The sequence below is a fragment of the Microvirga guangxiensis genome (assembly GCF_900102135.1).
GTDB classification, from domain to species: domain Bacteria; phylum Pseudomonadota; class Alphaproteobacteria; order Rhizobiales; family Beijerinckiaceae; genus Microvirga; species Microvirga guangxiensis.
The window spans coordinates 284,735-342,065 of record NZ_FMVJ01000006.1 but is presented as its reverse complement, the minus strand read 5'-3'; the positions used below and the strand labels follow the sequence as shown (position 1 = coordinate 342,065).

Genomic DNA, 57,331 nt, shown 5'->3' with positions numbered 1-57,331 from the left:
GCAGGAGGACATCAAGAAGCTCATCGCCTATTCGTCAGTGGCGCATATGGGCTTCGTGACCATGGGCCTGTTCAGCATGAATGAGCAGGGCATCCAGGGCGCGATGTTCACCATGATCTCTCACGGCCTGGTTTCCGGCGCGCTCTTCCTCTGCGTCGGCGTAATCTACGACCGGATGCATACCCGCGAGATCAAGGCTTATGGCGGCCTCGTGAACCGCATGCCCATGTATGCGGTGGTCTTCCTGATCCTCACCATGGCCAACGTGGCCCTGCCGGGCACCTCGGGCTTCATCGGCGAGTTCCTGACCCTCATGGGAGCGTTCCGCTCCAATACCTGGGTGGCGTTCTTCGCCACGACGGGCGTGATCCTCTCGGCCGCTTATGCCCTGTGGCTGTACCGCCGCGTGGTTTACGGAGAGCTCGACAAGCCTGCGCTTCAGGGCATCACGGATCTGAACCGTCGCGAGATCATCACTTTCGCACCGCTCATCCTGTTGATCATCTATTACGGCGTGCAGCCCGGCCCGATCCTCGACGCCTTCGCTGTGCCGACGGACGCGCTCCTGCAGAACGTCCAGGCCGCACTCGCCACCGTGAAAACGGCTGCTGTCGCAGCACACTGAGGTCATGATGAATCCCGTCCTCACCATTCCCGATTTCGCTCCCGTGCTGCCGGAGATCATCCTGGCAGCGGGCGCTCTCGTCCTGGTCCTGTTCGGCGCAATCCGTGGCGAGCGCTCCGGAGAGGGCATGAACTTCATCGCTCTCGCGCTTCTGGCTGTCGCCTTCGTGGCAGTTCTCATGCTGCCGTCCGAGCGCGTGGAGACCATGGGCGGTTCCTTCGTGGTCGATAGCTTCGCCAAGTTCATGAAGTCGCTGACCCTCCTTGCCTCGGCAGGCGGCGTCATTCTCTCCATGGACTATATGCGCCGCGAGGGTATCTACCGCTTCGAGTACCCGATCCTCATCGTGCTCTCGACGCTCGGCATGATGATGGTGATCTCGGCGAATGACCTGATCGCCCTTTATCTCGGCCTCGAACTGCTCAGCCTCTCGTCCTACGTGATCGCCGCTTTCGACCGCGACAATGTCCGTTCGACCGAGGCCGGCCTCAAGTATTTCGTCCTGGGCTCGCTCTCTTCGGGCATGCTGCTCTATGGCGCTTCGCTGGTCTACGGCTTTACCGGCAACGTCTCGTTCCCGGCGATTGCCGGCATCCTGCAGGGGCAGGTGGGTCTGGGCGCCATCGTCGGTGTCGTGTTCGTTGCGGCCGGTATCGCCTTCAAGATCTCCGCCGTTCCGTTCCACATGTGGACGCCGGATGTGTACGAGGGCTCGCCGACCCCTGTGACGGCCTTCTTCGCCGCCGCTCCCAAGATGGCCGGCATGGCCATGGCGACCCGCGTGTTCATCGATGCCTTCCCGAACATCCTCGGCCAGTGGCAGCAGATCATCGTCTTCATCTCCATCGCCTCCATGGCGCTGGGTTCCTTCGCGGCCATCGGCCAGCGTAACCTCAAGCGCCTGATGGCCTATTCCTCCATCGGCAACGTCGGCTACGCGCTCATCGGCCTTGCCGCCGGCACGGTCGAGGGCATTCAGGGCGTGGTCGTCTATATGGCGATCTACCTTGCCATGACGCTGGGTTCTTTCGCCGTGATCCTCGGCCTGCGCCGCGGCAAGGTGATGTTCGAGAATATCGAGGACCTGTCGGGCCTTGCCCGCACGCATCCCGTGCTCGCCTTCTGCCTGGGCATGATGATGTTCTCGCTGGCGGGCATTCCGCCTCTCGCCGGCTTCTTCGCGAAGTTCGCGGTGTTCAACGCAGCGATCAATGCCAACCTCGTTGCACTCGCCATCATCGGCGTGGTCACCAGCGTCGTGGGCGCCTACTACTACCTGCGCATCGTGAAGGTGATGTACTTCGATGAGCCCGGCGCCGCTTATGACGCGATGCCCGTCGGCGTGAAGTTCGTTCTGGCACTGTCCAGCATCTTCGTGGTGCTCTTCGGCATCGTCCCGGCTCCGCTGGTCGCTGCCGCAGGCGCTGCTGCACGCTCCCTCTTCTGATGGTGAAACTGTCGCCTGAAGCCGAGACGGCCGGCTATCGGCTTATCTCCCTTGAGGCGACGGACTCCACGAACGACGATGCACTCCAGGCCGCGCGCTCGGGCGATCCCGGCGTGCTCTGGATCGTTGCCGGAGAGCAGCGCGCGGGCAGGGGGCGTCATGGACGCCAATGGTCTTCCCCCGGAGGCAATCTCTACGCGAGCCTGCTGTTGATCGACCCTTGCGAGGTGCATCACGCCCCGCAGCTCGGCTTCGTCGCAGGCCTTGCGTTGCACGAGGCAGTCGAGGCGGTGACGGGCCTGGGAGCGCCGCGTCTCTCTCTCAAATGGCCGAACGATCTCCTTCTCGATGGTGCGAAGGTTTCGGGCCTTCTCCTCGAAGGGCACCGCCTGGAGAATAATGGTCCGCTTGCGATCGTCATCGGCATCGGCGTGAACGTGGCCTTCGCCCCCACCGGGACACCCTATCCGGCCATGGCCCTGCAGAATGCGAAGCAAGGGCTGACCCGCGAGGTCATGTTCCAGGCCCTGTCGGCCTCCTTCGCGCGAACCTTCTCCGCCTGGCGCAGTGCGGCTCGCATGAATGCGGCAGATCCGTTCGGGCCGATCCGGAGGCTTTGGCTGGAGCGCGCGGCTGGGGTCGGACAGGAAGTGACCCTTCGCCTGCCGTCCGGCGAGAAGCGCGGCATCTTCGAAGGGCTCGATAAATTCGGACGTCTGCAACTGAAAACCGCCGCGGCAGCGGAACAGATCGACGCGGGCGATCTTTATTTTCCCAATTTACTGCACGATATAGCCAAGCCTTAGAGCTGGCATGACAAGGTCTTTATCAAGTATGGCATCCTCCCAGGACGAACTGGTCTTTCTGCCCCTCGGCGGGCTTGGCGAAATCGGCATGAATGCCGCGCTCTATGGCTTCGGCCCTGAGACCGATCGGCAATGGATTCTCGTCGATTGCGGCATGGGCTTCGGCAGCGAGGAGCAACTGCCCGGGATCGATCTCGTCTATCCGGATCTGCGCTTCATCGAGGAGGAGCGGCACAACCTTCTCGGAATCTTCATCACGCATGCGCATGAGGATCACATCGGCGCGCTGGTGGAGATGTGGCCGCGCTTGCGCGCCCCGGTTTATGCCACCAAATTCGCCATCGGACTTCTCGAAACCCGTCGTCTCTCGGAGCCGAATGCGCCGAAGATCGAATTGAATGAGATCGCGCCGGGCCAGCGTCTTACACTCGGAAATTTCGACATCGAGTACGTCCCGGTTGCCCACTCGATTCCCGAGTCGAACGCTTTGGCCATCCGCACACCGCAGGGCCTCGTCGTGCATACCGGCGACTGGAAGCTCGACCCGACGCCGTATCTCGGCAGCCTGACGTCGGAGGAGACATTCCGGAAACTGGGCGAGGAGGGTGTCCTCGCGCTCATCTGCGATTCCACAAATGTGGTGCGTGAGGGCGAAAGCCCGAGCGAGGCGGATGTGGCCAGAAACCTCGCTGAGCTCATCAGGAATGCGCCTCATCGCGTGGCGATCACAACCTTCGCCTCCAACGTCGCGCGCATTCGCTCTGTCGCGGAAGCCGCTCGGGAATGCGGACGCGAGGTCGTAGTGGTCGGCCGCGCAATGGACCGTGTCGTCGAAGTGGCGAAGGAATGCGGCTATCTGGATGATCTGCCGGAATTCCGCTCGGCTGATAACTACGGCTACCTACCGCGTGACAAGGTTGTTGCCGTTCTGACAGGTTCGCAGGGTGAGCCGCGCGCGGCGCTTGCGCGCATCGCCTCCGACGAACACCCCGACATCACGCTCACTGCCGGGGACCGCGTGATCTTCTCCTCCCGCGCCATCCCCGGAAACGAGAAGGCTGTCGGCTCCATCATCAACAGCCTGATCGATCAAGGCATCGAGATCATCACCGACCGTACCGAACTCGTTCACGTTTCCGGCCACCCGCGCCGAGGCGAGCTTGCGAAGATGTACGAGTGGACGAAGCCGCGCATCGCCATTCCCGCCCATGGCGAGCCGTTGCACCTTGCCGAGCACGCCAAGTTCGCGCGCGAGCAGGGCGTGCCGGAAGTGGTCCGCGCGAAGAACGGCACTCTCGTCCGCCTTGCCCCCGGCAAGGCCGAGATCGTCGACACTATTCCGGCTGGCCGCGTCTACAAGGACGGCAATATCGTCATCCCCGCTGGCGAGCGTGCCTTGCCGGAGCGCCGCAAGCTGGCCTTCGCGGGTATCGTGACGGTGGCAATCGCGCTCGACGACAGGGGCGAGATCGCAGGCGATCCGGTGGTGGACGCCATGGGCCTGCCCGAGAAAAGCAGGCAAGGGCGCGACCTCACCGATATCATTGCCGATACGGTGGCCGATACGCTGGACGGTCTCTCCAAAGCCAAACGCCGAGATTCCGAGGCGGTGGAGAACGCGGTTCACCGTGCCGTCCGCGCAGCCGTGAATCAGGAGTGGGGCAAGAAGCCAGCCTGCCATGTCCTCGTGATCGAGGTATAAGGCGGCTAAGGTCCAGTCTTTGGAGGAAGTCCGGAATGCTCGGTCGTCTGAACCACGTGGCCATCGCCGTTCGCGATATCGCTGCGGCCTCTAATCTTTATCGCGGCACACTCGGTGCTCAGGTATCCGAGCCGGAAGCGCTCGAAGAGCATGGCGTCACCGTTGTGTTCATCACATTGCCGAACACCAAGATCGAGCTTCTGGAACCTCTCGGCGCGGACTCGCCCATCGCCAAGTTCCTGGAGAGGAACCCCGATGGCGGCATCCACCATGTCTGCTATGAAGTCGATGATATTCTCGCCGCGCGGGACCGGCTTGTGAATTCCGGGGCCAGAGTGCTTGGTTCAAGTGAGCCAAAGACCGGAGCCCACGGAAAACCAGTGCTTTTCCTGCATCCGAAGGATTTCAACGGGACCCTCATCGAACTCGAACAAGCCTGAGGATATTCTGTTGATACGACTCATCAAAGCCCTGTCCGCGTCGGTCTGGTCGACCCTTGCCGCAATGGCCGTGATTTCAGCCGGTGCGATCGCTCTCGTGGTGAGCCTCTTCGGCCTGCGCGTATCCGGAGGCCTCGCCCTCTATTTCGTGATCTGGTGGGTCACGCTTTTCGCAATTCTTCCCTTCGGCATTCGCAGTCAGGTGGAAAGCGGGGAAGTGGTGGCCGGCAGCGAGCCCGGGGCTCCCTCTGCGCCGTCGCTGCAGGAAAAGGCGATCTGGACCACGCTGGTGTCGTCCGTGGTTCTGCTGATTGTCGTTGCAGTGTTTCCGCTTGCGGGGCTCTAAGCCGGCGCCCAGTCCTCAATTTGCGTGAGGTTTTCCCGCTTCGGCTCCGCTGGAATGGAGGCCGGTCGAAGCCTCATGAAGGCAATTGGATGCGGAGGCGATATCTAGCGGCTTCATTCCAGGTCCTGCGAGCGGACACCCCCATGCACAAAGCTCTGTCTGGCAAGGCAGCTGGCTTGGCAGCGGCAAGTAGATCATAGGAAAACGAGGAGCTGAAAAAGAAAAAGCAAGGCTTTCGCCTTGCCTAAACCGCCTTTTGGCGTTGTTTATGACCCCTGGCATCTTGGCGCCGGCGCCTCTTTGGCGCTTAGGGATCGTGTTCCTCCCGAAACTCGGACCGCAGCCTCTGCCTTCTTTGAAGGTCTAAGACGTTAGCTCTTTCTTTATAGTTGCCTTCCCTAGCGGTGTCACCTTTTTTGGGCGGCTCCTGATGCATTTTGAGGCATTTATTGTATTGATCTTTGGTCTAATCCATCTCGCCGCAGGCCCGTGGGGGCGATGGTGCCTTGTCTTTTCCTCAAGGCCTGTGTTGTGTGCTGGAAACGAGTCGTGACTCACTGTTCCATTCCTGAACGAGACTGAAGGCGTCCTATGCGTTTGAGCCGCTATTTCCTCCCCATTCTCCGCGAGACGCCTAAAGAAGCGGAGATCATGTCCCACCGCCTGATGCTGCGCGCCGGCATGATCCGCCAGGAATCGGCGGGCATCTATGCCTGGTTGCCGCTGGGCCTCAAGGTGCTCAACAAGGTCAATGCCATTGTCCGCGAGGAGCAGAACCGCTCCGGCGCCATCGAGCTGCTGATGCCGACGATCCAATCCGCAGACCTCTGGCGTGAGTCGGGCCGTTACGATGCCTACGGCAAGGAGATGCTGCGCATCCAGGACCGGCACGAGCGCGAGATGCTCTTCGGTCCCACCAACGAAGAAATGATCACGGAGATCTTCCGAGGCTATGTGCGCTCCTACAAAGATCTGCCTCTGAACCTTTATCACATTCAATGGAAGTTCCGTGACGAGGTGCGGCCGCGCTTCGGCGTCATGCGCTCGCGCGAGTTCCTGATGAAGGACGCCTATTCCTTCGATCTGGATCAGGCTGGCGCTGTCCATTCCTACAACAAGATGTTCGTGGCCTACCTGCGCACCTTCGCTCGCATGGGCCTGAAGGCGATCCCCATGCGGGCCGACACCGGCCCCATCGGCGGCAATCTGAGCCATGAATTCATCATTCTCGCCTCCACGGGCGAGAGCGAGGTGTTCAGCCACGCGGATTATCTGAACTACGACATCCCGGCCGAGGACACGAACTTCGACGACATCGCTAGCCTGCAAAGCATCGTCGACAAGTGGACCTCGCTCTATGCCGCGACATCCGAGATGCACGACGAGGCCGCCTTCAACGCGGTTCCCGAGGACAAGAAGATGTCGGCGCGCGGCATCGAAGTCGGCCATATCTTCTATTTCGGCACCAAGTATTCCGAGCCCATGGGCGCGAAGGTCATGGGGCCGGATGGGCAGGAACGCGAAGTTCATATGGGCTCCTATGGCATCGGGCCGAGCCGTCTGATCGCTGCCATCATCGAGGCAAGCCATGACGAGAACGGCATCATCTGGCCGGAGGCCGTGGCTCCGTTCGAGGTTGCGATCCTGAACCTCAAGGTCGGCGATTCCGGCACCGATGCAGCAAGCGAGAAGCTGTATCGCGAGCTGTCGGCGGCTGGACGCGACGTGCTTTACGATGACCGCGATGAGCGTCCAGGCGGCAAGTTCGCCACCGCCGACCTCATCGGCGTGCCGTGGCAGGTCCTGATCGGGCCAAAGGGACTCGCCGAAGGCAAGGTGGAGCTGAAGCACCGCGCCACAGGCGAACGCCAGCTTTTGTCGGTCGAGGATGTGGTTTCGCGGCTGACGGCACATAAATAAGCCCCATGGCCAAAGAAGCACTGACCGGAACCAAGCCTTTCTCGCCCTTCGAGTGGATGCTCGCAGGGCGTTATCTGCGCACGCGGCGGCGGGAAGGGTTCGTATCGGTTATTGCGGGCTTCTCGTTCCTCGGCATCATGCTGGGCGTCGCGACACTGATCGTGGTGCTCTCGGTCATGAACGGCTTCCGCAAGGAGCTGCTCGACAAGATCGTGGGCATCAACGGCCACATCTTCGTCGCGCCCATCGAGAGCCCGCTCACGGATTATCCGGAAGTGGCGGCGCGCATCGCCGCGGTGCCGGGGGTGAGGCGTGCCATCCCGCTTGTGGAGGGGCAGGCTTTCGGCTCCTCGCAATATAACGGCAGCGGCGTTCTGGTGCGCGGCATTCGTGGCAATGACCTGCGCCAGATCGAACACATCGCCGGCAATATACGGCAGGGCACGCTCGAGAATTTCGAGGAAGGCGAGGGTGTCGCCATCGGCAGGCGTCTTGCTGAATCGCTTTCGATCCAGGCAGGCGATACGCTGACGCTGATCACGCCGCGCGGAGCCGCGACGCCTTTCGGCACTGCGCCGCGCGTGAAAGGTTACCCGGTGAAGGCCGTGTTCGAGATCGGCATGTCCGAGTTCGACAACACCTTCGTGTTCATGCCCCTGACGGAAGCGCAGAATTACTTCAACCGGCAGGGCGATGTTCCCCTGATCGAGGTCTATCTCAACGATGCCGATAGAGTGGACCAGGCGCGGGCCGCCATCGATGAGGCGGCAGGCAGGCCGATCATGATGACCGATTGGCGGCAACGCAATCGCACGTTCTTCGGCGCTCTGGAGGTGGAGCGGAACGTGATGTTCATCATCCTCGCTCTCATCGTTCTGGTCGCGGCCCTCAACATCATCTCCGGCTTGATCATGCTCGTGAAGGACAAGTCGGAGGACATCGCGATCCTGCGCACCATGGGCGCGACGCGCGGTTCCATCATGCGCATCTTCCTGATCACAGGCGCTTCCATTGGAGTGATCGGCACGCTCGCAGGCTTTGGCCTTGGGTTGCTGATTGCCGCCAACATTCAATCCATCCAGAATTTCCTGTCCTGGGCCACGAACTCGAATCTTTGGGATCCGACCCTGCGCTTCCTGAGCCAGATTCCTTCCGATGTGAATCCGGGCGAGGTTGCAACCGTTTTGGGAATGGCGCTCACCTTGTCGCTCCTGGCGACCCTCTATCCCTCCTGGCGGGCTGCGAAGCTCGATCCCGTCGAAGCGTTGCGTTACGGTTAGATATGGCGTCCGGACAAACTCAGCCCGCCCTTCACCTCTCCCAAGTCGAACGTCGCTATCCTCAGGGTGATACCTTCCTGGAGGTGCTGCGCGGGGCGGAGCTTGCGATATGGCCGGGGGAGATCGTGGCGCTCATTGCCCCTTCCGGCACGGGCAAGTCCACGCTGCTGCACGTGGCGGGCCTTCTCGAGAAGCCCGACGGCGGCGAGGTCTATGTGGGCGGCAAGCCCACGGCCCACATGAGCGACCAGGAACGGACCCGCGTGCGCCGCGAGGAACTGGGCTTCGTTTATCAGTTCCACCATCTGCTGCCTGAGCTGTCGGCGCTGGAGAACGTGGTCATTCCCCAGCTCATCCGTGGGCTGCCGAAGGCAGAGGCTGAGGACCGGGCCGGCCAGCTTCTGACCTTCCTCGGCTTGGCGAAGCGCCTCAAGCACCGTCCCGGCGAACTCTCCGGCGGCGAACAGCAGCGTGTCGCCATCGCCCGCGCCGTGGCCAACGCGCCGCGCCTGCTCCTGGCGGACGAACCGACAGGCAATCTCGATCCGCACACGGCTGACCGCGTGTTTCAGACGCTGGTCGCCATCGTGCGCGCCTCGCGCCTCGCGGCTCTCATCGCGACGCACAATATGGATCTCGCCGCTCGCATGGACCGCCGCGTGACGATCCGCGACGGGCTGATCGTCCAGCTGCCTTAACCGCTTATCCACAGCCGCTCCGACCCTCCGCTCACAGAGCGTCAGAGGGAGCGGCTCGTTGCGTTTTAAGCCTTTGTTGACTCCGTCTCGAGTGCCGAATTCACAGGCGCTTTACAGGGAACATTTATCGAACATAAATGGACGCATAGAGAACACGGAGACTCAACATGGTTCGCATCATCCTCGAAACCGCCGCTGAAATCACCTCTCTCGTCATGTTCGGCTCCGCCGTGGCAATCTGGGCTCTGGTGCTGGCGCCGGTCGCCTGATACCCGCAATCCACAAGCATCCACGGGATTCACAGGAAGGTAGTCCTTCTCTCGCCCCGTTAGGCATTCAGGGGCAAGAATCGTGGCAATATGCGCGCTATTCATCGAGTAGAGTTTTATGGCGCGCATTCTTCAAGATATCGGCTTCGTCCACCTGCATGTGCATTCCTCGTATTCCTTGCTCGAGGGAGCACTGAAGATCGCGCAGCTCCAGAAGCTCGCGGCCGCCGACAAGCAACCGGCGATCGCACTCACCGATACCAATAACCTCTTCGGCGCACTCGAGTTTTCCGAGAAGATGGCAGGCTCCGGCATTCAGCCGATTGCCGGCGTCCAGCTCTCCGTCTGCTTCGAAGAGGCCGACCCGGTCGCCCGCGTGGTGCCGGTTCCTTCCAACATCGTGCTGCTCGCGCAGAACGAGGAGGGCTATCGCAACCTCATGCGTCTCGTGAGCGCCGCCTATTTCGGCGTCCCGCTCGGTGAGGAGCCCCGCGTGGCCGCGCCCATTCTCGCCAGTCATAGCGAGGGCCTGATTGCCCTGACAGGCGGCTTTACAGGGCCGCTCGATTGCGCGCTCCGCAATGGCGGACGCCAGGAACTGGCGCAGGCGCGGCTCGACATTCTGAAAAATGCGTTCGGCCATCAGCTCTATGTAGAGATCCAGCGTCATCATCTCGATGAGGAGCGGATGGTGGAGGGCGAGCTGATCGCTCTCGCGGACCGAAACGGTCTGCCGCTTGTGGCCGCCAACGAGCCGTTCTTCTCATCGCCGAAGGATTACGAGGCGCACGATGCGCTGCTCGCCATCGCAGAGGGGCAACTCGTCTCCAACGATAACCGACGCCGTCTGTCGCCCGAGCATCACTTCAAGACGCGGCAGCAGATGATGGAGCTGTTCTCCGATCTGCCGGATGCGCTGAACGCTACCGTCGAAATCGCGATGCGCTGCTCGACGCGCGTCAGAACCCGCAAGCCCATCCTGCCGAATTTCGGCACAGGTCCGGATGCTGCGAACCTTGATGAAGGCGAAGAGCTCCAGCGTCAGGCGGAGGAGGGGCTTGCCAAGCGCCTCGCCGCGCATGGTCCCGCGCCAGGCCTCACGGAGCAGGATTACCGCGACCGCCTTGCCTTCGAGGTCGGCATCATCCGCAAGATGAAGTTCCCCGGCTACTTCCTGATCGTGGCGGACTTCATCAAATGGGCGAAGGATCACGACATCCCCGTCGGCCCGGGCCGTGGTTCGGGTGCGGGTTCGCTCGTCGCCTACGCGCTCACCATCACCGATCTCGATCCGCTGCGTTTCAGCCTGCTCTTCGAGCGCTTCCTGAATCCCGAGCGCGTATCGATGCCGGACTTCGATATCGACTTCTGCGTGGACGGGCGTGAGCGCGTGATCGAATACGTGCAGCAGCGCTACGGCGAGGAGCAGGTCGCGCAGATCATCACCTTCGGTACGCTGCTCGCACGCGGCGTGATGCGCGACGTGGGCCGCGTTCTCGAAATGCCTTATGGCCAAGTGGACAAGCTCACCAAGCTCGTGCCGCAGAATCCGGCCAATCCAGTGACGCTGGCGCAGGCCATCGAAGGCGAGCCGAAGTTGCAGGCGGCCATCGAGGAAGAACCCGTCGTCAAGCGCATGCTCGACATCGCGCAGAAGCTCGAGGGCCTGCACCGCCACGCCTCGACGCACGCCGCCGGCGTCGTGATCGGCGACCGTCCGCTGCAGGAACTGGTGCCGCTCTACCGAGACCCGAAAACCGGCATGCGCGTGACCCAGTTCAACATGAAGTGGGTTGAGCAGGCGGGCCTTGTGAAGTTCGACTTCCTTGGCCTGAAGACGCTGACCGTGCTGCGGACGGCGGTCGATCTCATCAAGCGCAAGGGGATCGAGATCGATCTGTCGGCCCTGCCGCTCGATGACCGTAAATCTTACGAAATGCTGTGCAAGGGCGAGACGGTCGGCGTGTTCCAGGTGGAATCCGCGGGCATGCGAAAAGCGCTCGTCGAGATGGAAACCGACCGTTTCGAAGACATCATTGCGCTCGTCGCGCTCTACCGTCCGGGCCCGATGGCGAATATTCCGGTCTATTGCGCGCGCAAGCTCGGTAAGGATGAACACAACAAGAGAGATTGGTATCCTCACGAGAAGCTGGAGCCGATCCTACGCGAAACCTTCGGCATCATCGTCTACCAAGAGCAGGTGATGGAGGTCGCGAAGGTCCTTGCCGGCTACTCGCTCGGCGACGCGGATCTGCTCCGCCGCGCCATGGGTAAGAAGATCAAGTCCGAGATGGACGCGCAGCGCGAACGTTTCGTGTCGGGCTCGGTTGCAAACGGTCTCGACAAGGCGAAGGCGAACGAGATCTTCGACCTGCTCGCCAAGTTCGCGGATTACGGCTTCAACAAGAGTCACGCGGCGGCCTATGCCCTTGTCGCGTTCCAGACCGCGTATCTGAAGGCGAATTATCCGGTCGAGTTCCTGGCGGCGTCCATGACGCTCGATCTCGACAATACGGACAAGCTCTCCGAATTCCGCCGCGAGGCTCAACGGCTTGGATTCAAAGTCATTCCGCCGTCCATCAACCGCTCGGGCGTTGTGTTCGACGTGGTTTATGACGAGGAGGGCAAAGGCTCGATTCTTTACGCGCTCGCGGCCGTGAAGGGCGTGGGCCGGCAGGCCATCGAAGCGGTCGTTGAGGCGAGGGGCGATGAGCCCTTCAAGGATCTCGCCGATTTCGCGCGCCGTATCAACCCGAAGGCCCTCAACAAGCGGACGATCGAAAACCTCATTGCCGCCGGCGCCTTTGACGAACTGGAGCCGGACCGCGCGAAAGCCTGCGCCTCCATCGACGCCATGATGAGCCTTGCCCAGCAATCCTACGAGGCCGCGAATGGCGGCATGATCGACATGTTCGGTGGCATGAACTCGGCGGATGTTCAGTTGCGCATCCCATCCTATGAGCCATGGCCCGCAGCGGAACGTCTTCAGCGGGAATACGATGCGGTCGGATTCTTCCTCTCCGGACATCCTCTCGATGAATACGGCGATCTTCTGCAGAAGCTGCGCGTGCAGACCTGGGCCGAGTTCTGCCGGTCGGTGAAGGCTGGCAACTCCGTCGGCAAGGTCGCGGCTACCGTGCTCGACCGCCAGGAGCGCCGCACCAAGACCGGCAACAAGATGGGCATCCTCACCCTCTCGGATCAGACCGGCCAATACGAGGCTATCATCTTCTCCGAGGGACTCATGCGCCTGCGTGAGGTGCTGGAGCCCGGCACGGCGGTGGTCCTCATGCTTCAAGCCGGTCTTGAAGGCGAGGAGGTGAGGGCGCGTATCGGCATGGCCGAGCCTCTAGAGGAGGCCATTTCCAAGCACCAGAAGGGCATGCGCATCTTCCTGCGCGACGAGCGTCCCATTTCGAGCGTCTACGAACGCCTGAAGGCGAGAGGCGAGGGCGAGGTGTCCCTGGTTCTGATCCTCGACGAGGGCGATCGGGAGGTGGAGGTGAAGCTCCCCGGCAAGTACATGGCAACTCCGCAGATTGCCGGTGCCTTGCGTGCCGTTCCTGGCGTGGTGGAAGTGCAGATGAACTAGAACACGGCCGAGCGGATGGTCACCGGCTCATCCGCTCGATCTTTCTCAGCCGAAGCGCGCTGACGAACATGATGTAAAGCATGAAGGCGACGAAACCCGCCACCGCGTTCCAACCGCCTCCCGCCCAGAACCAGCCTCCCACAGCGCCCATGACGCTCGCGCCGACATAATAGGACAAGAGATACAGGGACGATGCATGTCCCTTCGATCCGACTGCCAGTCGTCCGACCCAGCCGCTTGCCACAGAGTGCGTCATGAAGAAGCCGACCGTGCTCGCGATTACTCCGGCAATAACGCCTGCAAGCGATGATAGAAGCGTCAGCGCGATCCCGACACTCATCGTGATGATGCCGACGAGAAGAACCGGAGAGCGTCCCAACCGGTCCGCGAGATTGCCCGCCAATGTGGATGCAACCGCGCCAAGGAAATAGACGGTAAAGATCGCGCCAATCTGCGCAGGACTGAGATTGAAGGGCGTGATGCTCAGCCGGAACGTCAGATAGTTGAACATGCTGACATTGATGCCGAGGCCGAGAAAGCCCGTGAGGAAAAGCAGTGGAAGGCCCGGGGTGCGCAAATGCTTCAGCCACGTATCCCTGTGATGCGCCAAAGGCCCTCTGGTACGCGGAAAGAAATTGCGCGACGGCGGCAGAAGGATGAAGAAGCCGAACGAAGCCATGAGGCCCAACACGCCGATGCCGCCCGACGCAACGCGCCAGGAGAAATACTCGGTCACGATACCGGCGCTGATGCGCCCGAGCATCGCGCCGAATGCCGTTCCCCCGACATAGAGGCCCATGGCTGTGCCGAGCGCCTTGGGATGAATCTCCTCGGCCAGATAAGCCATCGCGACGGCCGGCACGCCTCCAAGCACCAACCCTTCGAAGGCGCGCAGAATGAGCAGCATATGCCAGTCGGGCACGATGGAGCTGCCGATATGGAGAAGGGCTGCGCCGCACATCGAAACGAACATCAGGCCGCGACGGCTCACTGTTTCAGATAAGGCTCCAGCGCACAGGATCGCGAAGGCAAGACAGCCGGTTGTGAGAGAGAGTGCGAGCGAACCTACGGATGGGCTGATGCGGAATTCTTCCACGAGATAAGGCAGAAGCGGTTGTATCGCATAGATCAAGGAGAAGGTTGCAAAGCCTGCCAGAAATAATGCGAGACTGATCCGCCGGTAAGCTGGCGTGCCGCGCTCCGTCCATTGCGGAATGTGAGGAGCGACGTTCGCGTCGTCGCTTGACCTGGAATCAGGGTCGGCGGTCATTGCAGGGCTCGCAGGGAGATCTCATCGGTTACTAGCGCCTTGCGAGCTGCTCAACATCATCAGTTTGCTTCGACCAGCTATGGCGAAACAGTATGGGTCATTGATGGACTCTGCTCTGCCCTGAGGCCGCTTTGCCTCAGAAAATGCATCAGTTCTCCGAGCACCCGGTCAGGTTGTTCGCGATGAGGAACGTGTCCGCATGCCGACAGGACGACGGGCTCCACAGGGCCCGGAGTAAGGCGGGCGATGCGCTCAGGGTGGAGTTCCGAGCCGAATTCGTCCAGGTCGCCGTGAATGGCAAGCACCGGACAGCGGACCTGCTTCAAATCCTCCTCCAGGCTCCAGTTTTCGAATGCCGGAGCAAGCCATGTCTCGATCCATGCGTCCAGCACCCACCGGGCCTTGGAGCCGTGGTACCGCTCCAGCCGCTCGATCTGGCCTGGTTCCTGGAAGGCGACCTTGGCAGCCCTGATGCCCTCGAGGGTACGGTCCTCTACGAAGGCTTGCGCGGATTCGGTTACGAGTGCTTTGCAGATGTCTTGATGCCGTGCCGCCGTCGCCACCGCCATTCCGCCGCCGACGCTGTGACCAAAAGGAATCAGAATTCCCAGCCCCAATTGCTTGCGCAGCTGAGGAATACTCGTCTCAGCCTCGTCACGAATGAAATGAGGCGGCAACAATCCGGGGTAGGGGTCCGATTTGCCGAAACCAAGCCGGTCGTAAGCCACGACAGGGCGTTGAGTGGCGTGAGCCAGCTTTTCCGGAAAATCCCGCCAGAGATCAACGCAGCCGAGCGAATCGTGGAAGAGAAGAAAGGCTTCTTCCGGGCGCATTTTATTCGATGGCAGCCATACCTTCGCGAAGAGCTTTCCGCGCTGGGTTTCGATCCAATGCTCACCCGATGTCACGGTCATCTCACGCCGTTCCTTTGATGCTGTGATGCTGCCCCGGCTCCAATCCTTTGGAGGCGGGATTCGTTCTATGGGGGATGAGGTATTATCGGAAGTTAGACCTTTGAGCAGAATTGAATGTTTTTATCCCTCTGCTTCGGCGGATCGGAGCCCGGCCTACCCCCCAGACCATTTAAAAACAGCCTTGGCTCTTGTTGCTGAAGCGGCATGTCACGGCGCTCTGCGAACGGATTAATCTCGGCAGGCTCTGCGCTCTTCATGTTTGCGGAGGAGCACCTCATGGAACCTTGCATGAAGGATGACCGTTTTATGGCTCAGGCACGCTTTATACATAGACCTTGTCCTGTTGTATTGAGGTCTCATGCGGGCGATTGGTTGCCTCATAAGGCATAGATCTCATCTACCCAAGAATTGTAGAGTATTAAACGCTTATCGCAGATCTCAAGCTCTGCTGTATATTGCGTTACTATTTTTGTATCAACGTGTCGGAACAATATTCCTACTCGGGCGTCATCAGACCACTTGAGCTCATCATCCCGTTGAGTCCTCGCCAGTGTTAGTTTGTAAAGGTGAACCATGAAGCGTTCGCACGCTCTCGCTTTGTCTGCAGTGACCCTGTTCCTCGCCTCGTCTGCCGCATCCCAGGCTCAGGTTGTAAGACCTGGTCAGCAATGCCAGCCGGCTGTGGCAGATGCCTCGATGTATGGTGATTGTCGCCTCCGCATCGTCCGCGGAGAGGAGGTCTGCCGCTGCGCTATTCTTCCCCAGGCCCTGCGCAGCCAAAATCCTCAGGATCGAGACAATCTGGCAACCGGTTCGATCAGCCCGCTTCGCCAGTCAGGTTCTGGAACCCTTTCCGATAATGGAGGGCGCTCCGTAGGCGCTTCCGGAACATTGAGCGCGACAGCCTCAGGCTCCTCTGTCGGAGCAGGCTCCACTTCCAGCACAGGCTCGTCCGTGGGTGCGGGCGCTTCCGTAGGGGCAGGTTCCTCCACTGGCGGGGCAGTCTCGGCCGGTGCTGGAACAGCATCGAGCGGTGCCGTTGGGGGCGGCTCAACGGCAGTTGATGGTTCGCCTGGTTCATCCCTCGGAGGTGGAAGCACGAACGCCCCTGGAGGAAAAGGCAACAACGGGAACGGCCAAGGCCCTGGTAGCAACAATGGGAATGGTCAAGGTCCTGGCAACAATAACGGCTTAGGCAATGGATCTGAACCGGCCGACAACACCAGCACTGACGTAAAAGGCACCGATCCATCCAATCCGGGCGGCGGCAACGGTGGAGGAAATGGCGGCAGCAATGGCGGTGGAAATGGCGGAGGCAATGGTCGCGGCAGCCCCTAAGACTGCTCGGACGATTGGCGCTCAAGCCGCTCTTCGTGAATTCCTATAATTGTGTCATGTCCGAGAAGGCCCCTGGTTCAGCCGAGCCAGGGGCCTTCTCTTTAAAGCCCTATGCTTGAGCTGTCTTGGGGCAACGCTCGTTCTGGCTTGCGTTTAACTCGATTTGCCCCTATATGCGCCCCCATCCCACACGCGGAATCCCCTCATGAGCCCATGAGGATATCCCGGTGGCCGGCAAGGCCGGTTCACTGTTCCGCGGAGGCTTAACCGGAGAAAAACTATGGCGCTTCCTGAATTCTCGATGCGCAGCCTGCTTGAGGCTGGCGCTCACTTTGGCCACCAGGCCCACCGTTGGAACCCGAAGATGGGTCAATACATCTTCGGCACCCGCAACAACATCCACATCATCGACCTCGCTCAGTCGGTCCCGATGCTGCACCGCGCCCTCCAGGCCGTCAGCGACACGGTGGCCAAGGGCGGTCGCGTGCTCTTCGTCGGCACGAAGCGTCAGGCTGCTGACGCCGTTGCCGATGCCGCTAAGCGTTCGGCCCAGTACTATGTGAACTCCCGCTGGCTCGGCGGCATGCTCACGAACTGGAAGACGATCTCCGGCTCCATCGCCCGCCTGCGCAAGGTGGACGAAATCCTCGCCGGCGGCGGCCAGGGCCTCACGAAGAAAGAGCGCCTCATGCTCGCTCGTGAGAAGGAAAAGCTCGAGCGCGCTCTCGGCGGCATCAAGGACATGGGCGGCACGCCCGACCTGATCTTCGTCATCGACACCAACAAGGAGCAGCTCGCGATCCAGGAGGCTAACCGCCTTGGCATCCCGGTTGCCGCCATCGTCGACACGAACTGCGATCCGGACGGCATCACCTTCCCGGTTCCGGCCAACGACGACGCCGGTCGCGCAATCTCTCTCTACTGCGACCTCGTTGCCCGCGCTGCCCTCGACGGCATCTCCCGCGGCGCTGGTGAAATGGGCATCGACATCGGTGCTTCCGAGAACCCGATGGCTGAAGAGCTCCCGGTTGCCGACACCGCTGCCTATGAAGGCGAGCAGTTCGAGCGTCTGGCCGCCCCCCGTGGCGCCCCCGACGATCTGACCAAGCTCAACGGCGTTGGCCCGCAGCTCGAGAAGAAGCTGAACGAAGCCGGCATCTTCCACTACTGGCAGCTTGCCGCCATGCAGCCGGCCGATGTCGCTCAGCTCGACAAGGACCTGAAGCTGAACGGCCGCCTCGAGCGCGATGGCTGGATGGACCAGGCCCGCTCGATGATCGAAGCCGCTGCGGCGTAAATCTCTCGGCGCTGCATCGAGTAGCGCTCGAACGAATGATTGGGCCCGGCGTTCCATGAGCGCCGGGCTCCCTGTATGCACGAACCCTTGAAAGGATGAACCATGGCGAACATTACCGCTGCGATGGTGAAGGAGCTGCGCGAGACGACCAGCGCCGGCATGATGGACTGCAAGGCCGCTCTCGCCGAGACCAACGGCGATATGGAAGCTGCCATCGACTGGCTCCGCAAGAAGGGCCTGTCCAAGGCCGCCAAGAAGGCTGGCCGCGTCGCCGCCGAAGGTCTCGTCGCCGTCGAGTCGTCGGGGCACACTGCCACCATCCTCGAGGTCAACTCGGAGACGGACTTCGTCGCCCGTAACGACCAGTTCCAGGCCTTCGTTCGCGAAGCCGCCAAGATCGGCCTGAACGGCAACGGCACCATCGAGTCCCTCGAAGCCGCTACGTTCCCGGGCTCCTCCACCACGGTGAAGGATCGCCTTCAGGAGCTCATCGCCACCATTGGCGAGAACATGACCCTGCGCCGCATCGCCAAGCTCGAAGTGTCGAAGGGCGTGATCGCGTCATACGTGCACAACGCAGTCACCGAAGGCCTCGGCAAGATCGGCGTGCTCGTCGCGCTCGAGTCCGAGGGCGACGTCGACGCGCTGAGCACCCTCGGCCGCCAGATCGCCATGCACGTGGCTGCTACGAGCCCGGTTGCCCTCGACGCTTCCGGCGTCGACGCTGCTACGATCGAGCGCGAGAGCGCCATTCTTCGCGACAAGAATGCCGGCAAGCCGGACAATGTCATGCAGAAGATCATCGAGAGCGGCCTGAAGAGCTACTTCAAGGAAGTTACGCTCCTCGAGCAGCCTTTCGTGCACGATCCGTCCAAGACCGTGTCGCAGGTGCTCAAGGAAGCCGAGTCCAAGGCCGGCAAGCCGGTCACGCTCAAGGCCTTCGTCCGCTATGCTCTCGGCGAGGGCATCGAGAAGGAAGAGGCCCCGGACTTTGCGGCGGAAGTCGCCGCCCAGGCCGGCCTCAAGGCTTAACGATAAGAAACAAAAACGGCGGCTTCTCAGCCGCCGTTTTCATGAGAAGGCTACAAATCCGGAGAAGTCTCCGAATCTTGCATCGGAAAGCGCTTGCGGCGCTGCCGGGGCGAGGGCCTTCGGGTGTGGTTTCAAAATCGAAAAACAAGGAGTCTGACAGTGGCACAATTCCGGCGCATTCTGGTGAAGCTTTCGGGAGAGGCCTTGATGGCTCCCGACGGATACTGGCTCGACTCCGAAGTTCTCTCCCGCCTGTCGCGGGATCTCGCCAGGGCCACGAAAGCCGGTTTCGAAATTGCCGTGGTGATCGGCGGCGGCAACATCATCCGTGGCGCACGCATGAGCGCTGCCGGCTGGATCGACCGCCCAACAGCCGATTCCATGGGCATGCTCGGGACTGTGATGAACTCGCTTGCCATCGAGACCTCGCTCAATGCAGCTGGCGTTCCCGCCCGCACCATGTCGGCGGTTTCCATGCCGACTATCTGCGAGACCTATGCCCGCCAGCCCGCCCTCCATCACCTGGACAAGGGGCAGGTCGTGGTGCTCGCCGGCGGCACCGGCAATCCGTTCTTCACCACTGACACGGCAGCCGTCCTGCGCGCAGCCGAGCTCAAATGCGACGCGGTGCTCAAGGCCACTCAGGTGGACGGCGTGTATTCCGCCGATCCCAAGAAAGACCCGTCCGCCGTCCGCTACGAGCGCCTGACCCATGACGAGGCCATCGCCAAGGACCTGAAGGTCATGGATACCGCCGCCTTCGCCCTGGCGCGGGAGAGCAAGCTCTCGATTCTCGTCGGCTCCGTGCATGCGCCGAGCTCGATTACCGACCTTCTTCTCGGAAAAGTGCCGTCAACAGTTGTGGTCCCGTAAGTCAGGGGTCTTGATGCGGGACCTTGGGCAGCGTAAGCCCGTTTTTAGACAGTTCGCGTAAGGAAAAGATCTCATGGCTACGACCTTTGACCTCGCCGATGTAAAGCGCCGCATGCAGGGCGCCATCAACGCTTTCAAGCACGACCTGGGCAGCCTGCGCACGGGCCGCGCCTCGCCGAACCTGCTCGATCCGATTCAGATCGATGCCTATGGCTCCCTGATGCCGATCACCCAGGTTGCCACCGTCAACGTGCCCGAGCCGCGCCTGTTGAGCGTTCAGGTCTGGGATCGCGGCATGGTTTCCGCCGTGGAGAAGGCCATCCGTGAATCGGATCTCGGCCTCAACCCGCAGACCGAAGGACAGGTCATCCGCCTGCGCATCCCCGAGATGAACGAGCAGCGCCGCAAGGAGATGGTGAAGGTCGCGCACAAATATGCGGAAGAGGCGCGCATCGCCGTCCGCCACGTGCGCCGTGACGGCCTCGACCTTCTGAAAAAGCTCGAGAAGGATTCCGCCATCAGCGAGGACGATGCAAAGCGCGACGGCGACCAGGTCCAGAAGGCCACCGACCAGTTCGTAGCTGAAATCGATCAGCTTCTGGTGGCCAAGGAAAAGGAAATCATGCAAGTCTAACTTTTTAGGCTTGTATCGGAATATTGTGTCATGAGCGGCGAAGCCCAGCGGTCGGCCCCCATCCTTGCCCGTGAAACCACGGGCGAGGGGATGCCGACCCATGTTGCCATCATTATGGATGGAAACGGCCGCTGGGCCGCGCAGCGAGGCCTGCCTCGCTTCGAAGGGCACCGCAAGGGCATCGAGGCGATCCGTCGGGCTGTGCGCACGGCGAGTGAGTTCGGCATCAATTACCTCACGGTCTACAGCTTTTCGGCAGAGAACTGGCGTCGCCCTGCGGATGAAGTCTCATTCCTGATGGGGCTGCTTAAGCGCTTCGTACGCCACGATCTCGCGGAGCTGCATTCGAACAACGTGCGCGTCCGCATCATCGGCGAACGGGAGGGCCTTGCCTCCGACATCCGCCTTCTGCTGGACGAGGCCGAGCAGTTGACCCGTGCGAATACTGGCCTGACCCTGATCATCGCGTTCAACTACGGTGGTCGTCAGGAAATCACCAGTGCTGTGCGCGCTCTGGCGCAGAAGGTGAAGGAGGGCACGCTCGATCCCTCCTCCATCGATATGGGGATGATCGGTGAGTACCTCGACACGAAGGGCATCCCGGATCCTGACCTTGTGATCCGCACCTCCGGCGAGCAGCGGGTGTCGAACTTCCTGACTTGGCAGACGGCCTATTCCGAATTTGTTTTTCTTCCCGTCTTCTGGCCCGATTTCGACGAGACGTCCTTCAAGAATGCCATCGAGGAATACGGACGCCGCGACCGGCGTTTCGGCGGCCTGAGCGCCAAGGCCTGCTGACATGGCCGCCTCCGAAGGTCCCGCCTTGATTTCCAAAGCTCCTTCCAGCGAACTGAAGACCCGCGTGCTATCCGCTATCGTCATGATCGCGCTGGCCCTGGGAGCGGCCTATTGGGGCGGCTGGCCCTTTGCGATGTTCTGGCTCGCCGCCGGCATCGCCATCATGATCGAATGGACGGATATGACCGGCATCGAGCCGCGTCGGATCGTGCAGACGGTGTTCGGCCTCGGGCTCCTGACCCTGACATTGCTCTACCTGATGAATGCGGGCTTCGCAGCCGGAGCAGGGGCAGCGCTCCTGTTTCTCGTTCTTGGCGCGCTGGTCGCCAGAGGATCGCGAGAGAAGCTGTGGGCTGCTTCCGCCTTCGCCTATGCAGCTGTCATCGTGCTCGTGCCGCCCATGGTTCGAGACTATCCCGAGATCGGTCTGCTCGGTCTGATCTGGATGTTCGCCGTCGTCTGGACGACCGACATCGCGGCCTATTTCACGGGCCGCACTCTCGGCGGGCCGAAGCTGTGCCCGGCCGTCAGCCCGAAGAAGACCTGGTCCGGTTTCCTCGGAGGTCTCTTTGCCGCCGCTTTGGCTGGTTTCCTGGTGGCCTGGATCGGGCGCCGCTGGGGTATCGACCATGCCTTTGGTCCGGTGAGCGTCATCGCGCTTTCGATGGTGGCCTCCGTCGCGAGCCAGATCGGCGACCTCGGCGAATCCGCGCTCAAGCGTCATTGCGATGTAAAGGATTCGAGCCATCTTATCCCAGGGCATGGGGGCGTAATGGATCGCCTCGACGGCTTCTGGGCCGTAGCTCTCCTTATCGGTATCGCCCTTCTCGCCGCGCACGGAACTGCTTAGGTCTTCATGGCACGTTCTCTCACGATCCTCGGAGCCACTGGTTCCATCGGCCGGTCTACGGCGGAAGTGGTCGTGGCGCAAAGAGATGCGTTTCAGGTCGAGGCCGTCGTTGGTGGGCACGACGCTCGGGCTCTTGCCGAGATGGCCAAGCGTCTTGGGGCAAGGTTCGCGGCTCTCGCCGACGAGGGTGCCGCCGCTGAACTCAGGGAGGCGTTGGCCGGAACGGGCATCGGCAGCGGGGCAGGCCGCTCCGCCGTGCTTGAGGCCGTGGATCGTCCCGCCGATATCGTGCTCGCCGCCATCAGCGGAACCGCCGGTCTGGAGCCCACCCATGCGGCCCTGAAGCCGGGCAGGTGCATCGCTCTCGCCAACAAGGAGAGCCTTGTCTGCGCGGGCGCGGCTTTCATGGCCGATGCGCGTCGGCTCGGCGTCGAGATCACGCCTGTGGATTCCGAGCACAACGCCCTCGACCATGCCCTGGCCGCGGGCAGGAACAAGGATGTGGAGAAGGCGGTGATAACCGCGAGCGGCGGCCCGTTCCGCACGTGGACCCGAGAGCAGATCGCCGGAGCCAACGCGAAGCAGGCGTCAGCCCATCCGGTTTGGTCCATGGGCTCCAAGATCAACATCGATTCCGCTACCCTCATGAACAAGGGGCTGGAATTGATCGAGGCTCATCATCTCTTCGATCTCGAGCCCGAGCGTCTCGATGTGCTGGTCCATCCGGAGGCGATCGTCCACGGTCTCGTGCAGTGGAGGGATGGCGCCGTCACCGCCGGACTCGCCCTGCCGGACATGAAAGTGCCCATTGCCAATGCGCTGCATGACGAGGTGCGACTTTTCATGGACCTGCCGCGTCTCGATCTTGCCGCGATTAGTCGCTTAACCTTTGAACGGCCGGACGAGGTACGGTTTCCCTGTCTTTCTCTGGCCAAGGCAGCGCTTCAGGCCGGGGGAGCCCTGCCGACGATCTTGAATGCCGCCAACGAGATCGCGGTCGAGGCCTATATGGCGGGCCAAATAGGATTTTATGCAATATCTGAACTAGTTGAGGAAGTTTGCTCAACTTATCCCGGAAGCGGGAATGTCCCTGCGACGGTCACGGAAGCCCTTGTCATTGATGGCGAGGCCCGGGCCCTGGCGCGGCGGCTCGTTCCCGCAAAGCACGTGTAAGGCGCTCTTGAAGGAGCGCGAAAGGAACAATCATGGAGTGGGTTTCAGCAATCGCCGGCATGACAGGGTCTTTTGCCCTGACAATCTTTGCCTTCCTGGTCGTGCTGTCGGTCGTCGTCTTCATTCACGAATACGGTCACTACTGGGTCGGACGCCGGTGTGGGATCGGCGTGTCTGCCTTCTCCATCGGCTTCGGGCGGGAGCTCATCGGCTGGACGGATAAGAACGGCACCCGCTGGAAAATCTCGGCGATTCCCCTTGGCGGCTATGTAAAGTTCGTTGGGGACCTGAACGCGGCGAGCGTTCCGGATGCGCAGGGCGCCCAGCAGATGTCGCCCGAGCTGCGAGCCATCAGTTTTCCCCATCAAAGTGTCGCCAAGCGCGCGGCGACCGTCGCAGCCGGTCCGATTGCCAATTTCATCCTGGCTATCGCGATCTTCGCGGGCTTCAACTATTTCAGCGGACGCATGGTGCTGGAGCCGGTGATCGAGCGCGTGATCCCCGGCAGCGCGGCCGAGGCGGCAGGCTTCCAGCCCCACGACGTGATCCGCTCCATCGACGGCACCCGGATCGAGACCTTTGCCGACATGCAGATGATCGTCAGCTCCAGCTCCGGCGAAGCGCTGAACTTCATCGTCGACCGTGATGGCAGGGAAGTCAGCCTCACGGCGATTCCCAAGGTGGAAGAGCGGGATACGCCCTTCGGCAAGCAGCGCATCGGGCTCCTCGGCGTTCAGGCTCCGCAGGACCGCTCGGCCATCAAGCGCATCTCCTACGGCCCCCTAGAGGCCGTGAAGGCCGGCGCCGTGGACACCTGGAATCAGGTCGACCGGACCTTCAATTTCTTGCGCCGCCTCGTCTTGGGCCGGGAATCCATCGATCAGCTCTCCGGGCCTGTCGGGATCGCCCGGATCGCGGGAACGGCTTACGAGATCGGCGGCCTTTACAGCCTGGTGAACCTCATCGGCTTCATGTCGGTCTCCATTGGCCTTATTAACCTTTTTCCGATTCCTCTGCTCGATGGCGGGCATCTTTTGTTCTATGCCATCGAGGCCATCCGCGGTCGTCCTTTGAGCGAAAAAGCCCAGGAAATCGGCTTCAGGATCGGCTTTGCCTTCGTGGCGATGCTCATGATCCTGGCGACCTGGAGCGACCTGACCCGCTCGTTCGGGTGAGGGCTCGTTCACCTTGTCACAAGTTTTATGGTGGGGAGAACGTGACAAGGACGCCACGCCGGTGGAAAAATTGGTACTCTGTTTTGCAAGTGCCGTTTGCAATGACGGCGAAAGTTTGTACAAGCGGGGCAGCACCAATAAGGTTGGGACACCTGTCTCCAGCCCGCGGACTTAAGCCCCGCGATGGACAAAGTATAAAGAAACGGGCCAGTTGATGATGTCGACGACCACGCCACGCCGGAAGAAGCCGGCAGCCACCGCAATGATCGCCATGAGCGCGCTGATGGCGGGCCTCACCGTTGCGGATAGCGCGCTTGCTCAGCGCTCGCCGCAGACAAGCCGTCGCGCCGCCGCCGCCCAGGGTCCGCTGATCAACCGCGTTGCCATCGAAGGCAACAGCAAGGTCGACAAGGCGATCATCGAGGGAGAGCTTCAGGTTCGTGCCCGGACGTCGGTGAATCAGGCGGCCATCGATGCCGACGTGCAGCGGATCCTCGAGATCTACCGTCGTCAGGGTCGCGGCCTCGCTCAGGTCACCCCGCGCATCGTGGACCTGCCGAACGGTCGCGTGGACGTGGTTTACACCATCGTCGAAGGCGACAAGACGGGCGTGAAGGAAATCCGCTTCGTCGGCAACAATCAGGTTTCCGCCGGCCGTCTGCGTGGCGTCATGCAGACTTCCGAGACCAACATCCTCAGCTTCCTCAAGAGCTCGGACATCTATGATGCCGACCGCCTTGCCAACGATCTGGAGCTGATCCGCCGCTATTACCTCAAGAACGGCTATGCGGATTTCCGCATCGTCTCCAACGAGGTGGTGTTCGATGCCGCCCGTGGCGGCTATGTCGTCACCATCGTGGTGGAAGAGGGCGAGCAGTACCGCGTCGGCAATGTGAGCGTCGATTCCCGTGTTCCGGCTGTCGATGCAGAGGCGCTGCGCGGCGACCTGTCCGTGTCTGCCGGCTCGGTCTACAACGCCGAGGCTGTCGAGAAGTCGGTTCAGGCCATGACCCGGACCGCTGCGCGTCAGGGCAATCCCTTCGTCCAGGTGCGCCCGGTCGGTACCCGCGATCCCGCCTCCCGCACGGTCAATCTCGGCTATGTGGTCGAGGAAGGCCCGCGCATCTACATCGAGCGCATCAACATCCGCGGCAACACCCGCACCCGCGACTACGTCATCCGTCGCGAGTTCGATCTGGGTGAGGGCGACGCCTACAACCAGGTGATGGTCGACCGCGCCGAGCGCCGCCTGACCAACCTTGGCTACTTCAAGCAGGTCCGCATTTCCAACGAGCCGGGCTCCTCGGCCGACCGCGTGGTCGTGAACGTGGATGTGGAAGATCAGTCCACCGGCTCATTCTCCATCTCGGGCGGTTACTCGACGGCTGACGGCTTCATCGGTGAAGTTGCGGTCACCGAGACCAACTTCCTGGGCCGTGGCCAGTTCGTCCGCGTGGCGGGCCAGCTCGGCCAGCGCTCCAACGGCGTCGACTTCTCCTTCACGGAGCCGTACTTCCTCGGCTACCGCATGGCGGCCGGTATCGACCTGTTCTCGAAGTTCAGCGATCAGACCCGCTACTCCCGTTATGAGAACCGCATGACCGGCGGTCAGCTCCGCCTCGGCTTGCCGGTTACGGAAGAGTTCACGCTGACCCTGCGTTATTCGCTCTACCAGCAGGAGCTGGAGATCCCGAACGACGAGAAGAAGCCGTACAACGATTGCTCCGCGCCGATTCCGGGCTACACCCAGCTGAATACGGACGGCACGCCGAACCGTACGTTCTGCCAAGGCAATGGCGAAGCCTCGCTCGCCATCAAGGAATCGCAGGGTGAGACGCTCACCTCGCTCGCGGGTCTGACCTTCAACTACAATACCCTGGACAGCACCCGCGACCCGCGCAACGGCTTCTATGCCGAAGCGAAGACGGACTTCGCCGGTCTCGGCGGTGATTCCCGCTACTTCCGCGCTACCGGTGATGCTCGCTACTACCGCGAGATCTTCGAGGACGTGGTCGGTATCGCCCGTGTCCAGGGTGGTCACATCATGGGCTTCGGCGGCAGCGGCAACGACGGCTCCGACCTGCGTATCGTCGACCACTTCTTCATGGGCCCGTCCCTGGTTCGCGGCTTCGCCACGAACGGTATCGGTCCTCGCGATATCTCGACGATCGACTCCGCTGCCAACGCCGTCGGCGGCACCACTTACTTCGGCGGCACGCTCGAAGTGCAGTTCCCGATCTTCGGCTTGCCGCGTGAGCTGGGCCTGAAGGGCGCCGTGTTCGCCGACGCTGGTACGCTGTACGGCTATGAGGGCCCGACGCAGTTCGGCGTCAACAACGGAAGCATCTTCGCTCCGGATGGCGGCGTGACCTGCAACACGAATCCGAATGCTCCGCAGAACTGCATCAACGTGCTCGACAGCCACAAGATCCGTTCGTCGGTCGGTGCCTCGCTCCTGTGGGCTTCGCCGCTCGGTCCGATCCGCTTCGACTATGCGTTCGCTCTCTCGAAAGAAGAGGGTGTCCTTCAGTCGGATGGAACCCGGGTCGGCGCCGACCGCACCCAGGCCTTCCGCTTCTCGGGCGGTACACGCTTCTAATCGGGGAGGGCGCCTTCAGGCGCCCTCGCTTTTTCATGACAGAATCAATTTTCTTTCCGCAGCGTCAGACGTTTAACCTGCGTCAAGTTGCGGAGTTGGCGCACACAACGCTCCCCGACGGTGCCGACGGGGAGTTTTTGCTTAAGGGCGTCGCTCCGCTTGAGAGTGCCGGGCCGAACGATCTGGCCTACATGGACAACCCGGCTTATGTCGGCGCTCTGGGCACGACCCAGGCCGGGGCCTGCCTTGTCACCCCACGCTTTGCCTCTAAGGTGCCCGCGCACACCGTCTCCATCGTCACCCCGCTGGCCTATCGCGTCTTCGCCCAGGTCATGGGCCAGATGTTCCCCTCGGCCATGCGCCCGGAGACGACCTTCGCGGCCACCGGGATCTCGCCCGGGTCCTTCGTGCATCCTTCCGCGCGCCTCGAACACGGCGTTACGGTCGATCCCGGCGCGGTCATCGGCCCGCATGCGGAGATCGGCGCAGGCACGGTCATCGGCGCGCACAGCGTTGTCGGTCCGCATGTGAAGATCGGGCGGGACTGCTCGCTTGCTCCTCAGGTGACCGTATCCAACGCCTTCATCGGCAACCGCGTCATTCTCCATTCGGGTGTGCGGATCGGCCAGGACGGCTTCGGCTTTGCCATGGGGCCGCAGGGGCACCTCAAGGTGCCGCAGATCGGCCGCGTCATCATCCAGGACGATGTCGAGATCGGAGCCAATTCCACTGTCGACCGTGGCGCGAGCCGCGACACGGTGATCGGGGAGGGCACGAAGATCGATAATCTCGTCCAGATCGCTCATAACGTGGTCATCGGCCGCCATTGCGTGATCGTGGCGCAGGTGGGCATCGCCGGCTCCTCGACGCTCGAGGATTATGTGGCTCTCGGCGGCAAGGTTGCCGTGAAGGGCCATGTGCGCATTGGAATGGGTGCCCAGATCGCCGCCACCAGTGCGGTCAATGGCGACGTTCCGCCCGGCGCACGCTGGGGCGGGGTTCCCGCCCGGCCCATGCGCGAATGGTTCCGCGAGATCACCGCCCTGAAAAAACTTGCATCCAAGGGCGATTCCGACAAAGACGACGGCGCATCTTCGTAAAACAAAGATACGCCAGGCCTATCCGGAGTATTCAGTCATGTCCGAAGCGCCCGCTACGCTTCAAACCGCCGATATCCTCGAGATCCTCGAGCTGTTGCCGCACCGTTATCCTTTCTTGCTGATCGATAAGATCATCGAGATCGACGGCGACAATTCGTGCATCGGCATCAAGAACGTCACCTTCAATGAGCCACAATTCACGGGCCATTTCCCCTCTCGCCCGATTTTCCCGGGCGTGTTCCTCATCGAGGCCATGGCTCAGACCGCGGGCGCTATCTGCGTGAAGTCGAAGATCGCTCAGCAGGAGAAGCCCAAGCAGGTTTTCTTTATGACGATTGATAAGGTGAAGTTCCGCAAGCCCGTCGAACCCGGCGACCGGGTCGAGTTTCATATGAAGAAGCTCAACAACCGCCGCAACATGTGGTGGTACAAGGGTGAAGCCAAGGTCGACGGCGTGCTCGTCTGCGAAGCCGAGGTCAGTGCCATGCTGGTGACGGACTGATGGGAAGCATGATCCATCCGACCGCTATCATCGAGGACGGCGCCAAGATCGGCGCGGATGTGAGGATCGGCCCGTTCTGCACGATTGGACCTGAGGTCGAACTCGGCGACGGCTGCCAGCTCATGAGCCATGTGGCGCTTGCCGGCAAGACCAAGGTCGGCGCTCGCACGCGCATTTTCCCCTTCGCCTCCATCGGCCATATTCCGCAGGACCTGAAATATCGCGGAGAGGCCTCGACGCTGGAGATCGGCTCCGATTGCATGATCCGCGAAGGCGTGACCATGAATCCCGGTACCGAGGGCGGCGGGCTGCGCACAATCATCGGCGACCGCTGCACCTTCCTTGCTGGCTCACACGTGGGCCATGACACGAAGGTCGGCAACGACTGCATCCTGTCGAACAACGTGATGCTGGCGGGCCATGTGACGGTCGGCAATTTCGTGATCTTCGGCGGCGGCTCGGCCGTCATCCAGTTCTCGCGCGTGGGCAACCATGCCTTCGTGGGCGGGATGTCCGGCTTGGAGAACGACCTGATCCCGTACGGCATGGCCATGGGCAACCGCGCGCATCTCGCCGGTCTCAACATCATCGGCATGCGTCGCCGCAATTTCACGCGCGAGCAGATCCATGACATTCGCCGCGCGTATCGGCTGCTCTTCGCAGACGAGGGCACGCTGGCCGAGCGCGTCGAAGACGTGGCAGGCGAATTCGAGGATCACCCCTTCGTCCACGAGATCCTGGATTTCATCCGCGAGGGCAAGGATCGCTCGATCTGCACGCCGAAAGACCCAGTCAGCAGCGCTGGGTGAGGCTGTGAATGCAGCCTGAGAGCACGATATCGGCTGGAGCCGGCTCCCATGAACCGGCTCGCGCCTCATCGAGTGGGCCTGTTGCGATCATCGCAGGCGGCGGCCGTCTTCCGATTCAGCTGATCGAACACCTCGAACAGACGGGGCAGGACTATCGTGTTCTTGCCTTCCGGGGCTTTGCGGCGCCTGAGCTGCGCAAGAAAGCCCATGCGAATGTGAACCTGCTCGACCTCAAGACCATCATGAACACCCTCGACGGGTGGAAGCCGCGCGCGGTCTCCCTCGTCGGGGCCGTTCGTCGCCCCGGCTTCTCCGCCTTGCTCGGAGCCTATTCAGCCCTGCGCAACATGCAGGAGGTGAAAGAGGTCATCACCCGTGGTGACGATCAGGTTCTGCGCGGGGCCGTGATGCTCATCGAGGAGCGTGGCCATCGCGTCATCGGTGCGCATGAGCTGGCTCCCGATCTCGTTGCCCCACGCACCCTGCATGGCGCTCTGGAGCCGAACGAAGACGATCGGCAGGCCATTGCCGTCGGCCTCGACCTCCTCTCGTCCCTGTCCACCTTCGACATCGGACAGGGAGCCGTCATCGCCCGCAACCATGTGCTTGCCATCGAAGGGCCTGAAGGCACCGACCGTATGCTGGTGCGCGTTGCCGGTCTTCGCCAATCCTGGTTCGGCCTTCGACGCCGCAAGGAGGGCGGGGTGCTGATCAAGGCCGCGAAGCGCGGCCAGGATCTGCGGGTCGACATGCCGACCATCGGACCGCGCACGATCATCGAGGCTGCGAAGGCAGGCCTTTCCGGAATCGCCGTCGGCCAGGGCTCCACCTTCGTGCTGGAGCAGGAGGAAACCTTGCGCATGGCCGATCGGCTGGGACTGTTCCTCGTCGCGGTCGATCTGCCCTGGATGGAGGCCCCGCGTGGCTGACACGAAGCCTCTGAATATATGGATTGTGTCGGGCGAAGAATCCGGTGACCAGCTCGGTGCGAAGCTCATGCGCGCCCTGAAAGCCCGCCTCGGAGCCGACCGTCTGAGCTTTGGCGGCGTCGGCGGACATGCCATGGAGGCGGAAGGTCAGAAGAGCCTGTTCCCGCTGGAAGACATTGCCGTCATGGGCATCGTCGCCGTCATCGGGCGGCTGCCGACCGTACTCAACCGGATCAAGCTCACGGCCGATGCGGTGATAGCGGCCAATCCCGATATTCTCATCATCATCGACAGCCCTGATTTCACGCATCGGGTCGCCAAGGCGGTCCGCAAGCGCGTGCCGCATATTCCGGTGGTCGATTACGTGAGTCCCTCCGTCTGGGCCTGGCGTCCTGGCCGCGCGTCGAAGATGCGCGCTTACGTGGATCATCTTCTCGCGCTGCTGCCGTTCGAGCCCGATGCGCACAAGCGCCTCGGCGGTCCGCCCACGACCTATGTGGGCCACCCGCTGATCGAGCGAGTGAGCGAGTTCCGTCCGGCAGGCAGCGAGCGCAATTTACACAAGGACGGCCCGGTCAATCTCCTCGTTCTGCCCGGCAGCCGACGCTCCGAGGTCAGCCGGCTGCTCGATACCTTCGGCAAGACGCTGAGCCTGATCGAGCAGCGCACATCGCGTCCATTCGCGGTCACGATCCCCGCCGTTCCGCACTTGCTGAACGAGATCCGGGAAGGGACAGCCTCGTGGAGCGTGAAGCCGCAGATCGTGGAAGGCGAGGCTGCCAAGTGGCAGGCTTTCCGCAGCGCGGACGCAGCTCTGGCTGCATCGGGCACCGTGACGCTTGAACTCGGCCTTTCGGGGATACCCATGGTCGTAGCCTACAAGGTGTCCTGGATCGAAGCGATCATCCTGCGCCCGCTCATCAAGGCGCAGTCCATCGTCCTTACCAACCTCGTGCTGGGCGAGAACGCGATTCCTGAATTCATCCAGGAAGATTGCACGCCGGAAACATTGGCGGCGGCCGTGCTGCCGCTTCTGTCCGATACGCCTGAACGCCGCGCGCAGGAAGCAGCGCTCCAACGCCTCGACGAGCTGATGCGGATTGGCGACGAGGCTCCCAGTGAGAGAGCCGCGCGGATTGTAGACGAGGTGTTGGAAGCGAAACGCTAAGCCGCCAAACCTACTCCGCCGACGTTGCGCTTTCGGTGCGCAAGTCGTGGACGAGTACAATAGTTTTTAAAAGAAAAAGGGGCCGAAAGGCCCCTTTCTCATATCCGTTGGCGGATGATTTTAGCCGCGCTGGGCGACGGTCACGTAGTCGCGCTCCGGCGAGCCCGTGTAGAGCTGGCGCGGACGGCCGATGCGCTGGGACGGATCTTCGATCATCTCGCTCCACTGGGCGATCCAGCCGACCGTGCGGGCCAGCGCGAAGAGCACGGTGAACATGGAGGTGGGGAAGCCCATCGCCTTGAGGGTGATGCCCGAATAGAAGTCGATATTCGGATAGAGCTTCTTCTCGACGAAATAATCGTCCTTCAGCGCGATCTGCTCCAGCTCCATGGCGACGTCGAGGAGCGGATCGTCCTTGATGCCGAGTTCGCTGAGCACTTCGTGCGTGGTCTTTTGCATGATGCGGGCGCGCGGGTCGTAGTTCTTGTAGACCCGGTGGCCGAAGCCCATGAGACGGAACGGATCGTTCTTGTCCTTGGCCTTCTGGATGTACATCGGAATGCGGTCGGGAGTGCCGATCTCTTCCAGCATCTTGAGGGCAGCCTCATTGGCGCCGCCGTGAGCCGGACCCCAGAGGCAGGCGATGCCGGCCGCGATGCAGGCGAAGGGGTTCGCGCCCGACGAACCGGCGAGACGCACGGTCGAGGTCGAGGCGTTCTGCTCGTGGTCGGCGTGCAGGATGAAGATGCGGTCGAGCGCACGCGAGAGAACCGGGTTCACCTTGTACTCTTCGGCAGGCACGGCGAAGCACATGCGCAGGAAGTTCGAGGTGTAGTCCAGGTCGTTTTGCGGATACACGAAGGGCTGGCCGACATGGTACTTGTAGGCCATCGCTGCGAGCGTCGGCATCTTCGCGATCATGCGCATGGAAGCGACCATGCGCTGGTGCGGATCGGAGATGTCGGTCGAGTCGTGATAGAAGGCCGAAAGCGCGCCGACGCAGGCCACCATGATCGCCATGGGGTGAGCGTCGCGGCGGAAGCCGGTGAAGAACCGGTTCATCTGGTCATGCACCATGGTGTGGCGCGTGACGCGGTAGTCGAAATCGGCCTTCTGAGCGGCGGTCGGCAGTTCTCCGTAGAGCAGCAGATAGCAGGTCTCGAGGAAGTCGCCGTGCTCGGCCAGCTGATCGATGGGGTAGCCGCGATAAAGCAGGACGCCCTTGTCGCCGTCGATATAGGTGATCTTCGACTCGCAGGAAGCCGTTGAGGTGAAGCCGGGATCGTAGGTGAACATCCCGGTCTGGCCGTACAGCTTCGAAATATCGATGACGCTCGGGCCGATCGTGCCCTCTTTCACCGTCAGGTCCACGGCCTTGTTGTCGACTGAGAGTGTGGAGTTGGAACTCATGGGTCTTCGCCCTTTCAGCAGGAGGCCGGGCATAACCTAGAGCAACCGAACGCTTGGAGGAGGGCCCTCCGGGATCGAGTCGCCGGACCGAGGTCAGCCGGTCGGTGGGGGAATATGGGGCCTTCGGTAGCTTATCCGTTGAACCCCCGCAAGCGCATCTAAAGAAGGATGCGCCTGCTATGCAGCGGGCGCATCCTTCAATTGATCTTGAAGCCGCAACAGGGTTTCGTCGCGGCCCAGAACCGCCATGACGTCGAAGAGGCCCGGGGAGGTGGCCCGGCCCGTCAAGGCGGCGCGCAGGGGCTGCGCTACCTGTCCGAGCTTGGCTCCGATCGCTTCCGCATGCTCGCGCACCACGGCCTCGACGCTCTGGGCATTCCACTCGTTCAGGCCACGGAGCTTGTCCGTGATTCCCGCGAGACGGGGCTGCCCTTCGCCGAGAAGGGTTGCGGCCTTCTCCTCCAGCTTCAGCGGTCGCTGGGCGTAGAGATAATAGGCGCTGTCGAGCAACTCCACGAGGGTCTTCGCGCGCTCCTTCAAACCCGGCATGGCCGCCGTGAGCTTCTCGCGCAGTTCGGGGCTGAATGTGGGGCCGAGGCCGCGTTCAGCGCCGATCTCCGGCAGAATGGCCTCGATTGCATTCACGAGGTCTTCATCCTTCGACTGGCGCATGTAGTGGCCATTGATGTTCTCGAGCTTGGCGAAATCGAAGCGCGCCGGGGAGCGGCCGATATTCTTCAGGTCGAAAGCATCGATCATCTCCTGGGTGGAGAAGATTTCCTGGTCGCCGTGGCTCCAGCCGAGGCGGACGAGGTAGTTGCGCAAGGCCACCGGCAGGTAGCCGAGCGCACGATAGGCCTCGACGCCGAGGGCGCCATGGCGCTTCGAGAGTTTCGCGCCGTCCGAGCCATGGATGAGCGGGATATGGGCCATCTTCGGCACATCCCATCCCATGGCCTGATAGATCTGCGTCTGCCGGGCGGCATTGGTCAGGTGGTCGTCGCCGCGGATCACGTGGGTAACGCCCATGTCGTGATCGTCCACCACCACGGCGAGCATGTAGGTGGGCGTGCCGTCCGAACGCAGGAGCACCAGATCGTCCAGATCCTTGTTCTGCCACACCACGCGGCCCTGCACCTCGTCCTCCACCACGGTCTCGCCCTCGGTAGGGGCCTTCAGGCGGATGACGGGCTTCACGTCCTTCGGAGCCTCGGACGGATCGCGGTCGCGCCAGCGGCCGTCATAACGGGAGGGGCGGCCTTCCTTGCGGGCAAGCTCGCGCATCTCCTCCAGCTCCTGCTGGGTTGCGTAGCAGTAATAGGCACGGCCCTGGGCCAGCAGAGTCTCGGCGACCTCGCGATGGCGGGCTGCGCGGGCGAACTGATAGACCACGTCGCCGTCCCAATCGAGCCCCAGCCACTTGAGCCCGTCCAGAATGGCCTCGATGGCGGCATCCGTGGAGCGTTCCCGGTCCGTGTCTTCGATGCGCAGCAGCATCTTGCCCCCATGCCGCTTGGCATAGAGCCAGTTGAACAGGGCCGTGCGTCCCCCGCCGATATGCAGGAAGCCGGTGGGCGAGGGAGCGAAGCGGGTGACGACGGTCATCGCAGGGAACCTTGTTGAAATTCTTGAATATTGGCGCGGCCTTAGGAAGAAGGCTCGCGTCGGTCCGGCTCATCCACAGGGTGGTTTGGGCCGAAGCGTGGGCTCGTCTACCATGCAACCGACCCCGCGTTAAGCCAAAGCCATGACCCTAGATAACAAAGGAGAGCCAGACCGGATCCCGCGCAGCCTTGCGCGGGCAGCGGCACTGCCGCGCCCCTTTGGTTGGGGCCTGGATTGGCAGGCCCTCGACTGGCGCGGATGGCTGGAGCGCTGCCTTTCGCACGAGATTGCTCAGCGGCGGCTCTTCCCCTGGCTCGCCGTGTGCTTTGGCCTCGGCATCGTGCTTTTCTTCCAGGCCGACGAGCCCTCGCTCTGGGCTCCGCTCGCCGCGCTGTCGATTTGCGGAGCGGCGGCGATCCGGATGCGGCGCAGGCTTTTCGCCTTGTCCACGTGCCTTGCTCTCGCGGCTATCTTCGCCGGGTTCTCTGCGGGCGTCATCCGCACGCGCAATGTCGCGGCTCCCGTGTTGTCACGAATGATCATCGCGCCTGTTTCAGGCTTCATCGAAGCGGTGGAGGAGCGGGAGGAGGGCAAGCGCGTCCTGCTGCGGGTCACCTCCCTGCAGGGCGTTGGCGATGGCGAACGTCCGGAGCGCGTTCGTGCTTCCATCCGCAAGGCGGGAGATCTCGCGGCCGGTCAGTTCATCACCGGCACGGCGCGGCTCCTGCCACCGCCACAACCCGCCTGGCCGGGCGGCTACGATTTCGCGCGCGATGCCTATTACAAGGGGATCGGAGCGGTCGGCTCGTTCACCGGCGCGGTCCGTCGGATTGAGCCACCTACATCGCCAGATTGGTCCTTGAAGCTCGCGGCATATGTGGACGAGGCCCGCAATGCGCTTACGCAACGCATTGCCTCCGCAATCGGTGGCGCCGCCGGTGGCGTAGGGGCCGCGCTCGTTACCGGCAAGCGCGGGCTCATCGGCGAGCCTACCAACGATGTGCTGCGTTCGGCAGGCATCTATCACATCGTCTCGATCTCGGGCCTGCACATGGTCTTGGCGGCAGGGACGTTCTTCTGGCTCGTGCGCGCGCTGCTGGCACTGAGCCCGGATCTCGCTTTGCGCTGGCCCGTGAAGAAAATCGCGGCGATCGCCGCCATGATCGGCGCGACGGCCTATTGCATTTTTTCGGGCTCGGATGTTGCGACGCAGCGTTCGCTCGTCATGACGCTCGTCATGTTCGGCGCGATTCTTGCGGATCGTCCGGCATTGAGCATGCGCAATCTGTCCATTGCCGCGATCCTGGTCCTTGCTCGTGAACCGGAAGCTCTTCTCGGCCCGAGCTTTCAGATGTCGTTCGGCGCAGTTGCCGCAATGATGACTCTTGTGCCGCTGCTGCAATGGCGCAGGGAAGAGGGGGCGCACGCCACCTTGATCGACAAGACCATGTCGTGGGCCGGTCGATCCGCCTTCGGTCTCATGACGACCACTCTCGTCGCGAGCCTCGCCACGGCTCCCTTCGCGGCCTACCACTTCCAAACCCTCAATCCATACGGGCTCATCGGCAATGCGCTCGCGTTGCCGCTCGTGTCGTTGGTGGTGATGCCCGCAGCCGTTCTCGGCGTGCTCGCTTATCCCTTCGGTCTCGATGCGCCGGTCTGGATGCTGATGGGGGTTGCTGTTGAGAAGGTGCTCGGTGTCTCAGCCTGGGTGGGCGGCTTCAGCGGCTCGACAATCGTCGTGCCCGCGCTCGGCATGAGCGCTTTGGCGCTCCTGAGCCTTGGCCTTCTCGTGCTCACGATTCCGGCCTCGCCTTTGCGCTGGCTCGCGCTCTTTCCCGCAGGTGTCGGACTGGCCTTCGCGGTCGCTCCGGAGCGCTATGACATTTATGTGGACCGCGACGGAGCAGGCGCTGCCATCCGCAATGAGCGCGGAGAGCTGACATTGGTCGGAAAGCCTTCCGGATTCGTCACGGAACAATGGCTGCGGGCAGGTGGTGACGGACGCAGTGCGGATGACGCATCGCTCAAGCAGGCGGCCCAATGCGACATGCAAGGCTGCGTCGTCCAGACGGGCGCTCGGCGCGTCGTGGCCTTCGTTCAGGAGTTTTCGGCTTTCGAGGAGGATTGCCGCCGGGCCGCCATCGTGATCACCCGGCTCGATGCTCCGGAAACCTGCCGAGCGGCTGTCGTGTTGGATCGCAGGCGTCTCACAGAGCGTGGCGCGACCGCCATTCGCATGGGGCTCGAGGAATTTGAGATTCACTCGGTGAAAAAGGGGCGGGAGGTCCGGCCTTGGACCGTGCGGGAGAGCGCATCTCCGGCTAATGCCGCGAAAAGCTCTGCTCAGGAAAGACAGCGCCCGGCGCGGCCTGTTCCTGAGCAGGATATCCCAGAGGACGAGATCAGTAGCGGCGAACGAGACTGACGAGCTTGCCCTGGATTTTCACCCGGTCGGGGCCGAGGACGCGGGTCTCGTAGGCCTGGTTGGCGGCTTCCAGCGCAATCGAGGAGCCACGGCGGCGGAAGCGCTTGAGGGTTGCTTCCTCGTCGTCGATGAGGGCCACGATGATGTCGCCGGTATTCGCCGTATCCTGACGGCGGATGACGACGAGGTCGCCATCGAGAATGCCGGCCTCGACCATCGAGTCGCCACGCACTTCCAGGGCGAAGTGATCTCCCTGAGAGAGGAAATCGCCCGAGAGGGTGATGGAATGGCTGGGGTTCTGGATCGCGGAGATCGGCGTACCGGCAGCGATCCGGCCCATGACCGGGATCGAGGCGCCGTCGCGATAACGCTCCTCTGCCGCAGGCCGCGGCGTGGATTTCTTCTCGGTGAGGCCGCCTTCGACCACGCTCGGCGTGAAGCGGCGCTGACCGGCAGCTGCACCGACCGAATCGGGCAGGCGGATCACTTCGAGGGCACGGGCACGATTCGGCAGGCGGCGGATGAAGCCGCGCTCCTCGAGCGCCGTGATAAGGCGGTGAATGCCGGACTTCGACTTGAGGTCGAGGGCGTCCTTCATCTCGTCGAAGGACGGCGGAACCCCGGTTTCACGCAGCCGCTCATGGATGAAGCGGAGCAATTCGTGCTGCTTGCGCGTGAGCATGACAGACCCTTACTGCTCCCGAAATGGAGCGATTCTGGAAAACAAAGCAAGAACAGGTTAGCTGTTCCTGCTGTGTTCTGCAAGCCCATGCTTAAGGTGAAACGTATTTTTAGCAGAAGCGCGACAGCCGGATAACCCTGCAAGGCTCTCCCGCATGAGCCGCGGGTGCGTGAGGCGGGCGCACCAGAAGCGCCTCGGAGCGTTCAAGGATGCTCAGCATCGACGAATCCTGAATCAGGTGGGGCGTGGCGACCGGAAGCGGGATTCGTTCTGCGCGATGGGTGAGGGCGACCTCGAACTCTTCGGAAGAGAGCGAGGCGCGCATGTAGTCCTGCCGTGGGCCGTTTGCTGGCAAGTCAGCCCCCAGAATCGCAGCCTCCGTCGGGTCCGCATCGGGTTGGGCGTCGCCTAGCAGCGCACGAATGGCCGGGATGAGGAAGAGGACTGCGCAGACCAGCGACGAGACCGGATTGCCGGGAAGGCCCAGAAGCAGCATGTCGTCGAGCTTTCCATGCATCTGAGGCTTGCCGGGCCGAAGCGCCACGCGCCAGAAGCCGAGTTCCATGCCTTGCTGCTGCAGGGCCTGTTGCACGAGGTCGTGCTCGCCGACAGATGCGCCGCCGAGCGTGACGAGGATATCCGCCTTCGCATCGCGCGCGGCTTGGATTCTCTCCTCCAGGGATTCGAGCGTGTCGCGCGCAATTCCGAGATCGATGGCTTCTCCGCCGGCTTTTTCCACCATCAATGCGGTGGCAGGCAGGCTCGAGGCGGTGATCTGATCGGGACCGGCGGTCTCGCCTGCACGCACCAATTCATCACCGGTAGCGAGAATGGCGATGCGTGGCTTGCAGCGCACAGGCAGCGTTCCGTGGCCCATGGCTGCAGCCAGGCCGATATGGCGAGCATCGAGGCAGAGACCCGCCTGCAGCAGCACATCGCCTGCCGCGAAGTCGAGACCGGCCTTGCGGATGTGCTGGCTGTGACGCGGACGCTCCTTCACGATCACCTGATCGCCGGATTGCTCCGTGTCCTCCTGGATCACGACCGTATCCGCGCCGTCCGGCAGGGGAGCTCCTGTAAAGATGCGCACAGCCTGCTGCGGCCCTACATTCCCCACGAAACGGCGTCCTGCAGCGCTTGTGCCGATCAGATGCAATGATGTGGGAACCTGATCCACATCGACGCTGCGGACGGCATAGCCGTCCATGGCCGAAGCTGGAAAGGGCGGCTGATCGCGAAGGGCGCTTACATCCTCAGCAAGCGCACGGCCTGCACAGTGAATCAGCGGCACGCGCTCAATGGAAACCGGCTTTGCGACGCTTGCCAGCACGCGGGACAGAGCATCCTCGACCGGGATCAGGCTCATGGTGCCTCATACATTCCTGAGCGTCCGCCGCTCTTCATGCGAAGGCGCACGTTCTCGATCCGCATGCCTTTGTCGGCGGCTTTCACCATGTCATAGATCGTCAGGCACGTAACGGAAACGGCGGTGAGCGCTTCCATCTCGACGCCGGTCTGACCCGAAACCTTCACCTCCGCGGTCACGCGGATGCCGGGCAGGGCTTCATCGAGCGCGCAATCGACCTTCACTTTGGAAATCATGAGCGGATGGCAGAGTGGGATCAGCTCGTGCGTGCGCTTGGAGGCCATGATGCCTGCCAGCCGCGCGGTGCCGAGCACATCGCCCTTCTTCGCATCGCCCTGACGGATCAGCGCGAGGGTTTCCGGCTGCATCACCACGCAACCTTCGGCAATCGCGGTGCGGCTGGTGACATCCTTTTCCGAGACGTCGACCATGTTGGCCTCGCCGCTCGCATCGAGATGCGTGAGCTTCGTCATGCCGCCTCGCCGAACAGAAGACGCCGGGTGGCAGCCGTTACATCCGTCTGGCGCATCAGGCTCTCGCCCACGAGGAAGGTGCGGATATTCACCTTCGATAGCCGTTCGATGTCCTCAAGCGTGAAGATGCCGCTCTCGCCGACGATGATGCGGTCGGATGGAATAAGCGGGGCGAGCTCTTCGCTCACGGTGAGCGATACCTCGAACGTGCGCAGGTTGCGGTTGTTGATGCCGATGAGCTTGGTGCCGAGCGGGATCGCGCGCTCCAGCTCCGGACGATCATGCACCTCGACCAGCACGTCCATGCCGAGTTCGTGGGCCGTGTCGATGAGCGCGCGCGCTTCGTCGTCCGTTACGCTTGCCATGATCACGAGAATGCAATCGGCGCCCCAGGCCCGCGCCTCGTAAACCTGATACGGCTCGAACAGGAAATCCTTGCGCAGCGCCGGAAGGCCGGAGGCTTCGCGTGCCTGGTTCAGGTACTCGGGCTTGCCCTGGAAAGACGGCTCGTCGGTGAGAACGGAAAGGCAGGTCGCGCCGCCATCGGCATAAGCCCTGGCCAGGCTCGGCGGATCGAAATCGGCGCGGATCAGGCCCTTCGAGGGGCTTGCCTTCTTCACCTCGGCAATCAGGGCGGGGCGTCCCTCGGAGAGATGCTGCTCGATCGCCTTCGCAAAGCCACGCGGGGGCGATGCCTGCAGCGCAAGGCGCTTCATCTCGTCAAAAGGAATGGCAGCCTTCGCCGCAGCGATTTCCTGGCGCTTGTAGGCTTCGATCTGGCTCAGAACGTCGGTCATGACAGCCTCAAGCGTTGGAGACTTTGACGAGGCGCTCCAGCGTGCCCTTGGCCGCGCCGCTATCCAGCGCCTGCGACGCACGCTCCACCCCATCGCGCAGGTTCGTCACCGCATCCGCGATCAGGAGCGAGGCGGCTGCGTTGAGGACGGCTACGTCGCGATAGGCATTGCGCGCTCCGTCGAGCACAGCGCGGAGCGCTTTCGCATTGTGCTCCGGATCGCCGCCCTTCAGGTCCTCGAGCTTCGAGATCGGCAGGCCGACCTCCTCGGGCGTGACCGTGAAGCGGCGGATCGTTCCGTTCTCGAGGGCAGCCACGAAGGTCCGGCCCGTCGTGGTCATTTCGTCGAGCCCGTCGGAGCCATGCACGGTCCAGACCTTGCGCGAGCCCATTTCCTTCAGAACCTGGGTGAGGGGATCGAGCCAAGCTTCTGAAAAAACGCCGAGAAGCTGGTTCTTCACACCGGCCGGGTTGGAGAGCGGGCCGAGCAGGTTGAAAATCGTGCGGGTGCCAAGCTCCACGCGCACCGGCGCTACGTGGCGCATGGCGGCATGATGGGTCTGGGCGAACATGAAGCAGACCCCGGCTTCTTTGACGCAGCGCTCAAGGCCGCTCGGGTCGAGACCGAGTTTCACGCCGAGGCTTGCGAGTACATCCGCCGTGCCGGACTTGGAGGAGGCCGCGCGATTGCCGTGCTTGGCCACAGGCACTCCGCTGGCCGCGACGATGATCGAGGCCAGCGTCGAGATGTTGTAGCTGCCCGAGTGGTCGCCGCCCGTGCCCACGATGTCGATCGCGTTCTCGGGCGCCTTCACGGGAAGCATGCGCCCGCGCATGGCGGAGACGGCGCCGACGATCTCGTCGAGCGCCTCGCCGCGAACGCGGAGGGCCATGAGGAATGCGCCACCCTGGGCTGGCGTCACTTCGCCGGAGAGGAGATCGTCAAATGCCGATCGCGCTTCGTCCCGGGTCAGCGATGCGCCGGTGGCGACTTTGGCGAGATAGGATTTGAAGGATTCCATCGGTTCAATGCCTTGGGGTTTAAGCGGCGGTCGGGCGGTGCTCGGCGTTCCAGGCCGCCGCCAGATCGAAGAAGTTGCGCATGATCGTGGTGCCATGCTCCGAGAGGATGCTCTCGGGGTGGAACTGCACGCCATGGATCGGAAGCGAGCGGTGCGACAGGCCCATGACAAGGCCATCGGCCGTCTCTGCGGTGACAGCGAGGTCCGCCGGGCAGGTTTCCCGATCCACGATCAGGGAGTGATAGCGGGTCGCCTTGAACGGGCCGTTGATGCCGCGGAACACTGCCTGCCCGCTGTGCTCCACCTCGGACACCTTGCCGTGCATAGGCAGCGGGGCGCGGGAAACCGTGCCTCCGAAGACCTGCCCGATGGTCTGAAGGCCGAGGCAGACGCCGAAGGTCGGAATGGTGGGCGAGGCGCGCTGCACGAGATCCAGGCAGATGCCGGCCTCATTGGGCGTGCAGGGGCCCGGCGACAGCACGATGGCATCGGGCGGCGAAGCCAGAACCTCATCCGTGGTGATGGCGTCGTTGCGCACCACATCGACGGATGTTGCGAGTGGACCGAGCAGATGCACCAGATTCCAGGTGAAGCTGTCGTAATTGTCGATCACGAGAACGCGGGTCATGGCGCACCGACGTTCGCGTAATGAGGAAGGGCGGTCAAGGGCAGGCCCATCATTGACCGATCCTCGCCTGGCTTGCGAAGCGCACGGCTTCTTCGGCAGCCTTGAACAGCGCCTTGGACTTGTTGATGCATTCCTGCTGCTCGGAGGCCGGATCGGAATCGTAGACGATGCCCGCGCCTGCCTGGACGGCCATGCGCCCATCCTTCACGACGGCCGTGCGCAGCACGATGCAGGTGTCCATCTCGCCGTTGGCACCGAAATAGCCGATGCAACCGGCATAAGGTCCGCGCTTGTCCTTCTCCAACTCGTCGATGATCTGCATGGCGCGCACTTTCGGCGCGCCGGAGACGGTTCCGGCCGGGAAGCCTGCCGTCAGGGCGTCGAGGGCGTCGAAGGAGGGATCGAGCCTGCCTTCCACGTTCGAGACGATGTGCATCACCTGGCTGTAATATTCGAGGAAGAACGAATCCGTGACCTGCACGGTGCCCATCTCCGCCACGCGGCCCACATCGTTGCGGCCGAGATCGAGCAGCATGAGGTGCTCGGCGCGCTCCTTCTGGTCGGCGAGGAGGCTTTCCGCGTGGGCGCGATCCTCGGCGGCCGTCTTGCCGCGCGGGCGAGTTCCGGCGATGGGTCGGATCGTGACCTTGCCGTCGCGCATCCGCACCAGGATCTCCGGCGAGGAGCAGACGATCTGGAAATCCTCGAAGTCGAGATAGCAGAGGAACGGCGCCGGATTGACACGTCGCAACGAGCGATAAAGAGCGAAGGCGGGCAGGGGGAAGGCTGCCTCGAAACGCTGGGACAGCACCACCTGGAAGATGTCTCCGGCGCGGATGTAATCCTTGGCCTTCGCCACCATCGCCTCGAACTCTTCCGGCGTCGTATTCGACACCGGCGGATCGAAATGGATGGCGGTCGGATCGGTGCGATCCTCGATAGGAAGCGGCTGTTCGAGGGACTGTGTCACTCCGTCGATCCGCGAGAGCGCTGCCTCATAGGCCGCCTTCGCTGAAACTCCGGGTTGAGGCCGCACCGGCGTGATGAGCGAGACTTCGTCCTTTACCGCATCGAACACCACCATCACGGTCGGGCGGATGAGGATGGCGTCCGGCACCTTCAGCACGTCCGGATTGGGCTCGGGCAGGCGCTCCATCTGGCGCACCATGTCGTAGCCGAGATAGCCGAAGAGGCCCGCCGCCATGGGCGGCAGGTCGTCGGAGAGCGGCAGGGCGCTTTCCTTGATCAAGGCGCGCAGGCTGTCGAGGGCAGGGAGGTCGTCCTCGACGAACTGCTTGTCGCGAGAAAGCGCATGGCGGTCGATGGAAGCGACGCCGTCCTGGCATTGCCACACGAGATCCGGATCGAGACCGATCATCGAAAAGCGGCCGCGCGTGGCGCCGCCTTCGACGGATTCCAGCAGAAAGGCGGAGCCTTTCCGATGGTGCCGCAGCTTGATGAAGGCTGCGACGGGGGTGAGAAGATCGCCCACGAGGGTGGCGCGCAAAACCCCGGCCTCGCCCTCCTCATAAGCCTTCGCGAAAGTCTCGAAATCGGGCGCAATGCTCATGAATCAGAATTCGCCGCTACCGGTCGCCTGCTGCAGGGCCTGCTGGTTGATGGTGACGCCGAGATCCTGGCGGGCCTGGGCGATGTACTGGTTGATCAGGTCGTCGCTCATGCCGTTGCGCAGCTGCGTATCGATGTTCTGCGCTTCCTGCGTGGTGGTGACCATCGGAGGCACAGTGGCCGCCGTGACCTTGAAGACGGCGCGGGAATCGGCAGCGTTCGAAGCATTGCCCGCCTTGCCCACGGGGGTGGCGAAGATGCGGTTCACGGCTTCCGCCGACAGATCGTCCTTGTTCGCGTTGCGGGCGAGGTCGGTGGCGTTCTTCACCGGCGCGTTCACCTCCTGCGCGACAGCCTCGATGGCTTCGCCCTTCTCAAGGCGCTCGGTGAGCTGACGGGCCTTCTCGGAAAGGCGCTGGCCGACTTGATCGTCGCGCCATTGCGCGACCACCTGATCGCGAACTTCATCGAGGGTCTTCTCACGGGAAGCCTCGATGCCGGTCACGTCGTACCAGACATAGCCGGAACCGGTGCGCAGAGCCTCGTTGTCCACGCCCATATCCGAGGCGAAGACCGCCTTGGCGAAGGCGTCACGCTCGGGCACATCGACCGGGTTTCCGGCCTTGTCGAGGCCCTGGGCGTCGATGGCTGGAATCTGGATAAGGGTCAGGCCCTTCTCCTTGGCGATATCGGCCAGCGGCTTTGCGCCGGCGCGCAGGTCCTCGATCTCGTCGTGGATCTTCTCAAGCTCGCTCTGGGCGCGCTCGCGGGCGATCTCGCTGCGGATTTCGGCGGCCACTTCCTCGAAGGGGCGCACGGCTTCCGGCTGAATCTGCGTGACACGGAGGAGCACCGGGCCGAAGCGTCCGGCGACCGGGGCGCTCACGCCGTTCTGCTCCAGCGCGAAGGCGGCCTCGGCCACGGCCGGATCGAGCATTTCGGCCCTCGTGAACGTGCCGAGGTCCAGGCCGGAGGCCGCGACGCCGCGCTCGGCGGCAACGGCTTCGAAGGCCGCGCCTTCCTTGATCTTGGCGGATGCAGCCTGCGCATCGTCCATGGAGGTGAAAGGGATCTGCTGGATCGTGCGGCGCTCGGGCTGGCCGTACTTCGCCTTCTGCTGCTCGTAGCGTTGGCGGGCATCCGCGTCCGAGACGGTGTCCGGCTTGGCGATAGCGGCGGCATCAAGCGCCATGGCGTTGGCGGCGCGGTATTCCGGAGCCCGGAATGTGCCCTTGCGCTCTTCATAGAAACTCTGGAGCTGCTCGTTGGTGGGGGCGGGAACGTCACCTGCCAGAGCAGCGGTGAGCAGGAAGTAGGACGCGTTGCGGCGCTCCGCGGCGTAGCGGTGAAGAGCTTCCTTGGCGGCGTTCGGCACGGTCACATCGCCGGCAAGAGCCTCCGCCAGATGAGCGCGGGCCATGGAGGCGCGCTGTTCCTGAACAAATCCCGCCTCGGACAATCCTGCATTGCGGAGCGCCTGATCGAACAGCGCGCGGTTGAACTGGCCGTCGGCGCCCCTGAAGGCCGGATTCTCGACGATGGAGCGGGCCACAAGCTCGTCCGAGACGGAAAGGCCCAGACCTTTTGCCTCCTCGGCCAGCACGGCCTCGGTGACGAGGCTGTTGAGAACCTGCTGATCGAGACCGAACAGGCGGGCCTGCTCCGGCGTGATGACTGTGCGGAACTGACGGCCGAGCTGCTGAAGCTGGTTGGTGTAGGCGTTGCGCACCTGATTGACCGAAATCGTGGTCTTTCCGACCTCTGCCACCGTCGAGGCCGGCTGGGCACGGAAGATGTCGCCGATGCCCCAGATGGCGAAGCTGACGATCAGGGCGCCGAAAAAGATGAAGGCAATCGCTTTGCCGACAACGGTCTGGCCGGCCTTGCGCATGTTCCGAAGCATCGTGAACCCGTTCTCAAAAAACTCGTTTAACAGGGCGATAGCCCATCAAAGGCCCGGGGAAAAGGGCAAGTCTGGTTGAAAGAAGCCCTAAGGCTCTGCTACTGCCAAGTTATCAAGCGTGACAGGAGTGCATGAATGAGCGTCGATCGGCCACGCCCGCTGGTAGCGGGAAACTGGAAAATGAACGGATTGATGAGGTCCTCCGCGAAGGTCCTTGGCGAAGTTCATGCCGGCTACACGCCCGGCCTCAGAGCCAGGGTCGACCTCGTCGTCTGCCCCCCGGCAACGCTCGTCTCGGCTTTCGCTCACATGTCCGTGGGCACTCGGGTCGGGATCGGCGGCCAGGATTGCCACGCCAAGGAATCGGGCGCTTTCACCGGCGATGTTTCCGCCGAGATGCTGGCCGATGCCGGAGCGGCTTACGTCCTCGTCGGCCATTCCGAGCGCCGCCAGTACCACAAGGAAAAGGATGCGGATGTCTGCGCCAAGGCTGTGGCGGCCCATAGGGCAGGGCTCACGGCCATCGTCTGCGTGGGCGAAACCCGCGAGGAGCGCGAGGCCGGCAAAACCCTCGCTGTCGTCCGCAAGCAGCTGCGGGGCTCAATTCCGGTCGATTCCAACAGCCACAACCTCGTGGTGGCTTATGAGCCCGTCTGGGCCATCGGGACTGGCCTGACCCCGACCGCCGCGGACGTGGCAGAGGTCCATGCCGCCATCCGCGAGGAGCTGAAGCGCCTCGTGGGCAAGGCCGATCATGCCAAGGTGCGCATTCTCTACGGCGGCTCCGTAAAACCCTCGAACGCAGCCGAGCTGATGGCTGTGGAGAACGTCAACGGCGCTCTCGTGGGAGGCGCAAGCCTCGTTGCTGCAGATTTCCTGGCGATTGCCGGGGCATATCTCAGCTAAGGGGCTTACCGATAAGCGTTTTGCCTCATTTCTGGTCGGCAAAGCGCTTTCAACCCGCAAAAGGCGGCTTGCGGGTCTTTGATCCTGCGCCCACCTATGCTACAGGCCGCCGCAACGAACGGATTGCGAGCGGCTGACGCATTTTGAGCGCAGCCGCTTGAGGTTTTTGGAACGATGCAAACAGTTCTCATCATAGTCCACCTGATCATTGTGCTCGCCCTGATCGGCGTGGTTCTCCTGCAGCGCTCCGAGGGCGGCGGCATGGGCCTCGGCGGCGGTGGCGGAGGCGGTGTATCCGGCTTCATGACCGGTCGCGGCCAAGCCAATGCGCTCACCCGCGCCACAGCGATTCTTGCCGGCCTCTTCTTCGTGACGAGCATCGCGCTCACCGTCATGGCGACGTCGGGCCGCGCACCTCGCTCGATCCTCGACGGCGCTGCTCCGGCGGCTCCCGCAGGCCAGCAGGCGCCCGGCGCCCCGCAGGGCGGCAACGTCCTCGAGCAGCTTCAGCGCCTCCAGGGTGATCAACCGGCTGCCCCGGCTGTCCCCGGCGCTCCGGTGCCGGCGCCCGCAGCGCCCCAGCAGTAAGCGAACAGCAGGGCCGGACCTCCGGCCCTCTTCTTTTGTGGATGGTTTCGGAGTGTGACGATTCGCGGATTGCGAATCGGCACTCCTTTTTGATGGATAGGGGTCCATGACGCGGTACGTATTTATCACCGGCGGCGTGGTGTCTTCGCTCGGCAAGGGTCTGGCTTCGGCGGCCCTGGGAGCGCTTCTCCAAGCTCGCGGCTACAAGGTCAGGCTTCGTAAGCTCGACCCATATCTCAACGTCGATCCGGGGACGATGAGCCCCTATCAGCACGGCGAGGTCTTCGTGACCGATGACGGTGCCGAGACGGATCTCGACCTCGGCCATTACGAGCGCTTCACCGGCGTTCCGGCCACCAAAGCCGACAACATCACCACCGGCCGGATCTATCTCGACATCATCACCAAGGAGCGGCGCGGCGACTATCTCGGCGCCACGATCCAGGTGATTCCGCATGTCACGAACGCCATCAAGGACTTCGTGCTCACGGGCAACGAGGGCTTCGACTTCGTGCTGGTCGAGATCGGCGGCACGGTCGGCGACATCGAGGGCCTTCCGTTCTTCGAGGCGATCCGCCAGCTCGGCAACGATCTGCCGCGCGGCCAGGCGATCTACGTCCATCTGACGCTGCTGCCGTTCATCCCGTCCGCGGGCGAGCTGAAGACCAAGCCGACGCAGCACTCCGTCGCGGAACTGCGCTCCATCGGCATCCAGCCCGACATCCTGCTCTGCCGTACGGATCGCGAGATTCCGAAGGACGAGCGCCGCAAGCTCGCTCTCTTCTGTAACGTGCGCGAGACGGCTGTGATCGAGGCGCGCGACGCCCGTTCGATCTACGACGTGCCGCTGGCCTATCACGAAGCCGGTCTCGACAGCGAGGTTCTGGCCGCTTTCGGCCTCGATGCCGCCAAGGCTCCGAATCTGAGCCGCTGGACTGGCATTTCCGAGCGCGTGCACAATCCCGAGGGCGAGGTGAACATCGCCGTCGTCGGCAAGTACACAGGCTTGAAGGACGCCTACAAGTCGCTCATCGAGTCCCTGCACCATGGTGGCATCGCCAACCAGGTGAAGGTGAACCTGCACTGGATCGAGAGCGAGGTTTTCGAGAACGAGGACCCGGCTCCGTTCCTGGAAGGCATTCATGGAATCATGGTGCCCGGCGGCTTTGGCCAGCGCGGCGCAGAAGGCAAGATCCGGGCGGCCAAGTTCGCCCGCGAGCGCAAGGTGCCGTATTTTGGCATCTGTTTCGGCATGCAGATGGCCGTGATCGAGGCGGCGCGTTCGCTCGCCGGCATCAAGGACGCCAACTCGACCGAGTTCGGCCCAACCCCTGAGCCCGTTGTCGGCCTGATGACCGAGTGGCTGCGCGGCAACGAACTCGAGAAGCGTACCTCCAGCGGCGATCTCGGCGGCACCATGCGCCTCGGCGCCTATCAGGCCAAACTCGCCCCCGGCAGCAAGGTGGCGGAGATCTATGGCGGCTCGGAAATCTCCGAGCGTCACCGTCACCGCTACGAGGTGAACATGTCCTATCGCGAGAAGCTGGAAGCCAAGGGCTTGCGCTTCTCCGGCGTGTCGCCCGACGGCGTTCTGCCCGAGATCGTGGAATACGAGGACCATCCCTGGTTCATCGGCGTTCAGTACCATCCGGAACTGAAGTCGCGCCCCTTCGAGCCGCACCCGCTCTTCAAGAGCTTTATCCACGCGGCGGTCGAACAGAGCCGCTTAGTCTAAGGAATGTCACGAGACTCGACCCTGGTATTGTAACAATGTACCCTGGTCGAGTTCGTCACCTTGGATTTTGAGAGCCGATGAAGACCAATACAAAGCTTCTCTTGCTGGCCGCTGCTTTCGTCCTGTGTTGTTGCTTCGTGGGAGCAATAGCTTTTGCGGCAGGGATTAGCCTCGGCGGCATCAATGTTGTGATCATACCGAGCTTCGCGACGGTCCTTTTGATCGTAGTGGCCTTTTTTGTTTATTGGATCTTCGACTGACCCGCTTAGCGGCAGCGATGTCCTACCTGTTGTGAAGTAGATTTGTCTTTCAGACGAGTGCCCTAGTTAGTGTGAGCGCTTGTCTCGTGAGACGGCATTGCAGGATATTGGGACATATGAATCGCCGGATCGACCACCTCGTCATTGCCGTTCGCGACCTCGACAAGAGCGCCGATTTTTACCACAGGCTCGGATTCCAGGTCGGCGCGCGCAACCGACATTCCTGGGGCACGGAAAACCGGCTCGTCCAATTTCCCAGCGCGTTCCTCGAGCTGATCACGGTCGGCGAGGGCGCCCGGATCCCGCCGCACAATCAGGGCCATTTCAGCTTCGGTGCTTTCGTGCAGGACTACCTCCGCGACCGTGAGGGGCTCGCCATGCTGGTGCTCGAGAGTCAGGATGCCAAGGCGGACGCCGCATATTTTGCGCAGAAAGGCCTCGGGTCGTTTGAGCCCTTCCATTTCGAGCGTACCGGCAAGAGGCCTGACGGCAGCGACACGAAGGTCGCCTTTACGCTGGCTTTCGCGTCTGACAAGGCCGCGCCCAAGGCGGGCTTCTTCGTCTGTCAGCAGCACTATCCTGAGAACTTCTGGAACCCGGCCTTCCAGGCCCACGAGAACGGAGCCCTGGGGCTGGCGACGGTAGCGCTGGCCGCGCCGGAGCCGAGCCTCTGCAAGAAGTTCCTCGTAGATTTCACGGGCAGCATTCCGACGAGTCCGGCCCTGCACGATCTCTCGTTCCGCCTCGGCGATGCCCATCTCGATGTGATGACGCCGGACGATGCGGCCGAGAGCTATGTCTCGGTCGAGGCCGAGCTGGACCAGCCGTCCTTCGTTGCTTTTGCGGTCCGGGTGGAAGACATCCAGCTCCAGTCCCAGCGGCTGGAAGCGAGCGAAATCCCTTATCAGCATGTGGGCAGCAGGCTCGTGGTGCCGGCCAGCGCCGCCCATGGCGTCGCCATCGCATTCGAGCCAACGCAAAATTAACCATAAGCCCCTAACGATCCTGTGAAATAAATCGTAGGGGCATATCGTGACTTCCACTCTGGCAGGCTTGTTCGACTTCCTGGTCTACTTCGTCGTCGCCGTTATTCTCGTAGCGGTGTACTTGGGCATCTATACCCTCGCGACCATGCACAACGAGTTCGCGCTGATCCGCCAGAACGTAATCTCCGCCTCGACCGCTCTCGGCTTCAGCCTTGTCGGCTTCGCGCTGCCGCTCGGCAGCGCCATCGTCCATGCGCAGGGGATCGTCGACCTGCTCGTCTGGGGCCTCGTGGCCTTGTCGGTTCAAATCCTCGTCTACTGGCTCGTGCGTCTCGTAATGCCGAATCTGTCCCAGCGGATCGCGGCAGGCGAGATGGCCGCGGCCCTGTTCCTCGGCGCCGCCTCGCTCTCCGCCGGCATCATCAACGCCGCGTCGATGACGTTCTAGATGCAACGCGTCATCCCGGACGGCATAGCCGAGCCGGGATCGTCTGCAGGATAGAGCGCCAATCTCGTCATACGATCCCGGATCTTCGCTCCGCTGCGTCCGGGATGACGCCAAGGCTGCTGCGGGTACGACACATCACCGCTTCCCGTTCGGCCTGAAACGGAGTAGGTGACTGCCCATGACCGACACCAAATCGACCCAATCCGTCGTCGAGGCCGGCTCCGTCCGCTTCGGCAATCATCTGCCGCTCAGCATCATTGCGGGCCCCTGCGCCATGGAAAGCCGCGATCACGCGCTGGAAATGGCGGCGGCGCTCAAGGAGATCACGGGGCGCCTCGGCCTCGGTCTCGTCTACAAGTCGTCCTTCGACAAGGCGAACCGCACCTCGATCAACAGCGCCCGCGGCATCGGCCTGGACAGGGCGCTCGCCGTCTTTGCCGAGGTGAAGGAAAAGTTCGGCCTTCCCGTCATTACCGACGTGCATGAGAACGACCAATGCGCTGCTGTCGGCGAGGTGGTCGATATCCTCCAGATTCCGGCCTATCTCTGCCGCCAGACCGACCTTCTCGTCGCCGCCGCCAAGACGGGGCGCGTGGTGAACGTGAAGAAGGGCCAGTTCCTGGCTCCCTGGGACATGGCCAATGTCGCCGAGAAGGTGCGGGCCTCGGGCAATCCCAACGTCATGCTCACCGAGCGCGGCGCTTCCTTCGGCTACAACACCCTTGTCTCGGATATGCGGGGTCTCCCGATCATGGCCGAGACCGGCGCGCCGGTGATCTTCGACGCCACCCATTCCGTGCAGCAGCCTGGCGGCAAGGGCGCGACATCCGGCGGTCAGCGGGAGTTCGTGCCGGTCCTGGCGCGCGCAGCAGTGGCTGTCGGCGTCGCCGGTGTCTTCATCGAGACCCATCAGGATCCCGACAAGGCCCCCTCCGACGGCCCCAACATGGTGCCGCTGAAGGAACTCGAAGCCCTCCTCGCGCAGCTGAAGGCGTTCGACGCGCTGGCCAAGGGCAAGGCGGCATAAGGATCTGCATCTGCCTCTATGAATATTGAGGGGAGCAGGTGTGCGTTCCTGCTTCTCCTCCTTCGACAAGGGCATGATATGAAACGAGAGGCCGCATCCTGCGGCCTTTTTCGTCAAGAGCGTCATGTCCTCACGCAATCTCATCCTGATCCTCGCCGTCAGCGGCTTCGCCAGCACTTTCTCCGCTCGTGCGGTCGAGCCCATGGTGGGAGTGATTGCCCGTGACCTGAGCTCCACGCCGCAGACCATCGCGCTTCTCTCGGCAGCTTTCGCGCTGCCCTATGCCTTCATCCAACCGGTCCTCGGCCCCATCGGCGATGCGCTCGGCAAGGAGCGCGTGATGAAGGTGGCGCTCTCGCTGCTTTTCCTGGCGCTCGCCGGTTCCTTCTTCGCGCCCAATACCGAAACGCTTTTCGCGCTTCGCATCATCGCCGGCATGGCGGCCGGCGGCGCGGTGCCGCTCTCCATCGCTCTCATCGGCGATCGGGTGGAAATGGCCCAGCGCCAGGTGGCGCTCAGCCGCTACCTCGTCGCCGTCATCGTCGGCCAATTGGCAGGCTCGTCGCTCGCCGGACTTCTGGCGGAATGGATCGGCTGGCGCGGCGTGTTCGGCCTCTCGACCCTGATGATGGCCTGCGCCCTGGCTGCCACGGTCATTGGTTTTCGCGGAGCCCTCCCGGGCGGGCGGTTCGATCCGCGCACGGCCATCCTGCGCTATCGGGACATTCTCTCCAATCCACGCGCGCTGTTTCTTTTTGCATCAGTCTTCGTGGAAGCCTGCGCGATCTTCAGCGTCTTTCCCTATATCGCGCCTTTGCTCGAGGAGAGGGGTGGAGGCGGAGCGACCGAGGCCGGTTTCGCCATCGGCGGCTTTGCCGTCGGCGGGCTCGTCTATTCGGCGCTCGTAAGCTGGATGCTCAGAAGGCTCGGGCTCGGGCGCATTCTCATCGGAGGAGGCTTCTTCGCGGCGGCGGCCCTGCTGGCCCTCGGGTTCGCCGGGGACTGGAAGCTCGATTTCCTGGCCCTCCTGTTCATGGGCCTCGGCTTCTACATGATGCACAACACCTTCCAGGCCCAGGTGACCGAGGTCGCGCCGGGAGCGCGCGCTTCCGCCGTCGCGCTCCACGCCTTCTCGTTCTTCTGCGGCCAGGCGCTCGGCGTCGTGCTCATGGGTTTCGGATTGCGCCACATGGGCCTTACGGCCTCGACCATGATCGCGGCAGCCGTCATTCTGGCCGTGGGCGTCAACGCCTCGCTCGTGCTGAGCCGCGGGAAGAACTAGCGGGCCCGATAGGGCGCGACGCCCTGGTCCGGCAGCCAGAGGTTCTTCGGCACTTCGCCCGTCTGCCAGAACACATCGATGGGGATGCCGCCGCGCGGATACCAGTATCCGCCAATGCGCAGGTAGCGAGGCTCCAGCAGTTCCGTCAGGCGCTTGCCGATGGCCACCGTGCAATCCTCATGGAACGCGCCGTGGTTGCGGAAGCTGTGCATGTAGAGCTTGAGCGACTTCGATTCCACGAGCCAGGGCCCTGGCACGTAGTCGATCACGATGATCGCGAAATCGGGCTGTCCGGTCACCGGGCACAGGGAGGTGAATTCCGGCACCGTGAACCGCGCGAGATAGTCGGTATCGGGATGCGGGTTCGGCACCCGGTCGAGCGTCGCCTCTTCGGGAGTTTGGGGCAGGGCGCTTGCCTGCCCTAGCTGGAGATGGGTGTCTGTGATCATATTTCACCTTGGATCAATGCTTTATCGGTTGCTCTCGTCCTTGCCCGCTTCGTGATTTCGGTCAATAAGCCATGTCATGACGTGAGGCCGCACCAGTGTTGACGGCCATTTTGCAAGCCTTAGGGAGGCCGCCTACATGACCGCGATTATCGACGTATACGCCCGCCAGATCCTCGACAGCCGTGGCAATCCCACTGTCGAGGTGGATGTAACCCTCGAAGACGGCTCCATGGGCCGCGCAGCCGTTCCGTCGGGCGCGTCCACGGGCGCGCATGAGGCCGTCGAGCTGCGTGACGGCGACAAGTCGGTCTATCTCGGCAAGGGCGTGCAGAAGGCCGTCGATGCCGTGAACAACGAGATCCTCGACGCCATCGGCGGCCTGGACGCCGAGGAGCAGGTGCTCATCGACGAGACCATGATCGAGCTCGACGGCACCCCGAACAAGGCCCGCCTCGGCGCCAACGCCATCCTCGGCGTCTCGCTCGCTGTCGCCAAGGCTGCCGCCGAGGCATCGACCCTGCCGCTTTATCGCTATGTGGGCGGCACTCAGGCACGCGTCCTGCCGGTTCCGATGATGAACATCATCAACGGTGGCGCTCACGCCGATAACCCCATCGACTTCCAGGAATTCATGATCATGCCGGTCGGCGCGCCGACCCTGGCAGAGGCCGTCCGCATGGGCGCCGAGGTGTTCCACACCCTGAAGAAGGCTCTCAAGGACGCCGGTCACAACACAAATGTGGGCGACGAGGGCGGTTTCGCCCCGAACCTGCCTTCGGCGGAGGCTGCCCTCGACTTCATCATGAAGTCGATCGAGCAGGCCGGTTACAAACCCGGCAAGGACATGGTGATCGGTCTCGATTGTGCCGCCACCGAGTTCTTCAAGAACGGCACTTATGTCTATGAGGGCACGGGCCAGAAGCTCTCGCCGCAGCAGCAGGCCGAGTACCTGGCGAAGCTCGTCTCCGCTTACCCCATCGCCACCATCGAGGACGGCATGTCCGAGGATGATTGGGAGGGCTGGAAGGCCGTGACCGAACTCGTCGGCAACAAGTGCCAGCTCGTGGGCGACGATCTTTTCGTCACCAACGTGAAGCGCCTCTCGCAGGGCATCAAGCAGGGTGTGGCCAACTCCCTCCTCGTGAAGGTGAACCAGATCGGCACGCTCACCGAGACGCTGGCCGCCGTCGATATGGCCCACCGCGCCGGCTACACCGCCGTCATGTCCCACCGCTCTGGCGAGACGGAGGATTCCACCATTGCCGACCTCGCCGTCGCCACGAATTGCGGACAGATCAAGACCGGCTCGCTCGCCCGTTCAGACCGGACGGCCAAGTACAACCAGCTCATCCGCATCGAGGAAGAGCTCGGCTCCCAGGCCGTCTATGCCGGCCGTGCTGCCCTGAAGGCTCTGGCGTAACGAAATAACCGCATACGAGTTAAGTGAGGGCCGCCGAAAAGCGGCCCTTTTTCTTTTGCTTCGCCCCATTGTCGTTCCGGGGAGAGCGATAGCGAGAGCCCGGAACCCATAAGCACGGCAAGGGCCAAATGAAGCTCCCGGATTCCGCTGTGAGGTCTGGGAATGACTACGGGGTAGCAACTGTCTAAACGCCTCCTTAACCATGTGTCCGGTAGAGATACCGCATGGTGATCCGCAGGCGACTGAGACGATTCTTGATACCGCTGGTGCTCTACAGCATCTCGGCAGCGGTTGCGGCTTACTTCGTGCATCACGCCCACAGCGGTGCGCGCGGCATCGAGGCTCAGGAGAAATATGAGGCTCAGATGGCCGAGCTGAACAAGGAACTCGACGAACTTAAAGCGGAGCGAACGAACTGGGAGCGCCGTATCGCGTTGTTGAGAAGTGACCAGATCGACCGCGATCTTCTCGAGGAACGAGCGCGTGTCATGTTGGGACGTGTCCATAAGAACGATCTGGTGATCATCACAGGACCTTAACCAAGATAGCCCCAAAGAACTAATTAACTCAAATTCTGTTAATTAGAAATTCTTTTGTAATATCAGCACGTTGCGCGATTCATTGTGCAGCGCAAAAGGTCGTTTGGGCCTCTCGATTTCCGATTCCGACTGCGCTACAACTTTCGTCGAGGAAACCCTTCGGAGGAACCGATGGCTGTTGCTGCCCGCAAGGCGGGTCGTGCCGGTACTGGCGCGGCTAACAAGTCCACTTCCAGCAAAGGCTCTGTACGCGGAGCCGCTCCCAATACCCCACAATTCGACAAGAACCAGGATCTCGCAGCTTACAATGACATGCTGTTGATCCGTCGCTTCGAAGAGAAGTCCGGCCAGATGTACGGCATGGGTCTCATCGGCGGTTTCTGTCACCTCTATATCGGCCAGGAGGCCGTGGTCGTCGGCATGCAGATGGCGACGAAAGAGGGCGATCAGGTGATCACCGGCTACCGTGATCACGGGCACATGCTGGCCTGCGGCATGGATGCGAAAGGCGTCATGGCCGAATTGACGGGGCGCCGCGGCGGCCTGTCGAAAGGCAAGGGCGGCTCCATGCACATGTTCTCGAAAGAGAAACATTTCTATGGCGGCCACGGCATCGTCGGCGCTCAGGTGTCGCTCGGCACCGGCATCGCCTTCGCGAACCATTATCGCGAGAACGGCAATGTCTGCCTCACCTATTTCGGTGACGGCGCGGCCAACCAGGGCCAGGTCTACGAGAGCTTCAACATGGCGCAGCTCTGGAAGCTGCCGGTCGTCTACGTGATCGAGAACAACCGTTACGCCATGGGCACGGCGGTGACCCGCGCCTCGGCGCAGACCGATTTCTCGAAGCGCGGCGTGTCCTTCGGCATCCCGGGCGAGCAGGTGGACGGCATGGATGTCCGCGCGGTCTACGCCGCCGGCCAGCGCGCCATCGAGCACGCCCGCTCCGGCAAGGGCCCCTATATTCTCGAGATGCAGACCTACCGCTATCGCGGCCACTCCATGTCCGATCCGGCGAAGTATCGCACGAAGGACGAAGTGACCCGCATGCGCGAAGAGTTCGATCCCATCGAGCAGGTGCGCCGCCGTCTGCTGGAGAGCTGGAAGCTGTCGGAAGACGAGCTGAAGGCCATCGACAGCAAGGTGCGCGAGATCGTGAACGAGGCGGCCGAGTTCGCCACGCACGATCCGGAGCCCGATCCGTCCGAGCTCTACACCGATATCCTGCTCTAAGCGGCGCTTCTCTCAGCGCCGGTTCCCCCATCTCGCCGCAGCGACAATCAAAACGAGTCTTTCATGGCGACCGATATTCTCATGCCCGCCCTTTCTCCCACCATGGAGCAGGGCAAATTGGCCAAGTGGCTGAAAAAAGAAGGCGATAAGGTCAAGCCCGGCGACGTGCTGGCCGAAATCGAAACCGACAAGGCGACCATGGAGGTCGAGGCGATCGACGAGGGCGTCCTCGCCAAAATCCTGGTTTCCGACGGCACCGACAACGTGGCCGTGAACACTCCCATCGCCATCCTGGCCGGTGAGGGTGAGGACGTCTCGGCGGCAGCCTCTTCGTCACCGGCGCCTGCCGCTCCCAAGGCGGAGGCGCAGCCTGCACCCACGCCCGACATGGAGCGTGAGGGAATGGCGGACCGTCCTTCACCGGATGCGATCCCGGGCACCGATGCGGCTCCGGTCGCCCAGCCCGCCGCGCCGTCGGTGATCACCAACCGCACCGCCTACAACGCCATGGCGGAAATTCCGGAAGGCACGGAGCTGGTCAACATGACCGTCCGCGAGGCTCTTCGCGATGCCATGGCCGAGGAGATGCGCAAGGACGGCTCGGTCTTCGTCATGGGCGAGGAAGTGGCCGAATATCAGGGTGCGTACAAGGTCACCCAAGGGTTGCTGCAGGAATTCGGCGCCAAGCGCGTGATCGACACGCCGATCACGGAACATGGCTTTGCCGGCGTCGGCGTGGGTGCCGCCTTTACGGGCCTGCGTCCCATCGTCGAGTTCATGACCTTCAACTTCGCCATGCAGGCGATCGACCAGATCATCAACTCTGCGGCCAAGACCCTCTACATGTCCGGCGGCCAGCTCGGCGCGCCCATCGTGTTCCGCGGCCCCAACGGCGCAGCGGCCCGCGTGGCGGCCCAGCACAGCCAGGACTTCGCCGCCTGGTACTCGCAGATTCCCGGCCTCAAGGTGGTCGCTCCCTACAGCGCCTCC

Annotated in this window: 50 protein-coding genes (2 of these 50 cut by a window edge); 37 read left to right on the top strand and 13 right to left on the bottom strand. The window is 62.6% G+C overall.

The annotated features are described in order from the left end of the window. From BLP10_RS12580 to dnaE, 10 genes are all read left to right on the top strand, one after another. On the top strand, window positions 1-625 hold the 3' portion of the coding sequence (locus BLP10_RS12580; RefSeq protein WP_091134901.1) for an NADH-quinone oxidoreductase subunit M. It extends 887 nt beyond the left edge of the window; only the last 625 of its 1,512 coding nucleotides appear in the window; its start codon lies beyond the left edge, outside the window; its stop codon occupies window positions 623-625. A 7-nt stretch (window positions 626-632) separates the two neighbouring features. Further along, window positions 633-2,072, top strand: a complete 1,440-nt coding sequence (gene nuoN / locus BLP10_RS12575) for an NADH-quinone oxidoreductase subunit NuoN (RefSeq protein WP_091135096.1) — start codon at window positions 633-635, stop codon at window positions 2,070-2,072. After that, on the top strand, window positions 2,072-2,878 hold the full coding sequence (locus BLP10_RS12570) for a biotin--[acetyl-CoA-carboxylase] ligase (protein WP_091134899.1): 807 nt from the start codon (window positions 2,072-2,074) through the stop codon (window positions 2,876-2,878). The genes nuoN and BLP10_RS12570 overlap by 1 nt, the downstream gene beginning before the upstream one ends. A gap of 28 nt (window positions 2,879-2,906) precedes the next feature. Then, a complete protein-coding gene (locus BLP10_RS12565; RefSeq protein ID WP_091134897.1) occupies window positions 2,907-4,580 on the top strand; it encodes a ribonuclease J in 1,674 nt (557 codons plus the stop codon). A gap of 35 nt (window positions 4,581-4,615) precedes the next feature. Beyond that, window positions 4,616-5,020, top strand: coding sequence for a methylmalonyl-CoA epimerase (gene mce, locus BLP10_RS12560; RefSeq protein ID WP_091134893.1), 405 nt, complete (start codon window positions 4,616-4,618; stop codon window positions 5,018-5,020). Window positions 5,021-5,030: 10 nt separating this feature from the next. Then, a complete protein-coding gene (locus BLP10_RS12555) occupies window positions 5,031-5,366 on the top strand; it encodes a DUF1467 family protein (RefSeq protein ID WP_244510505.1) in 336 nt (111 codons plus the stop codon). Window positions 5,367-5,957: 591 nt separating this feature from the next. Continuing rightward, on the top strand, window positions 5,958-7,286 hold the full coding sequence (gene proS / locus BLP10_RS12550) for a proline--tRNA ligase (RefSeq protein ID WP_091134891.1): 1,329 nt from the start codon (window positions 5,958-5,960) through the stop codon (window positions 7,284-7,286). 5 nt (window positions 7,287-7,291) lie between these two features. After that, window positions 7,292-8,566, top strand: coding sequence for a lipoprotein-releasing ABC transporter permease subunit (locus BLP10_RS12545; RefSeq protein WP_091134889.1), 1,275 nt, complete (start codon window positions 7,292-7,294; stop codon window positions 8,564-8,566). 2 nt (window positions 8,567-8,568) lie between these two features. Continuing rightward, window positions 8,569-9,264: an ABC transporter ATP-binding protein gene (locus tag BLP10_RS12540; protein WP_091134887.1), complete on the top strand. Its 696-nt coding sequence runs from the start codon at window positions 8,569-8,571 to the stop codon at window positions 9,262-9,264. A gap of 387 nt (window positions 9,265-9,651) precedes the next feature. Next, window positions 9,652-13,125 carry a DNA polymerase III subunit alpha gene (gene dnaE, locus BLP10_RS12535; RefSeq protein ID WP_091134885.1) on the top strand — a complete coding sequence of 1,158 codons (3,474 nt, stop codon included), beginning with the start codon at window positions 9,652-9,654 and terminating at the stop codon, window positions 13,123-13,125. 19 nt (window positions 13,126-13,144) lie between these two features. Here dnaE and BLP10_RS12530 read toward each other — a convergent pair whose 3' ends face one another. Both BLP10_RS12530 and BLP10_RS12525 read right to left on the bottom strand, forming a co-directional pair. Then, window positions 13,145-14,395, bottom strand: coding sequence for an MFS transporter (locus tag BLP10_RS12530; RefSeq protein WP_091134883.1), 1,251 nt, complete (start codon window positions 14,393-14,395; stop codon window positions 13,145-13,147). Between the two features lie 77 nt (window positions 14,396-14,472). Beyond that, a complete protein-coding gene (locus tag BLP10_RS12525) occupies window positions 14,473-15,309 on the bottom strand; it encodes an alpha/beta fold hydrolase (protein WP_091134880.1) in 837 nt (278 codons plus the stop codon). 1,618 nt (window positions 15,310-16,927) lie between these two features. Here BLP10_RS12525 and BLP10_RS12515 point away from each other — a divergent pair. The 14 genes from BLP10_RS12515 (at window position 16,928) to lpxB (ending at window position 31,586) form a co-directional block, all read left to right on the top strand. Continuing rightward, the gene (locus BLP10_RS12515; protein ID WP_091134876.1) at window positions 16,928-17,944 is read left to right on the top strand and encodes a 30S ribosomal protein S2; all 1,017 of its coding nucleotides are present in this window, start codon (window positions 16,928-16,930) and stop codon (window positions 17,942-17,944) included. Window positions 17,945-18,046: 102 nt separating this feature from the next. Continuing rightward, entirely contained in the window at window positions 18,047-18,976 is a 930-nt protein-coding gene (gene tsf / locus BLP10_RS12510) for a translation elongation factor Ts (protein ID WP_091134873.1), read from the top strand. A gap of 159 nt (window positions 18,977-19,135) precedes the next feature. Then, the gene (gene pyrH / locus BLP10_RS12505) at window positions 19,136-19,849 is read left to right on the top strand and encodes a UMP kinase (protein WP_091134871.1); all 714 of its coding nucleotides are present in this window, start codon (window positions 19,136-19,138) and stop codon (window positions 19,847-19,849) included. A gap of 73 nt (window positions 19,850-19,922) precedes the next feature. After that, window positions 19,923-20,483, top strand: a complete 561-nt coding sequence (gene frr / locus BLP10_RS12500; RefSeq protein WP_091134869.1) for a ribosome recycling factor — start codon at window positions 19,923-19,925, stop codon at window positions 20,481-20,483. Window positions 20,484-20,513: 30 nt separating this feature from the next. Continuing rightward, window positions 20,514-21,281, top strand: coding sequence for an isoprenyl transferase (locus tag BLP10_RS12495; protein WP_091134867.1), 768 nt, complete (start codon window positions 20,514-20,516; stop codon window positions 21,279-21,281). A gap of 1 nt (window position 21,282) precedes the next feature. Continuing rightward, window positions 21,283-22,131, top strand: coding sequence for a phosphatidate cytidylyltransferase (locus tag BLP10_RS12490; RefSeq protein ID WP_091134865.1), 849 nt, complete (start codon window positions 21,283-21,285; stop codon window positions 22,129-22,131). 6 nt (window positions 22,132-22,137) lie between these two features. Then, window positions 22,138-23,304: a 1-deoxy-D-xylulose-5-phosphate reductoisomerase gene (gene dxr / locus BLP10_RS12485; protein ID WP_091134863.1), complete on the top strand. Its 1,167-nt coding sequence runs from the start codon at window positions 22,138-22,140 to the stop codon at window positions 23,302-23,304. Between the two features lie 32 nt (window positions 23,305-23,336). After that, window positions 23,337-24,479 (top strand): RIP metalloprotease RseP, encoded by a 1,143-nt coding sequence (gene rseP / locus BLP10_RS12480; protein WP_091134861.1) that lies wholly within the window; start codon window positions 23,337-23,339, stop codon window positions 24,477-24,479. A gap of 214 nt (window positions 24,480-24,693) precedes the next feature. After that, window positions 24,694-27,078, top strand: a complete 2,385-nt coding sequence (bamA, locus tag BLP10_RS12475; RefSeq protein ID WP_091134859.1) for an outer membrane protein assembly factor BamA — start codon at window positions 24,694-24,696, stop codon at window positions 27,076-27,078. A 35-nt stretch (window positions 27,079-27,113) separates the two neighbouring features. Next, window positions 27,114-28,178: a UDP-3-O-(3-hydroxymyristoyl)glucosamine N-acyltransferase gene (gene lpxD / locus BLP10_RS12470; protein ID WP_091134857.1), complete on the top strand. Its 1,065-nt coding sequence runs from the start codon at window positions 27,114-27,116 to the stop codon at window positions 28,176-28,178. A 37-nt stretch (window positions 28,179-28,215) separates the two neighbouring features. Continuing rightward, on the top strand, window positions 28,216-28,680 hold the full coding sequence (fabZ, locus tag BLP10_RS12465; protein WP_091134855.1) for a 3-hydroxyacyl-ACP dehydratase FabZ: 465 nt from the start codon (window positions 28,216-28,218) through the stop codon (window positions 28,678-28,680). Beyond that, on the top strand, window positions 28,677-29,489 hold the full coding sequence (gene lpxA, locus BLP10_RS12460; protein ID WP_425286954.1) for an acyl-ACP--UDP-N-acetylglucosamine O-acyltransferase: 813 nt from the start codon (window positions 28,677-28,679) through the stop codon (window positions 29,487-29,489). The genes fabZ and lpxA overlap by 4 nt, the downstream gene beginning before the upstream one ends. An 8-nt stretch (window positions 29,490-29,497) precedes the next feature. Continuing rightward, window positions 29,498-30,418, top strand: a complete 921-nt coding sequence (locus tag BLP10_RS12455; protein ID WP_091134851.1) for an LpxI family protein — start codon at window positions 29,498-29,500, stop codon at window positions 30,416-30,418. Continuing rightward, window positions 30,411-31,586, top strand: a complete 1,176-nt coding sequence (gene lpxB, locus BLP10_RS12450; protein WP_091134849.1) for a lipid-A-disaccharide synthase — start codon at window positions 30,411-30,413, stop codon at window positions 31,584-31,586. The genes BLP10_RS12455 and lpxB overlap by 8 nt, the downstream gene beginning before the upstream one ends. Before the next feature lie 120 nt (window positions 31,587-31,706). Here the strand turns inward: lpxB and gltA are convergent, their stop codons facing one another. Continuing rightward, window positions 31,707-32,996, bottom strand: coding sequence for a citrate synthase (gene gltA, locus BLP10_RS12445; RefSeq protein WP_091134848.1), 1,290 nt, complete (start codon window positions 32,994-32,996; stop codon window positions 31,707-31,709). Between the two features lie 177 nt (window positions 32,997-33,173). Beyond that, complete coding sequence (gene gltX, locus BLP10_RS12440; RefSeq protein WP_091134847.1) at window positions 33,174-34,601, bottom strand: glutamate--tRNA ligase; 1,428 nt, start codon at window positions 34,599-34,601, stop codon at window positions 33,174-33,176. Between the two features lie 142 nt (window positions 34,602-34,743). Between gltX and BLP10_RS12435 the strand changes: the two genes are divergently transcribed. Beyond that, window positions 34,744-37,029 carry a ComEC/Rec2 family competence protein gene (locus BLP10_RS12435; RefSeq protein ID WP_091134845.1) on the top strand — a complete coding sequence of 762 codons (2,286 nt, stop codon included), beginning with the start codon at window positions 34,744-34,746 and terminating at the stop codon, window positions 37,027-37,029. Here BLP10_RS12435 and lexA read toward each other — a convergent pair. The 8 genes from lexA to BLP10_RS12395 form a co-directional block, all read right to left on the bottom strand. Next, a complete protein-coding gene (gene lexA / locus BLP10_RS12430; protein WP_091134844.1) occupies window positions 37,007-37,711 on the bottom strand; it encodes a transcriptional repressor LexA in 705 nt (234 codons plus the stop codon). The two genes, BLP10_RS12435 and lexA, sit on opposite strands and share 23 nt — an antisense overlap. A gap of 109 nt (window positions 37,712-37,820) precedes the next feature. After that, on the bottom strand, window positions 37,821-39,077 hold the full coding sequence (locus BLP10_RS12425; RefSeq protein ID WP_091134842.1) for a molybdopterin molybdotransferase MoeA: 1,257 nt from the start codon (window positions 39,075-39,077) through the stop codon (window positions 37,821-37,823). Beyond that, window positions 39,074-39,550, bottom strand: coding sequence for a cyclic pyranopterin monophosphate synthase MoaC (moaC, locus tag BLP10_RS12420; protein ID WP_091134840.1), 477 nt, complete (start codon window positions 39,548-39,550; stop codon window positions 39,074-39,076). Before moaC ends, BLP10_RS12425 begins: the two co-directional genes overlap by 4 nt. Then, entirely contained in the window at window positions 39,547-40,347 is an 801-nt protein-coding gene (gene trpC / locus BLP10_RS12415; protein WP_091134838.1) for an indole-3-glycerol phosphate synthase TrpC, read from the bottom strand. Before trpC ends, moaC begins: the two co-directional genes overlap by 4 nt. Window positions 40,348-40,354: 7 nt before the next feature. Beyond that, the gene (trpD, locus tag BLP10_RS12410; RefSeq protein ID WP_091134836.1) at window positions 40,355-41,368 is read right to left on the bottom strand and encodes an anthranilate phosphoribosyltransferase; all 1,014 of its coding nucleotides are present in this window, start codon (window positions 41,366-41,368) and stop codon (window positions 40,355-40,357) included. A 19-nt stretch (window positions 41,369-41,387) separates the two neighbouring features. After that, entirely contained in the window at window positions 41,388-41,996 is a 609-nt protein-coding gene (locus BLP10_RS12405; protein ID WP_091134834.1) for an anthranilate synthase component II, read from the bottom strand. 49 nt (window positions 41,997-42,045) lie between these two features. Continuing rightward, window positions 42,046-43,566: an anthranilate synthase component I gene (gene trpE, locus BLP10_RS12400; RefSeq protein WP_091134832.1), complete on the bottom strand. Its 1,521-nt coding sequence runs from the start codon at window positions 43,564-43,566 to the stop codon at window positions 42,046-42,048. A 3-nt stretch (window positions 43,567-43,569) separates the two neighbouring features. After that, window positions 43,570-45,468 (bottom strand): peptidylprolyl isomerase, encoded by a 1,899-nt coding sequence (locus BLP10_RS12395; protein ID WP_091134830.1) that lies wholly within the window; start codon window positions 45,466-45,468, stop codon window positions 43,570-43,572. A gap of 135 nt (window positions 45,469-45,603) precedes the next feature. On the opposite strand from BLP10_RS12395, the gene tpiA reads away from it, so the two are divergent. From tpiA to BLP10_RS12355, 8 genes are all read left to right on the top strand, one after another. Beyond that, window positions 45,604-46,374 carry a triose-phosphate isomerase gene (gene tpiA / locus BLP10_RS12390; RefSeq protein ID WP_091134828.1) on the top strand — a complete coding sequence of 257 codons (771 nt, stop codon included), beginning with the start codon at window positions 45,604-45,606 and terminating at the stop codon, window positions 46,372-46,374. A 174-nt stretch (window positions 46,375-46,548) separates the two neighbouring features. After that, entirely contained in the window at window positions 46,549-46,962 is a 414-nt protein-coding gene (gene secG, locus BLP10_RS12385) for a preprotein translocase subunit SecG (protein WP_091134826.1), read from the top strand. 106 nt (window positions 46,963-47,068) lie between these two features. Beyond that, entirely contained in the window at window positions 47,069-48,697 is a 1,629-nt protein-coding gene (locus BLP10_RS12380) for a CTP synthase (protein ID WP_091134824.1), read from the top strand. Between the two features lie 77 nt (window positions 48,698-48,774). Continuing rightward, the gene (locus BLP10_RS12375; RefSeq protein ID WP_091134822.1) at window positions 48,775-48,957 is read left to right on the top strand and encodes a hypothetical protein; all 183 of its coding nucleotides are present in this window, start codon (window positions 48,775-48,777) and stop codon (window positions 48,955-48,957) included. Window positions 48,958-49,073: 116 nt separating this feature from the next. After that, a complete protein-coding gene (locus BLP10_RS12370; RefSeq protein WP_091134820.1) occupies window positions 49,074-49,943 on the top strand; it encodes a VOC family protein in 870 nt (289 codons plus the stop codon). 46 nt (window positions 49,944-49,989) lie between these two features. Beyond that, window positions 49,990-50,391, top strand: coding sequence for a DUF350 domain-containing protein (locus tag BLP10_RS12365; protein ID WP_091134818.1), 402 nt, complete (start codon window positions 49,990-49,992; stop codon window positions 50,389-50,391). 178 nt (window positions 50,392-50,569) lie between these two features. Then, window positions 50,570-51,418: a 3-deoxy-8-phosphooctulonate synthase gene (gene kdsA / locus BLP10_RS12360; RefSeq protein ID WP_091134815.1), complete on the top strand. Its 849-nt coding sequence runs from the start codon at window positions 50,570-50,572 to the stop codon at window positions 51,416-51,418. A gap of 124 nt (window positions 51,419-51,542) precedes the next feature. Beyond that, window positions 51,543-52,700 carry an MFS transporter gene (locus BLP10_RS12355; RefSeq protein WP_091134813.1) on the top strand — a complete coding sequence of 386 codons (1,158 nt, stop codon included), beginning with the start codon at window positions 51,543-51,545 and terminating at the stop codon, window positions 52,698-52,700. On the opposite strand, the gene queF is transcribed toward BLP10_RS12355, so the two are convergent. Next, entirely contained in the window at window positions 52,697-53,149 is a 453-nt protein-coding gene (queF, locus tag BLP10_RS12350; protein ID WP_091134811.1) for a preQ(1) synthase, read from the bottom strand. The two genes, BLP10_RS12355 and queF, sit on opposite strands and share 4 nt — an antisense overlap. A 136-nt stretch (window positions 53,150-53,285) precedes the next feature. On the opposite strand from queF, the gene eno reads away from it, so the two are divergent. The 4 genes from eno to BLP10_RS12330 form a co-directional block, all read left to right on the top strand. Then, complete coding sequence (gene eno, locus BLP10_RS12345; protein ID WP_091134809.1) at window positions 53,286-54,569, top strand: phosphopyruvate hydratase; 1,284 nt, start codon at window positions 53,286-53,288, stop codon at window positions 54,567-54,569. Between the two features lie 224 nt (window positions 54,570-54,793). Then, window positions 54,794-55,108 (top strand): FtsB family cell division protein, encoded by a 315-nt coding sequence (locus tag BLP10_RS12340; RefSeq protein WP_091134807.1) that lies wholly within the window; start codon window positions 54,794-54,796, stop codon window positions 55,106-55,108. Between the two features lie 171 nt (window positions 55,109-55,279). Continuing rightward, window positions 55,280-56,341, top strand: a complete 1,062-nt coding sequence (gene pdhA / locus BLP10_RS12335; RefSeq protein WP_091134805.1) for a pyruvate dehydrogenase (acetyl-transferring) E1 component subunit alpha — start codon at window positions 55,280-55,282, stop codon at window positions 56,339-56,341. Window positions 56,342-56,404: 63 nt separating this feature from the next. Continuing rightward, window positions 56,405-57,331: the 5' portion of a pyruvate dehydrogenase complex E1 component subunit beta gene (locus tag BLP10_RS12330; protein ID WP_091134803.1), read on the top strand. It continues 525 nt past the right edge of the window; the window shows 927 of its 1,452 coding nt (coding positions 1-927); the start codon lies at window positions 56,405-56,407; its stop codon lies off the right edge, out of view.

What these genes read in the sequence shown, in the direction of transcription:
- nuoN (WP_091135096.1), top strand. Translation starts at nt 633, where the DNA reads ATGAATCCCGTCCTCACCATTCCCGATTTCGCTCCCGTGCTGCCGGAG.
- BLP10_RS12570 (WP_091134899.1), top strand. Translation starts at nt 2,072, where the DNA reads ATGGTGAAACTGTCGCCTGAAGCCGAGACGGCCGGCTATCGGCTTATC.
- BLP10_RS12565 (WP_091134897.1), top strand. Translation starts at nt 2,907, where the DNA reads ATGGCATCCTCCCAGGACGAACTGGTCTTTCTGCCCCTCGGCGGGCTT.
- mce (WP_091134893.1), top strand. Translation starts at nt 4,616, where the DNA reads ATGCTCGGTCGTCTGAACCACGTGGCCATCGCCGTTCGCGATATCGCT.
- proS (WP_091134891.1), top strand. Translation starts at nt 5,958, where the DNA reads ATGCGTTTGAGCCGCTATTTCCTCCCCATTCTCCGCGAGACGCCTAAA.
- BLP10_RS12545 (WP_091134889.1), top strand. Translation starts at nt 7,292, where the DNA reads ATGGCCAAAGAAGCACTGACCGGAACCAAGCCTTTCTCGCCCTTCGAG.
- BLP10_RS12540 (WP_091134887.1), top strand. Translation starts at nt 8,569, where the DNA reads ATGGCGTCCGGACAAACTCAGCCCGCCCTTCACCTCTCCCAAGTCGAA.
- dnaE (WP_091134885.1), top strand. Translation starts at nt 9,652, where the DNA reads ATGGCGCGCATTCTTCAAGATATCGGCTTCGTCCACCTGCATGTGCAT.
- BLP10_RS12530 (WP_091134883.1), bottom strand. Translation starts at nt 14,395, where the DNA reads ATGACCGCCGACCCTGATTCCAGGTCAAGCGACGACGCGAACGTCGCT.
- BLP10_RS12525 (WP_091134880.1), bottom strand. Translation starts at nt 15,309, where the DNA reads ATGACCGTGACATCGGGTGAGCATTGGATCGAAACCCAGCGCGGAAAG.
- BLP10_RS12515 (WP_091134876.1), top strand. Translation starts at nt 16,928, where the DNA reads ATGGCGCTTCCTGAATTCTCGATGCGCAGCCTGCTTGAGGCTGGCGCT.
- tsf (WP_091134873.1), top strand. Translation starts at nt 18,047, where the DNA reads ATGGCGAACATTACCGCTGCGATGGTGAAGGAGCTGCGCGAGACGACC.
- frr (WP_091134869.1), top strand. Translation starts at nt 19,923, where the DNA reads ATGGCTACGACCTTTGACCTCGCCGATGTAAAGCGCCGCATGCAGGGC.
- BLP10_RS12495 (WP_091134867.1), top strand. Translation starts at nt 20,514, where the DNA reads ATGAGCGGCGAAGCCCAGCGGTCGGCCCCCATCCTTGCCCGTGAAACC.
- BLP10_RS12490 (WP_091134865.1), top strand. Translation starts at nt 21,283, where the DNA reads ATGGCCGCCTCCGAAGGTCCCGCCTTGATTTCCAAAGCTCCTTCCAGC.
- dxr (WP_091134863.1), top strand. Translation starts at nt 22,138, where the DNA reads ATGGCACGTTCTCTCACGATCCTCGGAGCCACTGGTTCCATCGGCCGG.
- rseP (WP_091134861.1), top strand. Translation starts at nt 23,337, where the DNA reads ATGGAGTGGGTTTCAGCAATCGCCGGCATGACAGGGTCTTTTGCCCTG.
- bamA (WP_091134859.1), top strand. Translation starts at nt 24,694, where the DNA reads ATGATGTCGACGACCACGCCACGCCGGAAGAAGCCGGCAGCCACCGCA.
- lpxD (WP_091134857.1), top strand. Translation starts at nt 27,114, where the DNA reads ATGACAGAATCAATTTTCTTTCCGCAGCGTCAGACGTTTAACCTGCGT.
- fabZ (WP_091134855.1), top strand. Translation starts at nt 28,216, where the DNA reads ATGTCCGAAGCGCCCGCTACGCTTCAAACCGCCGATATCCTCGAGATC.
- BLP10_RS12455 (WP_091134851.1), top strand. Translation starts at nt 29,498, where the DNA reads ATGCAGCCTGAGAGCACGATATCGGCTGGAGCCGGCTCCCATGAACCG.
- gltA (WP_091134848.1), bottom strand. Translation starts at nt 32,996, where the DNA reads ATGAGTTCCAACTCCACACTCTCAGTCGACAACAAGGCCGTGGACCTG.
- gltX (WP_091134847.1), bottom strand. Translation starts at nt 34,601, where the DNA reads ATGACCGTCGTCACCCGCTTCGCTCCCTCGCCCACCGGCTTCCTGCAT.
- BLP10_RS12435 (WP_091134845.1), top strand. Translation starts at nt 34,744, where the DNA reads ATGACCCTAGATAACAAAGGAGAGCCAGACCGGATCCCGCGCAGCCTT.
- lexA (WP_091134844.1), bottom strand. Translation starts at nt 37,711, where the DNA reads ATGCTCACGCGCAAGCAGCACGAATTGCTCCGCTTCATCCATGAGCGG.
- BLP10_RS12425 (WP_091134842.1), bottom strand. Translation starts at nt 39,077, where the DNA reads ATGAGCCTGATCCCGGTCGAGGATGCTCTGTCCCGCGTGCTGGCAAGC.
- moaC (WP_091134840.1), bottom strand. Translation starts at nt 39,550, where the DNA reads ATGACGAAGCTCACGCATCTCGATGCGAGCGGCGAGGCCAACATGGTC.
- trpC (WP_091134838.1), bottom strand. Translation starts at nt 40,347, where the DNA reads ATGACCGACGTTCTGAGCCAGATCGAAGCCTACAAGCGCCAGGAAATC.
- trpD (WP_091134836.1), bottom strand. Translation starts at nt 41,368, where the DNA reads ATGGAATCCTTCAAATCCTATCTCGCCAAAGTCGCCACCGGCGCATCG.
- BLP10_RS12405 (WP_091134834.1), bottom strand. Translation starts at nt 41,996, where the DNA reads ATGACCCGCGTTCTCGTGATCGACAATTACGACAGCTTCACCTGGAAT.
- trpE (WP_091134832.1), bottom strand. Translation starts at nt 43,566, where the DNA reads ATGAGCATTGCGCCCGATTTCGAGACTTTCGCGAAGGCTTATGAGGAG.
- BLP10_RS12395 (WP_091134830.1), bottom strand. Translation starts at nt 45,468, where the DNA reads ATGCTTCGGAACATGCGCAAGGCCGGCCAGACCGTTGTCGGCAAAGCG.
- tpiA (WP_091134828.1), top strand. Translation starts at nt 45,604, where the DNA reads ATGAGCGTCGATCGGCCACGCCCGCTGGTAGCGGGAAACTGGAAAATG.
- secG (WP_091134826.1), top strand. Translation starts at nt 46,549, where the DNA reads ATGCAAACAGTTCTCATCATAGTCCACCTGATCATTGTGCTCGCCCTG.
- BLP10_RS12380 (WP_091134824.1), top strand. Translation starts at nt 47,069, where the DNA reads ATGACGCGGTACGTATTTATCACCGGCGGCGTGGTGTCTTCGCTCGGC.
- BLP10_RS12375 (WP_091134822.1), top strand. Translation starts at nt 48,775, where the DNA reads ATGAAGACCAATACAAAGCTTCTCTTGCTGGCCGCTGCTTTCGTCCTG.
- BLP10_RS12370 (WP_091134820.1), top strand. Translation starts at nt 49,074, where the DNA reads ATGAATCGCCGGATCGACCACCTCGTCATTGCCGTTCGCGACCTCGAC.
- kdsA (WP_091134815.1), top strand. Translation starts at nt 50,570, where the DNA reads ATGACCGACACCAAATCGACCCAATCCGTCGTCGAGGCCGGCTCCGTC.
- BLP10_RS12355 (WP_091134813.1), top strand. Translation starts at nt 51,543, where the DNA reads ATGTCCTCACGCAATCTCATCCTGATCCTCGCCGTCAGCGGCTTCGCC.
- queF (WP_091134811.1), bottom strand. Translation starts at nt 53,149, where the DNA reads ATGATCACAGACACCCATCTCCAGCTAGGGCAGGCAAGCGCCCTGCCC.
- eno (WP_091134809.1), top strand. Translation starts at nt 53,286, where the DNA reads ATGACCGCGATTATCGACGTATACGCCCGCCAGATCCTCGACAGCCGT.
- BLP10_RS12340 (WP_091134807.1), top strand. Translation starts at nt 54,794, where the DNA reads ATGGTGATCCGCAGGCGACTGAGACGATTCTTGATACCGCTGGTGCTC.
- pdhA (WP_091134805.1), top strand. Translation starts at nt 55,280, where the DNA reads ATGGCTGTTGCTGCCCGCAAGGCGGGTCGTGCCGGTACTGGCGCGGCT.